The organism is Lentibacillus saliphilus (assembly GCF_019093865.1).
In the GTDB taxonomy this organism is placed as follows: Bacteria; Bacillota; Bacilli; order Bacillales; family Amphibacillaceae; genus Lentibacillus_B; species Lentibacillus_B saliphilus.
The window spans coordinates 1-57,671 of record NZ_JABJXD010000003.1 but is presented as its reverse complement, the minus strand read 5'-3'; the positions used below and the strand labels follow the sequence as shown (position 1 = coordinate 57,671).

61 protein-coding genes and 1 pseudogene (1 of these 62 running past the window's edge) are annotated in these 57,671 nt (G+C 40.3%); 55 read left to right on the top strand and 7 right to left on the bottom strand.

All coding sequences use genetic code 11. The features are described 5' to 3' along the window. From HPC67_RS06575 to HPC67_RS06565, 3 genes are all read left to right on the top strand, one after another. Window positions 1-889, top strand: the final stretch of a protein-coding gene (locus HPC67_RS06575) for a vitamin B12-dependent ribonucleotide reductase (RefSeq protein WP_217586687.1). Its footprint begins 1,667 nt before the window's first position; 889 of the gene's 2,556 nt are visible here — the last part of the coding sequence; its start codon lies beyond the left edge, outside the window; its stop codon occupies window positions 887-889. Window positions 890-1,096: 207 nt separating this feature from the next. Next, window positions 1,097-1,507, top strand: coding sequence for a transcriptional regulator MntR (mntR, locus tag HPC67_RS06570; protein ID WP_217586686.1), 411 nt, complete (start codon window positions 1,097-1,099; stop codon window positions 1,505-1,507). A gap of 98 nt (window positions 1,508-1,605) precedes the next feature. Next, complete coding sequence (locus HPC67_RS06565) at window positions 1,606-2,493, top strand: patatin-like phospholipase family protein (protein WP_217586685.1); 888 nt, start codon at window positions 1,606-1,608, stop codon at window positions 2,491-2,493. A 22-nt stretch (window positions 2,494-2,515) separates the two neighbouring features. Here the strand turns inward: HPC67_RS06565 and HPC67_RS06560 are convergent, their stop codons facing one another. After that, window positions 2,516-2,896, bottom strand: coding sequence for a DUF378 domain-containing protein (locus HPC67_RS06560; protein ID WP_217586684.1), 381 nt, complete (start codon window positions 2,894-2,896; stop codon window positions 2,516-2,518). Between the two features lie 368 nt (window positions 2,897-3,264). Between HPC67_RS06560 and HPC67_RS06555 the strand changes: the two genes are divergently transcribed. From HPC67_RS06555 to spo0A, 25 genes are all read left to right on the top strand, one after another. Next, window positions 3,265-3,792, top strand: a complete 528-nt coding sequence (locus HPC67_RS06555) for a YqhR family membrane protein (RefSeq protein ID WP_217586683.1) — start codon at window positions 3,265-3,267, stop codon at window positions 3,790-3,792. A 74-nt stretch (window positions 3,793-3,866) separates the two neighbouring features. Next, window positions 3,867-4,325 carry a type II 3-dehydroquinate dehydratase gene (aroQ, locus tag HPC67_RS06550; protein WP_217586682.1) on the top strand — a complete coding sequence of 153 codons (459 nt, stop codon included), beginning with the start codon at window positions 3,867-3,869 and terminating at the stop codon, window positions 4,323-4,325. Next, window positions 4,312-5,379 carry a M24 family metallopeptidase gene (locus HPC67_RS06545; protein ID WP_217586681.1) on the top strand — a complete coding sequence of 356 codons (1,068 nt, stop codon included), beginning with the start codon at window positions 4,312-4,314 and terminating at the stop codon, window positions 5,377-5,379. Before aroQ ends, HPC67_RS06545 begins: the two co-directional genes overlap by 14 nt. A gap of 26 nt (window positions 5,380-5,405) precedes the next feature. Next, entirely contained in the window at window positions 5,406-5,963 is a 558-nt protein-coding gene (gene efp, locus HPC67_RS06540; RefSeq protein WP_217586680.1) for an elongation factor P, read from the top strand. A 133-nt stretch (window positions 5,964-6,096) separates the two neighbouring features. Continuing rightward, window positions 6,097-7,095, top strand: a complete 999-nt coding sequence (gene spoIIIAA, locus HPC67_RS06535; RefSeq protein ID WP_217586679.1) for a stage III sporulation protein AA — start codon at window positions 6,097-6,099, stop codon at window positions 7,093-7,095. Continuing rightward, on the top strand, window positions 7,022-7,534 hold the full coding sequence (gene spoIIIAB, locus HPC67_RS06530; RefSeq protein WP_217586678.1) for a stage III sporulation protein SpoIIIAB: 513 nt from the start codon (window positions 7,022-7,024) through the stop codon (window positions 7,532-7,534). Before spoIIIAA ends, spoIIIAB begins: the two co-directional genes overlap by 74 nt. 17 nt (window positions 7,535-7,551) lie before the next feature. Continuing rightward, on the top strand, window positions 7,552-7,758 hold the full coding sequence (gene spoIIIAC, locus HPC67_RS06525) for a stage III sporulation protein AC (RefSeq protein WP_217586677.1): 207 nt from the start codon (window positions 7,552-7,554) through the stop codon (window positions 7,756-7,758). 6 nt (window positions 7,759-7,764) lie between these two features. Then, window positions 7,765-8,157 (top strand): stage III sporulation protein AD, encoded by a 393-nt coding sequence (gene spoIIIAD, locus HPC67_RS06520; RefSeq protein ID WP_217586676.1) that lies wholly within the window; start codon window positions 7,765-7,767, stop codon window positions 8,155-8,157. A 31-nt stretch (window positions 8,158-8,188) separates the two neighbouring features. Continuing rightward, entirely contained in the window at window positions 8,189-9,364 is a 1,176-nt protein-coding gene (gene spoIIIAE / locus HPC67_RS06515; RefSeq protein ID WP_343327820.1) for a stage III sporulation protein AE, read from the top strand. An 11-nt stretch (window positions 9,365-9,375) separates the two neighbouring features. Then, on the top strand, window positions 9,376-9,999 hold the full coding sequence (gene spoIIIAF / locus HPC67_RS06510; RefSeq protein WP_217586675.1) for a stage III sporulation protein AF: 624 nt from the start codon (window positions 9,376-9,378) through the stop codon (window positions 9,997-9,999). Continuing rightward, complete coding sequence (gene spoIIIAG, locus HPC67_RS06505; protein ID WP_246569801.1) at window positions 9,996-10,643, top strand: stage III sporulation protein AG; 648 nt, start codon at window positions 9,996-9,998, stop codon at window positions 10,641-10,643. The genes spoIIIAF and spoIIIAG overlap by 4 nt, the downstream gene beginning before the upstream one ends. Before the next feature lie 16 nt (window positions 10,644-10,659). Continuing rightward, a complete protein-coding gene (locus HPC67_RS06500) occupies window positions 10,660-11,241 on the top strand; it encodes a SpoIIIAH-like family protein (protein ID WP_217586673.1) in 582 nt (193 codons plus the stop codon). Window positions 11,242-11,506: 265 nt separating this feature from the next. After that, the gene (gene accB, locus HPC67_RS06495; RefSeq protein ID WP_217586672.1) at window positions 11,507-12,022 is read left to right on the top strand and encodes an acetyl-CoA carboxylase biotin carboxyl carrier protein; all 516 of its coding nucleotides are present in this window, start codon (window positions 11,507-11,509) and stop codon (window positions 12,020-12,022) included. Window positions 12,023-12,033: 11 nt separating this feature from the next. Continuing rightward, on the top strand, window positions 12,034-13,398 hold the full coding sequence (gene accC, locus HPC67_RS06490; protein WP_217586671.1) for an acetyl-CoA carboxylase biotin carboxylase subunit: 1,365 nt from the start codon (window positions 12,034-12,036) through the stop codon (window positions 13,396-13,398). A gap of 53 nt (window positions 13,399-13,451) precedes the next feature. Beyond that, window positions 13,452-13,853: an Asp23/Gls24 family envelope stress response protein gene (locus tag HPC67_RS06485; RefSeq protein WP_217586670.1), complete on the top strand. Its 402-nt coding sequence runs from the start codon at window positions 13,452-13,454 to the stop codon at window positions 13,851-13,853. Window positions 13,854-14,044: 191 nt separating this feature from the next. Further along, the gene (gene nusB, locus HPC67_RS06480; protein ID WP_217586669.1) at window positions 14,045-14,425 is read left to right on the top strand and encodes a transcription antitermination factor NusB; all 381 of its coding nucleotides are present in this window, start codon (window positions 14,045-14,047) and stop codon (window positions 14,423-14,425) included. A gap of 14 nt (window positions 14,426-14,439) precedes the next feature. Beyond that, window positions 14,440-15,297 carry a bifunctional methylenetetrahydrofolate dehydrogenase/methenyltetrahydrofolate cyclohydrolase FolD gene (gene folD / locus HPC67_RS06475; RefSeq protein WP_217587064.1) on the top strand — a complete coding sequence of 286 codons (858 nt, stop codon included), beginning with the start codon at window positions 14,440-14,442 and terminating at the stop codon, window positions 15,295-15,297. After that, complete coding sequence (gene xseA, locus HPC67_RS06470) at window positions 15,290-16,636, top strand: exodeoxyribonuclease VII large subunit (protein ID WP_217586668.1); 1,347 nt, start codon at window positions 15,290-15,292, stop codon at window positions 16,634-16,636. Before folD ends, xseA begins: the two co-directional genes overlap by 8 nt. Continuing rightward, window positions 16,633-16,872: an exodeoxyribonuclease VII small subunit gene (xseB, locus tag HPC67_RS06465; RefSeq protein WP_217586667.1), complete on the top strand. Its 240-nt coding sequence runs from the start codon at window positions 16,633-16,635 to the stop codon at window positions 16,870-16,872. The genes xseA and xseB overlap by 4 nt, the downstream gene beginning before the upstream one ends. 4 nt (window positions 16,873-16,876) lie before the next feature. Beyond that, the gene (locus HPC67_RS06460) at window positions 16,877-17,761 is read left to right on the top strand and encodes a polyprenyl synthetase family protein (RefSeq protein ID WP_217586666.1); all 885 of its coding nucleotides are present in this window, start codon (window positions 16,877-16,879) and stop codon (window positions 17,759-17,761) included. A 679-nt stretch (window positions 17,762-18,440) separates the two neighbouring features. After that, entirely contained in the window at window positions 18,441-19,010 is a 570-nt protein-coding gene (locus HPC67_RS06455; protein WP_217586665.1) for a hypothetical protein, read from the top strand. Between the two features lie 33 nt (window positions 19,011-19,043). Further along, window positions 19,044-19,865: a TlyA family RNA methyltransferase gene (locus tag HPC67_RS06450; RefSeq protein ID WP_217586664.1), complete on the top strand. Its 822-nt coding sequence runs from the start codon at window positions 19,044-19,046 to the stop codon at window positions 19,863-19,865. 2 nt (window positions 19,866-19,867) lie between these two features. After that, window positions 19,868-21,586 (top strand): DNA repair protein RecN, encoded by a 1,719-nt coding sequence (gene recN / locus HPC67_RS06445; protein WP_246569798.1) that lies wholly within the window; start codon window positions 19,868-19,870, stop codon window positions 21,584-21,586. 164 nt (window positions 21,587-21,750) lie between these two features. Further along, window positions 21,751-23,043 (top strand): SpoIVB peptidase, encoded by a 1,293-nt coding sequence (spoIVB, locus tag HPC67_RS06440; RefSeq protein WP_425514307.1) that lies wholly within the window; start codon window positions 21,751-21,753, stop codon window positions 23,041-23,043. Between the two features lie 222 nt (window positions 23,044-23,265). Further along, window positions 23,266-24,039, top strand: coding sequence for a sporulation transcription factor Spo0A (gene spo0A, locus HPC67_RS06435; protein ID WP_217586661.1), 774 nt, complete (start codon window positions 23,266-23,268; stop codon window positions 24,037-24,039). Between the two features lie 208 nt (window positions 24,040-24,247). On the opposite strand, the gene HPC67_RS06430 is transcribed toward spo0A, so the two are convergent. Continuing rightward, on the bottom strand, window positions 24,248-24,481 hold the full coding sequence (locus tag HPC67_RS06430) for a DUF2627 domain-containing protein (RefSeq protein WP_217586660.1): 234 nt from the start codon (window positions 24,479-24,481) through the stop codon (window positions 24,248-24,250). A gap of 442 nt (window positions 24,482-24,923) precedes the next feature. On the opposite strand from HPC67_RS06430, the gene HPC67_RS06425 reads away from it, so the two are divergent. From HPC67_RS06425 to HPC67_RS06395, 7 genes and pseudogenes are all read left to right on the top strand, one after another. After that, window positions 24,924-26,018, top strand: coding sequence for a Glu/Leu/Phe/Val dehydrogenase dimerization domain-containing protein (locus HPC67_RS06425; RefSeq protein WP_217586659.1), 1,095 nt, complete (start codon window positions 24,924-24,926; stop codon window positions 26,016-26,018). A gap of 164 nt (window positions 26,019-26,182) precedes the next feature. Continuing rightward, a complete protein-coding gene (lpdA, locus tag HPC67_RS06420) occupies window positions 26,183-27,604 on the top strand; it encodes a dihydrolipoyl dehydrogenase (protein WP_217586658.1) in 1,422 nt (473 codons plus the stop codon). A gap of 26 nt (window positions 27,605-27,630) precedes the next feature. Continuing rightward, window positions 27,631-28,625, top strand: a pseudogene (locus HPC67_RS06415) (thiamine pyrophosphate-dependent dehydrogenase E1 component subunit alpha). Between the two features lie 15 nt (window positions 28,626-28,640). Next, the gene (locus HPC67_RS06410) at window positions 28,641-29,624 is read left to right on the top strand and encodes an alpha-ketoacid dehydrogenase subunit beta (protein WP_217586657.1); all 984 of its coding nucleotides are present in this window, start codon (window positions 28,641-28,643) and stop codon (window positions 29,622-29,624) included. An 18-nt stretch (window positions 29,625-29,642) separates the two neighbouring features. Beyond that, window positions 29,643-30,914 carry a dihydrolipoamide acetyltransferase family protein gene (locus HPC67_RS06405; RefSeq protein WP_217586656.1) on the top strand — a complete coding sequence of 424 codons (1,272 nt, stop codon included), beginning with the start codon at window positions 29,643-29,645 and terminating at the stop codon, window positions 30,912-30,914. 156 nt (window positions 30,915-31,070) lie between these two features. Beyond that, entirely contained in the window at window positions 31,071-31,508 is a 438-nt protein-coding gene (locus tag HPC67_RS06400) for a BrxA/BrxB family bacilliredoxin (protein ID WP_217586655.1), read from the top strand. A 223-nt stretch (window positions 31,509-31,731) separates the two neighbouring features. Next, a complete protein-coding gene (locus tag HPC67_RS06395; protein ID WP_217586654.1) occupies window positions 31,732-32,697 on the top strand; it encodes an aromatic acid exporter family protein in 966 nt (321 codons plus the stop codon). A 167-nt stretch (window positions 32,698-32,864) separates the two neighbouring features. Here HPC67_RS06395 and prli42 read toward each other — a convergent pair whose 3' ends face one another. Continuing rightward, complete coding sequence (gene prli42, locus HPC67_RS06390; RefSeq protein ID WP_246569793.1) at window positions 32,865-32,984, bottom strand: stressosome-associated protein Prli42; 120 nt, start codon at window positions 32,982-32,984, stop codon at window positions 32,865-32,867. 106 nt (window positions 32,985-33,090) lie between these two features. Between prli42 and HPC67_RS06385 the strand changes: the two genes are divergently transcribed. Genes HPC67_RS06385 through HPC67_RS06365 form a run of 5 tightly spaced genes read left to right on the top strand, consistent with a single transcriptional unit; the run spans window position 33,091 to window position 39,589 of the window. After that, the gene (locus tag HPC67_RS06385) at window positions 33,091-34,746 is read left to right on the top strand and encodes an acyl-CoA mutase large subunit family protein (protein WP_217586652.1); all 1,656 of its coding nucleotides are present in this window, start codon (window positions 33,091-33,093) and stop codon (window positions 34,744-34,746) included. Between the two features lie 22 nt (window positions 34,747-34,768). Beyond that, window positions 34,769-35,590 carry a methylmalonyl-CoA epimerase gene (mce, locus tag HPC67_RS06380; RefSeq protein WP_217586651.1) on the top strand — a complete coding sequence of 274 codons (822 nt, stop codon included), beginning with the start codon at window positions 34,769-34,771 and terminating at the stop codon, window positions 35,588-35,590. Further along, window positions 35,590-37,137, top strand: a complete 1,548-nt coding sequence (locus tag HPC67_RS06375; RefSeq protein ID WP_217586650.1) for an acyl-CoA carboxylase subunit beta — start codon at window positions 35,590-35,592, stop codon at window positions 37,135-37,137. The genes mce and HPC67_RS06375 overlap by 1 nt, the downstream gene beginning before the upstream one ends. Window positions 37,138-37,162: 25 nt before the next feature. Further along, the gene (locus HPC67_RS06370) at window positions 37,163-38,290 is read left to right on the top strand and encodes a M20/M25/M40 family metallo-hydrolase (RefSeq protein WP_217586649.1); all 1,128 of its coding nucleotides are present in this window, start codon (window positions 37,163-37,165) and stop codon (window positions 38,288-38,290) included. A gap of 54 nt (window positions 38,291-38,344) precedes the next feature. Beyond that, window positions 38,345-39,589 (top strand): DNA polymerase IV, encoded by a 1,245-nt coding sequence (locus HPC67_RS06365; protein ID WP_217586648.1) that lies wholly within the window; start codon window positions 38,345-38,347, stop codon window positions 39,587-39,589. Between the two features lie 46 nt (window positions 39,590-39,635). Here HPC67_RS06365 and HPC67_RS06360 read toward each other — a convergent pair whose 3' ends face one another. From HPC67_RS06360 to HPC67_RS06350, 3 genes are read right to left on the bottom strand one after another with little or no spacing between them, the layout of a single operon-like run. After that, window positions 39,636-41,006, bottom strand: a complete 1,371-nt coding sequence (locus HPC67_RS06360) for an aldehyde dehydrogenase (RefSeq protein ID WP_217586647.1) — start codon at window positions 41,004-41,006, stop codon at window positions 39,636-39,638. Window positions 41,007-41,022: 16 nt separating this feature from the next. Continuing rightward, window positions 41,023-41,937: a ribonuclease Z gene (gene rnz / locus HPC67_RS06355; protein ID WP_217586646.1), complete on the bottom strand. Its 915-nt coding sequence runs from the start codon at window positions 41,935-41,937 to the stop codon at window positions 41,023-41,025. 51 nt (window positions 41,938-41,988) lie between these two features. Continuing rightward, window positions 41,989-42,732 (bottom strand): glycerophosphodiester phosphodiesterase, encoded by a 744-nt coding sequence (locus HPC67_RS06350; protein WP_217586645.1) that lies wholly within the window; start codon window positions 42,730-42,732, stop codon window positions 41,989-41,991. Between the two features lie 318 nt (window positions 42,733-43,050). Here HPC67_RS06350 and HPC67_RS06345 point away from each other — a divergent pair, with 318 nt between their 5' ends. Further along, window positions 43,051-44,016, top strand: coding sequence for an MBL fold metallo-hydrolase (locus HPC67_RS06345; RefSeq protein ID WP_217586644.1), 966 nt, complete (start codon window positions 43,051-43,053; stop codon window positions 44,014-44,016). A 141-nt stretch (window positions 44,017-44,157) separates the two neighbouring features. After that, complete coding sequence (locus HPC67_RS06340; RefSeq protein WP_217587063.1) at window positions 44,158-45,417, top strand: Y-family DNA polymerase; 1,260 nt, start codon at window positions 44,158-44,160, stop codon at window positions 45,415-45,417. Window positions 45,418-45,447: 30 nt separating this feature from the next. Here the strand turns inward: HPC67_RS06340 and HPC67_RS06335 are convergent, their stop codons facing one another. Next, entirely contained in the window at window positions 45,448-46,368 is a 921-nt protein-coding gene (locus HPC67_RS06335; protein WP_217586643.1) for an aldo/keto reductase, read from the bottom strand. Window positions 46,369-46,606: 238 nt separating this feature from the next. On the opposite strand from HPC67_RS06335, the gene HPC67_RS06330 reads away from it, so the two are divergent. The 13 genes from HPC67_RS06330 (at window position 46,607) to sigF (ending at window position 57,647) form a co-directional block, all read left to right on the top strand. Further along, window positions 46,607-47,149, top strand: a complete 543-nt coding sequence (locus HPC67_RS06330; protein ID WP_217586642.1) for an NUDIX hydrolase — start codon at window positions 46,607-46,609, stop codon at window positions 47,147-47,149. Window positions 47,150-47,188: 39 nt separating this feature from the next. After that, a complete protein-coding gene (locus HPC67_RS06325) occupies window positions 47,189-48,367 on the top strand; it encodes an endonuclease Q family protein (protein WP_217586641.1) in 1,179 nt (392 codons plus the stop codon). Between the two features lie 86 nt (window positions 48,368-48,453). After that, a complete protein-coding gene (gene spoIIM, locus HPC67_RS06320; RefSeq protein ID WP_217586640.1) occupies window positions 48,454-49,098 on the top strand; it encodes a stage II sporulation protein M in 645 nt (214 codons plus the stop codon). A gap of 101 nt (window positions 49,099-49,199) precedes the next feature. After that, window positions 49,200-49,655, top strand: coding sequence for a ferric iron uptake transcriptional regulator (gene fur, locus HPC67_RS06315; RefSeq protein ID WP_217586639.1), 456 nt, complete (start codon window positions 49,200-49,202; stop codon window positions 49,653-49,655). A gap of 177 nt (window positions 49,656-49,832) precedes the next feature. Next, window positions 49,833-50,039 carry a DUF4227 family protein gene (locus HPC67_RS06310; RefSeq protein WP_217586638.1) on the top strand — a complete coding sequence of 69 codons (207 nt, stop codon included), beginning with the start codon at window positions 49,833-49,835 and terminating at the stop codon, window positions 50,037-50,039. A gap of 6 nt (window positions 50,040-50,045) precedes the next feature. After that, the gene (xerD, locus tag HPC67_RS06305) at window positions 50,046-50,939 is read left to right on the top strand and encodes a site-specific tyrosine recombinase XerD (protein ID WP_217586637.1); all 894 of its coding nucleotides are present in this window, start codon (window positions 50,046-50,048) and stop codon (window positions 50,937-50,939) included. A gap of 64 nt (window positions 50,940-51,003) precedes the next feature. Beyond that, window positions 51,004-52,182: a phosphopentomutase gene (gene deoB, locus HPC67_RS06300; RefSeq protein WP_217586636.1), complete on the top strand. Its 1,179-nt coding sequence runs from the start codon at window positions 51,004-51,006 to the stop codon at window positions 52,180-52,182. Between the two features lie 12 nt (window positions 52,183-52,194). Next, window positions 52,195-53,013 (top strand): purine-nucleoside phosphorylase, encoded by an 819-nt coding sequence (locus HPC67_RS06295; RefSeq protein WP_217586635.1) that lies wholly within the window; start codon window positions 52,195-52,197, stop codon window positions 53,011-53,013. A 20-nt stretch (window positions 53,014-53,033) separates the two neighbouring features. Then, the gene (locus tag HPC67_RS06290) at window positions 53,034-54,338 is read left to right on the top strand and encodes a pyrimidine-nucleoside phosphorylase (protein ID WP_217586634.1); all 1,305 of its coding nucleotides are present in this window, start codon (window positions 53,034-53,036) and stop codon (window positions 54,336-54,338) included. 461 nt (window positions 54,339-54,799) lie between these two features. Next, entirely contained in the window at window positions 54,800-55,993 is a 1,194-nt protein-coding gene (locus HPC67_RS06285; protein ID WP_217586633.1) for a D-alanyl-D-alanine carboxypeptidase family protein, read from the top strand. Between the two features lie 96 nt (window positions 55,994-56,089). After that, entirely contained in the window at window positions 56,090-56,440 is a 351-nt protein-coding gene (gene spoIIAA / locus HPC67_RS06280; protein ID WP_217586632.1) for an anti-sigma F factor antagonist, read from the top strand. After that, window positions 56,440-56,880, top strand: a complete 441-nt coding sequence (gene spoIIAB, locus HPC67_RS06275) for an anti-sigma F factor (RefSeq protein ID WP_217586631.1) — start codon at window positions 56,440-56,442, stop codon at window positions 56,878-56,880. The genes spoIIAA and spoIIAB overlap by 1 nt, the downstream gene beginning before the upstream one ends. Before the next feature lie 11 nt (window positions 56,881-56,891). Further along, window positions 56,892-57,647: an RNA polymerase sporulation sigma factor SigF gene (sigF, locus tag HPC67_RS06270; protein WP_217586630.1), complete on the top strand. Its 756-nt coding sequence runs from the start codon at window positions 56,892-56,894 to the stop codon at window positions 57,645-57,647. Window positions 57,648-57,671: the final 24 nt, after the last annotated feature.

Here is a 57,671-nt window from a genome sequence, read left to right as displayed (position 1 = left end):
TTTGTTAATATATTGTGAAACAACTTACGGTTCAAAAGAAGGTCACGAATTAATCGATCGTATTTTTGAAACGATTGCTTTAACGGCATATCGGACGTCAATTGAATTGGCAAAAGAGAAAGGTAGTTTTCCTTTCCTTGTTGGTAAAACAAATGAACAAACAAAAGAATTGCGACAAAACTTTATAAATACGGGCTATATGAAGCAAATGCCTGAAGATATTAGGCAGGACATATTAACATATGGCATTCGTAATTCACATCTGCTAACAGTGGCACCAACAGGTAGTACGGGTACAATGGTCGGTGTTAGTACGGGTCTAGAACCGTATTTTTCGTTTTCATATTTTAGAAGTGGCCGCTTAGGCAAATTTATAGAAGTGAAAGCAGAAATTGTACAAGAGTATCTCAAAGCACATCCAGATGCTCAATCAGACCACTTGCCTGAGTGGTTCGTCTCAGCAATGGAATTATCGCCAGAAGCACACGCAGATACACAGTGCACCATTCAACGTTGGGTAGATAGTTCAATCTCAAAAACAGTTAACGCACCACGTGGTTACACAGTTAAACAGGTCGAAAAAGTGTATCAACGCTTGTATAATGGTGGCGCTAAGGGCGGAACTGTTTATGTAGACGGTAGCCGAGATTCACAAGTATTAACGCTTAAGGCAGAAGAAAACGAACAACTTGATATCATGGACGAGCTTTCTGAAAACAAGCCTCACGTCGTATTAATGGATACGATACAAGAACTTGAGCGGACGAATGTAACGATTGGTTCTGAGGTTGGTGACACGTGCCCAGTTTGTCGAGACGGGCAAATTGAAGATTTAGGTGGCTGTAATACATGCACTACATGTGGTGCTCAGCTTAAGTGCGGATTATAAAAAAACATTATGGGACCAGCATTCCATTAATGATATGCTTGTATTGGTTGAACTATTTAATTGACCAATCAGCTATGTCATCATGTACAATGCTGGTTCTTTGTTGTCTTTTGACGAATGACTTGTTTAATTAAATGGTCTACGGTATCATTAAAACTGAAACATTTTTGCGTAGACTAAAAATTACGTTGAAATGAGGGGGATATTTTGCCAACACCAAGTATGGAAGACTATATCGAAATTATATATAATTTAATTGACACGAAGGGGTATGCAAGGGTTTCAGATATTGCAGAATCACTCGATGTTCACCCATCGTCTGTAACAAAAATGGTTCAAAAGTTAGATAAGGATCACTATTTGGACTATGAAAAGTACAGAGGATTTGTCTTAACAGAAAAAGGCAATAAAATTGGCGAGAGGCTTGTATTTCGTCATGATTTACTAGAACAATTTCTTGAAATTATTGGCGTTAAAGATGAAAATATTTATAATGATGTTGAAGGTATTGAGCATCACTTAAGTTGGGATTCAATTGATCGTATTGGCGATCTTGTGCAATATTTTCAACAGGATCAATCACGGGTTCAAAAGCTTCGAGATCTTCATCAAGATTAAAGTCTATAGAGTATCACCAAGATGGGATCCTCTTTAGTGTTCTAACGACTAACCTCCTTGCTTATGCATATAGTATTAAAGGGTAGGAGGCATGCTGTGTGCGTATTGATGCGGTGTTTTCCGGTGGAGGCGTTAAAGCATATGCTTTTTTAGGTGCACTTGAACGGATGGAAGAACAAGATCTTCAAATTGTAAGAGCAGCTGGTACATCGGCAGGTGCTATCGTTGCAGGACTTATTGCAGCAAACTATGAGATAAGCGAAATTAAAGACATTGTCCTGAATTTAGACCTTAAACGTTTTCTCGATCCACCCCCATTAACGAAATTTATTCCGTTAAGTAAATGGGGGTTTCTTTATTGGAAAATGGGATTTTATCGAGGTGATGAGCTAGAACGATGGCTATACAACCGTTTAGCAGACAAACATATTTACACCTTTAAGGATATCCAACCAGAGCATTTAAAAATGGTTGTAAGTGATTTGTCATTAGGAAAATTAATTGTCATCCCTGATGATTTAGAATCTACTTATGGGATTCATCCCGATCAATTTTCTGTTGCGACAGGAATTCGTATGAGTGCAGGCTTCCCTTATTTTTTTATGCCAAAGCGACTAAAGGGAAAAAGCAATTGCGAGAGCATCATTGTAGATGGCGGATTGCTGAGTAATTTTCCTGTATGGATTTTCGGCAATGATCCATTAAGATTGAAACGACCTATTTTAGGCGTACAACTTGAAGAGGAAGATGACGTACATCATCGCCAGATTTCGAACGCATTAAGTATGTTACGTGCTTTTTTTAGTACGATGAAAGAAGCACATGATGCCCGGTATATTGATCAATCACAAATTAATAACATTATTACAATTCCTGTCGAACATATAGAAGCGACTGATTTAGCGATAGATGATCAAACAAAGCGGCGGTTAATTCAAGAAGGCTATGCCCGAACGGATCAATTTCTCGACTTTTGGCCGAGATAATGGTGAACAAAAAACGAGCTCATTAGTTTGAGACTCGTTTTTTTCGTTTTGATTTATTGCCATCAATTACTCTCAAATGACTGGCCCGTCTTTTTGTGGGCTTTTTTTGCTTTGCGCCTGAGGCGTTTCGACGCCCCGATGTGTCGTCAGTCATTTGTTGCCCTTGACGATATTTTATTTTAGATTGTTTTACAGCTTGTTTGTATTTTTTAGCCTCATCTGAAGGGGGACGTTTTCTCACGAATATAAAATAAAAGACAAGCAAAAACAGCGCGGCCATACCGACCATGAACACAATTTGAGAGAGAAAAGCAGCGGTATTACCAAATAGTTGTGATACTAATCCAATGGCTGCTAGGCCAATAATTCCATAGATCAAGATACTTATTCCTCGACGCTTCATTCTGCTACCCCTTTCCCGAAGTAATATCAATCATTTATCGAACCGCTAATACAATCTCTATATTCATATTGTCATAAAAACCCGGATAATATACACAGATCTTAATATATTTTAACATGAATTATAAGATTGGGCATGGGAATAGTTTGTTTTTCAACGTTACAGAGCATGATAATAGAATACCTTTTAGTGATCAAGGTGGAAATGCAAGATTTTATAATGAATGTATTGAGAAGATGATTGCATAATGTGAAGCCAAAATAAGAACACTATTTTATGATGTCATTTTTCTCTTCTGAGAAAGCCTCCACTATGGAAACGAAGCAGAGCGAAATACATAACGATAACCTAATATAGGAGTGTTTAACATGGCGATAACAAAAGCGAATAAATTAGAGCAGAATAAACATGAAGGGGCGATGTCACTTTTGTCTCGGTCACTTCTTACGGGTTTTATTGGCGGCATATTATGGAGTGCTTTTGGCGTTTTATTTTATTATTTCAATTTCACTGAAACGGCTCCACGTTCTTTTTTTCTTCGGTCGTGGTTAACGGACGAATGGACGAGTACATGGCTCGGGGATGTTGTATCCGTTCTTATGGCGGGTGTGACGTCTGTATTAGCCGCATTCATTTATTATAGTTTATTAAAAAAAATTAATGTCCTTTGGATCGGCGTTTTATATGGCGTCATTTTGTGGGGAATCGTATTCTATGTACTCAATCCAGTGTTTACAAACATTCCTCCGGTCACAGATATGGACAGACATTCAATTATTTCTACCATTTGTCTATATAGCTTATACGGTGCTTTTGTTGGGTATTCTATTTCGTATGATTATCATGATACCGTTTTAAAGCAAGTTCAAGAAAAGCAGCAATCCTCATCAAGGTGAACATTTTTTGTTATTCAAAACACAATATGTATGATAAACTAAAAAAAGCCATATTTGTTGGAGGACTGAGTATCTTGAACCGTTTGTTGTTGTTGAATGGACCTAATATGAACTTGCTTGGGACACGTGAAAAAGATATTTATGGTGCATATTCATTGGAAGACCTTGAAAACGAATTGCATCAATTCAGTGTTAAAAAAGGGTATACGATGGATTGCTTCCAATCTAATCATGAAGGGGAGCTGATCGATCAAATTCATGCTGCTTCAGGAAAATATGTTGGTATTGTCTTCAACCCTGCTGCTTATACCCATACGAGCATTGCAATTCGTGATGCGATTAAAGCCATACAGGTTCCTGTTATTGAAGTACATATGTCTAATGTTTATGCACGAGAGACGTTCCGGCACACGTCAATGATTGCCCCGGTTTGTGAAGGTCAAATTACTGGTCTTGGCATAACGGGTTATCGGTTAGCAGTCCTAGCGCTTATAGATTTGAATAGAAAGGGAGAGAATGATGTCAACACTTAAATTGGACAAACTGAGACAGCTCTTGAAAAAAGATCAATTAGATGCATTATTAATTACAAGTTCTGTAAACAGGCAATATATGACCGGGTTCACTGGTACTGCAGGTGCTGCAATCATTACCCATGATGCAGCATTGTTTTTGACAGATTTCAGGTATACGGAGCAAGCAACTGCTCAAGCAAAAGGTTATACCGTTATCGAACACAAACGTGCCATGGAAGAAGAGATTAATCAGCAGCTTGAAGCGTTGGGCATTAAGCAACTCGGTTTTGAAAAAGATCATGTAACATATGCGCAATATGAACGATATAACACGATGCTGTCTGCACAGCTAAAGCCAACAACAGGGTTGGTGGAACAGCTGCGTGTGATTAAGACAGATGAAGAGCTTGCGATCATGCAAGAAGCTGCAAACATTGCTGATGCAGCATTTGAACATATTAAAGGGTTCATAAAAGCTGGCGTCAAGGAAATTGATGTATCTAATGAGCTGGAGTTTTTCATGCGCAAACAAGGTGCAACGTCATCAAGTTTTGATATTATCGTTGCCTCAGGTGAACGTTCAGCCCTGCCTCATGGGGTTGCTTCTGAAAAAGTCATTCAATCTGGTGAGCTTGTAACGCTTGATTTTGGTGCATATTATAAAGGATACTGTTCTGATATTACAAGAACGGTAGCTGTTGGAGACGTTAGCGAACAATTACGTAACATCTATGATATCGTACTTGAAGCACAATTAAGAGGTGTCAATGGGCTTCAGCCTGGAATGACTGGGAAGGAAGCTGACGCGCTAACGAGGGACTATATCACTGAGCAAGGATATGGCGACTATTTTGGTCACTCTACAGGGCACGGTTTAGGTATGGAGGTTCATGAAGCCCCTGGTTTGTCCTTTAAAACCGAAAGAAAGCTTGAATCGGGAATGGTTGTGACAGTGGAACCAGGCATTTATGTACCTGGCGTAGGTGGCTGTCGCATAGAGGATGATGTTGTCATAACAGAAACCGGATGCGTCAAATTATCAACATCATCTAAAGCATTTACACAATTATAGACTTAAGAATTAAAGGAGAGAACAGCATGATTTCAGTAAATGATTTTAAAACGGGTTTAACGATTGAATATGATAATAGTATTTGGCAGGTAATAGAATTTCAACATGTCAAGCCTGGAAAGGGCGCTGCGTTCGTTCGATCGAAGCTACGTAATCTTCGGAACGGAAACATTCAAGAAAAAACCTTCCGGGCCGGCGAAAAAGTAAGCAAAGCTCATATTGACCATAGTAAAATGCAATATCTATATGCATCTGGTGATATGCATGCTTTCATGAATACATCAACCTTTGAACAAATCGAAATTCCAGCAGCACAGATTGAGCATCAATTGCATTTCGTTAAAGAAAACATGGAAGTATCTGTCATCACATATGAAGGTGAGATTCTCGGTGTTGATTTACCGAACAACGTTGAGCTTGAGGTTGTTGAAACAGATCCTGGTCTCAAAGGTGATACAGTTAGTGGTGGTTCTAAGCCAGCTACCCTCGAAACAGGTCATGTTGTCCAAGTTCCTTTATTCATTAATCCTGGCGATACAATCGTTGTTAATACGAGTGATGGAAAATATATGTCTAGATCATAATTCGCTCGAACTCGAAAAACAGTTCCTTGAAAAAGGGACTGTTTTTTTATTTTGGAAAAGCTGTTTCGGTCATATTTAACGTCCCATAGCATATATTTGTTTGTAAAGCGCCTGAAGTAAGGAGGGACATGCTGTGCAAGAAGTCATGCGATTATTGCCAAATTCAATAAGACAATCAGTCGATAAGCATATCGGTAATGAATGGTCGACGCTTCAGGAAATAAGAGTCAGAATCAACCAACGGATTGAATTGGTGTTTGATGCTCACATGCTCTGGATTGATCATCTCATACCGACCGCTCAAGATGGTATTCATATCTTAAATCAACTCAGTGAATTTTCCCTTTATCGTATGGAAGATGAACTTCGGCATGGCTATGTCACCATTGAAGGTGGACATAGAGTTGGTTTAGCAGGCAAAGTAAATACGGTAAATGGTTATGTGAAAGCCATCCAGCATATAACGTTTTTTAACATTAGAATTGCTAAAGAAAAAAAAGATTGCGCCCGACCGTTTATTCCTTATATCTATGAGAATAACAGTTATAAAAACACACTCATTGTGGGCGCCCCTCAAACAGGTAAGACAACGTTGCTTCGCGATTTGACTCGGCTCATTTCAACAGGTTGGCAAGATATTGAATCAAAAAAGGTCGCTGTCATTGATGAGCGATCAGAGCTAGGCGGCTCTCTTAAAGGTATCCCACAGCATGATATTGGTCCTAGAACAGATATTATGGATGCTTGTCCAAAAGCAGAAGGCATGATGATGATGATTCGATCAATGTCACCAGATGTCTTAATTGTTGATGAAATTGGAACAGACCAGGATGTTGATGCCTTAATGGAGGCACTACATGCGGGTGTGTCAGTCGTATGTACGATACATGGACATGCACTCAATGGCTTGAAGAAACGCCCATCCCTAAAACAGATGTTTAATGAACGTGTGTTTGAACGCTTTATTTTATTGGAAAAACAGAACCAACCCGGTGTTATTACATCGATCCTTAATCAACATGAAGAGCCTGTCACTCTTAAAAAGAGGTGGTTAGACAATGATATGGTTTGGCGCAATACTGCTCGTCGGTACAACGACTCTGGTCGGATTCGATATCAGCAATCGCCTTAATCAAAGACCAAAGCATATAAGGCAGCTTAAAAACGCTTTGCAAATTCTTGAGGCTGAAATTGTGTACAGTCAATTGCCCTTGAAAGAGGCATTTAAAATGATTGCAACACAGATCCCCAAACCAACGAAGACATTCTTTGCTGCTTTAAGTCAAGAATTGGATCGTCCAGCTGTTCATTTTCCCGCATTGTGGGATGAGGGTGTGAGGCAATTTCAAAATGAATCGTGTTTGAGCGAGAATGAACGTGAAATTTTATTACAATTCGGTCAAACTCTAGGACAGCATGATTTTGAACAACAGCAGAAGCATATACACCTTGCAATTACACATCTTGAAAGAGAGCTTGAAGAAGCACGTGATCATCAGTATAAATATGCTAAATTGGCTAAAAGCCTGGGGGTACTTTCCGGCTTGTTTATTGTATTGTTGCTCATTTAAGGGAAAGGAGCTCATCAATGCTACACGATGCATCTATCTTATTTCAAATAGCCGGTATCGGCATTATCGTTGCGCTCATTCATACGATCTTAAAGCAAATGGGGAAAGAAGAGATTGCCCAATTTGCAACTTTAGTTGGGTTTATTATTGTATTGCTCATTGTCGTGAACAGTCTATCGGATCTTTTTCAGCAAATAAAGTCAGTGTTTCTATTCCAAGGGTAATTCATTATGGATATATTACACATCGTTACATTAGGAATCGTTGCAAGTGTCCTATATTTAATTTTAAAAGATTTACATGGCTCGTTTGCTTTTTTCGTTGTTTTAATTACAAGTGTCATCATTTTGTTCTTCGTCATTCAACAGCTAGGGGCTATCATAAGTTTGCTTCAATCACTAGGAGAACGGGCAAACATTGACAATATGTATATCAGAACGATACTTAAAATAATTGGAATCGCCTATATCGCAGAACTCGGTGCAAATATTACCAAAGATGCGGGACTCGCCTCTGTTGCAGCTAAAATTGAATTAGCAGGGAAAGTGTTTATTTTATTGCTGGCTATCCCAATTATAACAGCTGTCATTGATGCGATTCTTGGTTTCTTGCCCGCTGTATAGGTCAGACGCTTTCAAGGGGGCATGCGCTCATATGGATTGGATGAAGCATTTAGTCGTAATCGTCATATTGTTGTGCACCCTATTTATGTTTCCAACTCTTACATTTGCAGAGACAACAATGGATGAGAAGAAAGATGATCTTGTAGATGAAGTATCACTTGATGGGATACAACGATATTGGCAAAAAGTGGTCCACGATTATGGGCCGTACATCGATGGGTTAAATAAAGGAAAAATCAGTGACATCATAAAAGGTGATACGTCTCTTTCAGTGAAGAACATTGTTTATGGTTTGCTAGACTATTTGTTTCATGAACTCATTCTCAATGGTAAGCTCATGGGAACGCTTTTAATGCTCACGATATTTTCTGCATTGCTGCAAACGATGCATAATGCATTTGAGGGGCGTGCAGTAAGTAAGATTGCTTATTTTGTTGTTTATCTCGTGCTGATTTACTTAGCGTTGAATAGCTTTTATCTCTCCGTTTCCTATGCAAAAGATGCCATTGATACGATGAGTGGCACGATGATCGCATTAATTCCTCTTATGCTCGGGTTGATGGCGACGTTTGGCCAAGTTGCGTCAGTTGCGTTTTTTAATCCGGTAATTATTTTTTTGATTCACCTGAGTGGCGTCCTCATCTCAAGGTTTATTTTACCGTTATTATTCCTATCTGCTTTATTGCATATTGTGAGCGGACTAAGTGAGACCTATAAAGTGACACATTTAGCCGATTTGTTTAAAAATGTGGCGCTTGGTGTTCTTGGTACGTTTATGACGATATTTATTAGTGTTATGTCCGTACAAGGAGCAGCGAGTGCGATTCAGGATGGCGTCGCAATGAAAACAGCAAAATTTGTAACAGGAAACTTCATTCCAGTTGTCGGACGAACGTTAACAGATGCTGCAGATACGATGCTCAGCGCATCACTATTGCTCAAAAATGCAATTGGTATTGTTGGTCTCATCTTAATCGTTACACTAGCGCTATTTCCAGCTGTGAAAATTTTTGCCATCGCTTTTGTTTATAAATTAACAGCTGCTTTGTTGCAGCCATTGGGAAATGGTCCAGTTATTACCGTCATGGACATTATCAGTAAGTATATTTTGTTTGTTTTGGCCTGCTTGTTAATTGTAACGTTTATGTTCTTTTTAGCAATTGTCATAATCGTCATATCTAGTAATATTACAATGCTCCTGAGATAGGAGGCTTTATGGTGGAGGCAATTATACAATGGGTAACGCAAATTATTATCTTCATTTTATTGGCGACGATCGTTGATTTAATCATTCCACAAACGGCATTAAAAAAATATATTAACCTTGTTGTCGGTTTGATTCTCATTTTAATTTTTTTGAAGCCGGTTTTTTATTTATTTAATGTTGATATTGAACGTGCTTTGAGCCAGTCTTATCGGGCGTTACAGGAGAATGAGCTGGAGCAGGCCGAAACAGAAAAATGGATTGAATTTCAAAAAATAGATATACAAGCCTCTCAAGATGCATATATTTTAGAACAAATGACAGCCAAATTAATAGAACTGGCTGATCCACCATTGTATCAACAATTGAATCTTGAAATTGTTGATATTGATTATGATTTTAAGAAGGGAGAGGACATGACGCTAGAAAATCTACAAATACTAACTGTTTATGTTCAGTCTTCAGATCGTCGAGAAGGTCGGGTTCAGCGGGTAGAAGAAGTTGTCATTGATACAGATGGTAAAAAAACTCATAAAGCTGAAGACATGCCGCGTGATGAAATAATAGATATCCTCAAGGAGACGTGGGAAGTTGAAGCTGACCGATTGGCGATCGAATGGGGAGGGGGGACACATTGAAGCAATTTTTCAAAAATATATTTCAATCTGACTCAGTCGAGCAAGGTAAAGCGCGTAAACCGTCCAAAAAAACCGGATATTTAATGATCATAGGCTTGGTAGGCTTACTTCTTCTCATAATGGGTAATGCATTTTCTGATCCACCAGATACTGATGATGATGTGCAATATCCTAAGCCAAGCACAGATTCACCTGATGCGCAATCTCAATCAAATTCTACAAATACCAATACGATGACATCAAACATTAGTGAGCTTGAAAAAAGTTATGAACACGATTTGAAAAATCTTCTAGAAGAAATAGACGGGGTGTCTAACGTAAAAGTAATGGTGAATCTTGATTCTACAGACATCAAGGTTTATGAACAAAACCTTGTAACTGGTCAACAAACAACTCAAGAAGAAGATACAAATGGTGGGACAAGGCTGGTTGAAGACCGTACGGAAGATACTCAGACCGTTCTCGTTCGAAAAGGTGATCAGGAGGTACCATTGTTAGTGCAGACAAAAAAGCCAGAAGTAAGGGGGGTCCTCGTAGTTGCGAATGGTGTTGACCATGCTTCAGTAAAGCAATGGGTCGTTCAATCTGTTTCAAGAGTGCTTGATGTACCGACACATCGCGTGTCCGTACTTCCTAAAAAATAAGGGGGATGAAACAAACATGTTAAAAAAACAAACCGTATGGCTATTAACAATGCTCAGTTTGATGATTGTGCTCAGTGTATACTATATAACGACAGATCCAGACGATTATGCTTTTGAACAATTCGGTGAGGATAATCCAGATTCAGAGACAGCCGCACCAGGATCAGATGTTAACAAGGAAGAAGCCGATGGTGCCGATGGTGCAGATGATGCTGACGTCGAAAATATATCACAAACGCATCAAGATGAATTGTTTACAATGCTTCGCATGAAAATTCAAGACGAGCGTAGCATGAAGAAAGATAGGCTTAAAGGTATTGTCACATCTGGCACAGCAACGGTTGATGAAAAAAATGAGGCGATGAACGCGATGGATGATATAGACGAAATGAGTACAAAAGAGTCCATTCTCGAGCAATCCATTATTGCCCAAGCTGATTATCAAGACGTGTTCGTTCGCTCTGAGGATAACAAAGTCCAAGTACATGTTTTATCACAAGATTTAACGCGTGAGGAAGTTGTTAATATTATGCAAATGGTTCGGGATGAATTCGGTGATATTACTGTTAAAGTGAATCATGAAACAACGGAAAGCTAATTTATAAAACTATGATGCCAAGACGTTCTTGGCATCTTTTTTATGGGTGCTTGACGTGTGAAGCGGCTGATTGAAATTTAATATATAAGGAAGCGATGTTCGCAATGGACGTATAAGATTGGTATAATGGCTTTAAGCAATAAGTATTAATGTCCTAAGAGAAATTGTTGACACCAAGGTTGAACTTTTGTTTAATTATATCGTAGAATGTCATTAGGAGTTCTTAATACCTGTTATTAATTTTGATTATGAAAGGATGCCAAACATGCTTAAAGTTCAGGAAATCCGTGAATTGATTAAATTAATCGATGAGTCATCCATTGATGAATTTACTTATGAAACAAATGGGACCACTGTGTCCATGAAAAAGTCAACCGGTCAACAAGTTGTGAATCAGGTTTCTAAAGTTGAGGAAAGAAGCCTTCCGGTTGCTGAAGCACAACCTCACGTACAAACGACAGAACCAGCTACAGTTGTATCACAATCAGATCAAGCTCAAGGAGATACGACAGCGCAAGCTCAGTCTTCCGCTACTGATTACGATTATGAAATTGTTTCACCAATGGTTGGAACATTTTATGAGGCAGCTTCACCTGAAAGTGATCCGTATGTTCAGGTAGGAAGCCGTGTTGAACAAAGTACCGTTGTATGTATTGTAGAAGCGATGAAGTTGTTTAACGAAATCGAGGCAGAAACGAATGGAGAAATTGTTGAAATACTCGTTAAGAATGGTGAATTGGTCGAATACGGACAACCACTATTCAGGGTTAAAACAAAGTAGGGGGATGTCTCGTGATAAAAAAAGTATTAATCGCTAACAGAGGGGAAATTGCAGTCCGAATTATCCGAGCCTGCAAGGAACTGGACATAGAAACGGTCGCCGTTTATTCTGAGGCCGATCAGGAATCACTTCATGTTCAGTTAGCAGATGAGGCATACTGCATCGGTCCTGCTCCAAGCAAAGACAGCTATCTTAATTTCACAAATATAATGAGTGTCGCAACATTAACAGATGTGGATGCCATTCATCCAGGGTATGGTTTCTTGGCTGAAAATGTTGATTTTGCTGAAATTTGCCGTGCTTGCAATGTTACATTTATCGGGCCATCACCTGAAGCGATTCAACAGATGGGGATAAAGGATGTTGCGCGTGATACGATGAAACACGCAGGAGTTCCAATTGTTCCAGGTTCAGACGGCATAATTGCCGACGAAGCCGAAGCGAAAAAAGTCGCAGCAGAGATTGGCTATCCTGTTATCATTAAAGCGACAGCTGGCGGTGGAGGTAAAGGTATTCGAATCGCCAGAAATGAAGCCGATCTCATCAATGGCATCCGGATGACCCAAAATGAAGCAGCAACAGCTTTTGGCAATCCTGGTGTATATCTTGAGAAATTCATTGAAGATTTTCGTCACGTAGAAATTCAAGTAATGGCTGACCAGCATGGTAATGTCGTTCACTTGGGTGAGCGGGATTGTACAATTCAGCGTCGATTGCAGAAGCTCATCGAAGAAACGCCCTCCCCTGCAATTACACCAGAAATTAGGGAGAAGATGGGTGAGGCAGCCGTCCAGGCAGCCAAGGCAGTCGATTATGTTGGGGCAGGTACGATCGAATTCATTTTTGAACGGCCAACACAATCATTTTATTTCATGGAAATGAACACCCGTATACAAGTTGAGCACCCAGTTACTGAAATGGTTACGGGTATTGATTTGATAAAAGAACAAATCAAAATTGCTAATAATGACAAGCTTTCATTCACGCAAGAAGACGTTGTGTTCCAAGGCGCAGCAATTGAATGTCGCATCAATGCGGAGAATCCATTCAAAAACTTTATGCCATCGGCTGGCAAAATCAATATGTATTTACCACCAGGAGGGCTTGGCGTCAGGATCGACTCAGCTGCTTACCCAGGTTATCAGATTCCGCCATATTATGATTCAATGGTAGCAAAGCTCATCACTTATGGTGATACACGAGAAGAAGCCGTAAACCGAATGAGACGTGCATTAGATGAGTTTGTTATTGAAGGGATACACACAACCATTCCTTTCCATAGGTTGATTATGGATCATGGTGTGTTTGCACATGGTGATTTTAATACAAATTTCCTAGAGGAATACCCAATTCAACAAGAACAAGATCAGGAATAATTGTGATTCTTTTTCCTGTTTCAGGTCGTATATTAAAAAGGAGCGTGTGAAAAATGAGTGATCAACCTCTTTTAAACGTGAGTGACAATACGGAATTAGGTAAAGTTGAAATTGCACCAGATGTCATTGAAATTATTGCTGGTATAGCTGCTTCTGAAATTGACGGTTTGTCTTCTATGCGGGGTAATTTTGCTACAGGTGTGGTTGAGCGGTTTGGAAAAAAATCGCATAGTAAAGGTGTTAAAGTTGAGCTCACTGAAGCGGGCATTGTGATTGATTTATACGTTGTCCTCAATTTCGGCGTATCAATTCCACAAGTGGCACAATCAATTCAGAACAACATTAGACAAACCCTTAAGAACATGACAGCATTAGAAATTGATGAAATCAACATACATGTTGTTGGTGTACAAATGGATCCACAAACTGATTCTGAGGAAGAAAACATCGAGTAACCATTCAAACTGGCCAGAGGGGATTTCCCTTTTGGCCATGTTTTATACATTCAACGTGTTTTTAAACCCAGGTATTTGAAGGCCGATATAATCATTATAAATAGAGATAGCGATTCGTTAATTTTGAATGTAGCAATACATAGTAGAACATGTTATGATTTGAAAAGACTATTTAAAGGAGCTAATCAGCAATGAATCGTCACACGGCAAGAGAAACCGCATTTCAAATCATTTTCCAAATAGATATGAATGATATTGAGCCCAATGAAGCTGTTGAACAATTTTTAGATACAGATGATGTGTATCCGTTTTTACAAACACTTGTTAATGGTGTGACCTCTAACAGGGAGGAGATCGATCAAACGATTTCTCGACATCTAGAGAAATGGACCATCGAACGTCTCGCCTTGGTTGAGAAAACGATATTACGTCTTGCTGTGTTTGAAATATTATTTTTAGATGACATTCCAGAACGCGTCTCTGTAAATGAAGCAGTCGAATTAGCAAAAACATTCGGAGACGATCAATCTGGAAAATTTGTCAATGGTGTTTTATCAAAAATAATCGCATAAAGGGGATGGGAGCACTGGTTGCACACGTTATTAGTGGGAAGGATATTGCACAGAAAATGAGAGAGGAAATGGCACAGGAAGTAGAACAATTAAAACAAAGACATATTGTTCCACATTTAACGGTTGTCATTTTGGGAGAAGATCCAGCGTCACACTCTTACGTTAAGGGAAAGAAAAAAGCATGCACGCAAACGGGGATTTCATCTGACGTTATTGAATTACCTGATACAACTTCGGAGCAGGCATTATTAGATATTATTGATCAATTAAATCATGATGATGCCGTTCACGGGATTCTTGTCCAATTGCCGCTCCCTAAGCATATTGATGAGCAGCATATTATTGAAGCCATTTCACCAGAGAAAGATGTAGATGGGTTTCACCCTGTTAGTGTGGGGCGTATGATTACGGGGCAGGATACGTTTTTACCATGTACACCACACGGAATCATTGAATTGATAAAATCGCAACAAATTGACATCAAGGGCAAGCATGCTGTCGTTATAGGAAGAAGTAATATTGTTGGAAAACCAGTTGGGCAGCTGTTACTCAATGAACATGCGACGGTTACTTATTGCCACTCTAAAACAGAAAATTTGCAACAATATACGTTGAAGGCTGATATTTTAATTGCCGCTGTCGGTAAGGCGAATGTCATAAAAGCTGAACATGTTAAACCAGGTGCTGTCGTTATTGATGTAGGTGTTAATCGATTAGACGATGGAACGTTAACAGGTGATGTTGATTTTGATGAAGTAAAGGAGATTGCCTCCTACATAACACCAGTTCCTAAGGGAGTTGGGCCGATGACAATTACAATGCTTCTAAAAAACACGATAAAAGCGGCAAAAGGATTGGGCAAAGGTGACTAACACATATTTAACCGTTACGGCTCTTACGCGGTACATAAAGCGGAAGATAGACACCGACAGACACCTTAGGGACGTATGGCTCAAAGGTGAAATATCTAATTTCAAGCATCATAGTCGGGGTCATATGTATTTTACAATTAAAGATGACACGACGAGAATAAATTGCGTAATGTTTGCTGGCCAAAATCAATCATTAACCTTTTTACCTGAAAATGGCTTAAACGTCCTGATTCGTGGTGAAGTTAGTGTGTTTGAGTCATATGGACAGTATCAATTGTATGTCAAGCATATGGTGCCAGACGGTCTTGGGGCTTTGCATCTTGCATTCGAGCAATTAAAAGAACGGTTAAATAAGCGCGGGTATTTTTCTGATGATCACAAACAACCGTTACCTCCGTATCCAAAACATATTGGTATCATTACATCTCCTACAGGGGCAGCGATCAGAGATATTTTAACGACATTGAAGCGACGGTATCCGATCGTATCCACTACTGTTTATCCGGTACTTGTACAAGGGAAAGCAGCCGCTGAATCTATTGCAGCGGCTCTTCGCCAAGCAAATGAACAAAATATATGTGACGTTCTGATCGTTGGAAGAGGTGGAGGCTCCATAGAGGAATTATGGAGTTTTAATGAGGCGAACGTAGCAGAAGCGATTTTTGAATCAAAAATTCCAGTTATTTCTGCTGTTGGACATGAAACGGATGTGACAATTAGTGATTTCGTTGCAGATGTCCGCGCGCCAACACCGACTGCCGCAGCTGAAATGGCTGTCCCATCGGGAAATGAATTGCATAGTAAATTAAATGCTTATCAACGGCAATTCACACAGTTCGTTCAGATGAGGCTGGCTGATGAAAGAGATCGTCTTAAGCGATATAAGCGGTCTTATGCACTTCGTTATCCGGAACAGTTAGCTATACAAAAGGAACAAGAGTTAGATAAAATGACGGAGCGACTTGATCGGTCAGTTTCTTTTTTATTCCAACACAAAAAAGAACGATTACACTATGCAAGTTCGAGATTACTCATGCAGCATCCTGATCGTTATATAAGGGCGTACAAAAAGGAATTGCAGCATATACAGAACCGCAATCAGACGGCTTTCACATACATTCTTTCTAAAAAAACGGTTGAATTAGATAGCATGCTTGAAAAATTGTTACTATTAAATCCGTTAGAAATTATGAAGCGCGGCTATGCCATTCCATATAATGAAACGGGAGCTATTATCCGAACAATTGATGGCATGCGAAAAGGAGCTTCGGTGTCCGTCCAATTATCAGATGGACGATTGAACTGCCGAGTTGAATCGGTCGAGGAGGAATCGCTATGAATAATGAGAATGAAAAAGAAATATCTTTTGAAGAAGCAATGCAAAAGCTCGAGGAGATTGTGGGAAAGCTTGAAGAAGGTGATGTTCCACTTGAAAAAGCGATTGCCTATTACCAGGAAGGTATGGCGTTATCCAAGAAGTGTAGTGATCAATTAACACAAGTAGAGGAAAAAGTCACACAAATTATGAATCAATACGGTGAATCAGAGCCGTTTGATTTGCAAGGGGAGGCATAAAGTGATGACTGGATCCCTTGACCAATTTTTCAAAACGTATAAAACAGAAGTAGAAAACCGTATGATACATTTTTTAGAAGACCTTAACAGTACGGCGCAACTAAAAGAGGCAATGCGTTATTCAGTAAACGCAGGTGGAAAACGTATTAGACCGCTTTTGCTAATGGCTAGTTATTTGGCATATGCTAAGGATGTGGAAAAGACATATTCTAGTGCTGCAGCGTTAGAATTTATTCATACGTACTCACTCATTCATGATGATTTACCTGCAATGGATGATGATGACATCCGACGAGGAAAGCCTACAAATCATAAAGCCTTCGATGAAGCAACAGCTATTCTGGCAGGGGATGCACTTCTTACGTATAGCTTTGAAATCGTTGCGCAAGATGACTTGCTCTCTGATCGTGAAAAAGTTTACCTCATTAAACTCTTATCTGAAACGAGTGGTCCTAATGGCATGGTGGCAGGACAAGTGCTTGATATGGCTGCAGAAAGTAAGTATGTCGATTTAGAAGCACTAGAAACGATCCACAAATTGAAAACAGGTGAGCTACTGAAATTCGCAGTAAGAGCAGGGGCGTATTTAGGTCAGGCAACCGATGAACAAATTTCTCACCTTGACCAGTATGCGCATTATATGGGTCTTATTTTTCAAGTGCAGGATGATATATTGGATGTTATAGGAGAAGAAAATAAAATTGGAAAGCCAGTTAAAAGTGATGAAGGTAACCTGAAAAGTACGTATCCTCAATTATTAGGGATCGATGGTGCGATTCAACAAAAAGAGCGCTATGCCGCTTTAGCGAAAGAGGCATTGCAAAATGCAAATGCTGATGAGTCATATCTTTTTCAGCTTATAGATTATTTTAGTAAAAGAGATCATTAATTGTATAGAAAGTTGATGGAAAAAATGTTATAATAAATCCATAAAGGAATGGTACAGTATTCTAGTCAGCCCTCCGCTCCTGAAGGCGGGCCTAAAAATCCGCCAAAGGGCACATCGATGAAGTTCCTTGTGTTGGCTTGAGGCGCCCAGCCTTGGGTCAGTGCTGGGAGTTAAGGTTTTCGGGCGATCCACAAAGGCATGTGGGCGTAGACCCGATTACCGCGGAGGCCCATCTCTGTCGTGTATGCTAAGCCTAGGATACATTATGGAATGGGGTATGAACCTGTAGAACAAGGTAAGGGAACCTTGTTTGCAGCGTAGCCTGCCTTGAGTGGTAACGAGGGGATTGGAGTTCACATGTTTAGTCCGATCGGCCGTCGGTCTAACCATCTTATTCTCCATGAAATCGTTACTGCAAAAGAGGCTAGGGAACGGCTAAAGGCTGTTGAGGAAATCTCCTAGACTGTTTTATTGAGACATTTAAGAGGGATTATAGTATGGACTAAGTGGTAATCCAGTCAAGCTTTCGGTGACGAGGCTTAGATGAGTTTAAAGGGGAACCGCCTGCATGGCAACATGGGGTATTCATCTGGGAAAACCTACTGGACCTAAGCCATAGTTTTAACCTTTTGAATGACCATTCCTTCACTATACATAACAAACATGATTGAGGTAAATAATGAAATCAGCGTTAAAAAAATCAATGAAGTTTAGTTTAACAATTGCCGTTATCACGTTTGTGCTAGCGGCTGTTTTTTCAGTTATTTCTTCGTCTATATTAAATGACGTTTTTTGGACGATCGGTCTTGTTATCGTGTTCGTCATTGTTTTTTTGGGTGTCGGGTTTGATATGCTCGGGATTGCTGCAACGGCAGCTTCTGAAGCACCTTTTCATGCGATGGCTGCTGAACGTGTAACAGGCGCTAGAGAATCTGTTATTATCGTTCGAAACGCAGATAAGTTTGCCAGCTTTTGTAACGATGTAATAGGTGATATTTCAGGTATTGTGAGTGGAACGGCATCGTCAATTGTCGTCCTGCAAATCGCGAATTTAATCAATTCTTCTCATGGATCAATTTATATTGTCCTGAATGTGCTGTTGACAAGTCTTGTTGCTGCTGTGACGGTAGGCGGGAAAGCGGTTGGTAAAACGCTAGCGATTCATTCTTCCACTGACATTATATTTTGGGCTGGTAAAACGATCGCATTTATTGAAAGACATACAAAAATACGCCTATTGCCTAAATAAATATAAGCAATAATTAATAAAGGAATCGATGTTATGGCAAAAATAAGACTAGATGTTTTAATGGTCCAAAGAGCACTTACTGAAACAAGAGAAAAGGCAAAGCGCTTAATTATGGCAGGTCTCGTTTTTTCAAATCATGAACGGATGGACAAGCCAGGTATAAAAGTATCTCCTGATATACCGCTTACTGTGAAAGGCAAAGACATTCCATATGTTGGCCGAGGCGGTTTAAAGCTTGAAACCGCCTTAGCGACATTTGATATTGATATTCGTCAAAAGGTGATGGTCGATGTTGGGTCTTCAACAGGCGGTTTTACAGATTGCGCACTACAAAACGGTGTAAAAATGAGCTATGCCATAGATGTTGGTTATAATCAGCTCGCTTGGTCCTTACGTCAAGATGATCGTGTCGTCGTGATGGAGCGAACGAATTTCAGACATGTTACACCGGAAATGTTCGGTGAATGTCGGCCTAATTTTGCCACAATTGATGTGTCCTTCATATCGCTACGGTTAATTTTACCAGTCCTTAAACAAATATTAGAATCTTCAAGTGATGTCGTAGCCCTCATTAAACCTCAATTTGAAGCCGGAAAAGATCAAGTAGGTAAAAAAGGTATCGTAAAAGATAAACATATTCATGTTGAGGTGCTTGAACGCATTATTCAATTTGCAATTCAAGAGGGATATCAATTCAATGATTTAACGTTTTCTCAGATCACTGGTGGATCAGGTAATATAGAGTTTTTGGCCCATTTTAGGTGGCAACAAAATACCGAAACAAAAGCAATTAATCAAGATCAAATTAAAGAAATCGTTGACCAGGCACATCGTTATTTTCATAAACAGGGGTGAGAATGGTGTTGACTGAATTATCAATCCGAAATTTTGCCATTATTGAACAACTGGCTATTTCGTTTGATGAAGGCTTGACTGTTCTAACCGGAGAAACCGGTGCCGGAAAGTCAATCATCATAGATGCAGTTCAATTACTTGCTGGATCGAGAGGATCTGTTGACTTTGTTAGACATGGTGCCAAAAAAGCGGAGTTAGAAGGCTTGTTCATCATTGACGAAAAGCATGCTGTTCATCAACTAGGGAAGGAATTTGGCATTGATACGACAGATGGGATGATTGTACTCAATAGAGACATTACCAATGCCGGTAAGAGCATATGTCGTATTAATGGCAAGCTGGTTACACTTGGTATCCTAAAGGAGTTTGGCCAGTTGCTGATCGATATTCATAGTCAGCATGAAACCCAAATGCTTTTGAATCAAGACCATCATTTACGCTTGCTTGATATGTACGACGATCAACACATCCACAAAGCAAAGCAAGCCTATACGACGATTTTCGATGAGCTTCAGCGATTAAAGCAGCAGTATAGACAGCTTAATCATAAAGAACAAGATCTCGAACAAAAGTTAGATTTACTTCAATTTCAATCGAGTGAAATTGCGAAAGCGGAATTGCAACCGAATGAGGATGAAGAACTACTTGAAGAGCGGAAGTATCTCGTTAATTATGAGAAAATATATCAGGCGTTTGAACAATCGTATAATGCTCTTTATGGGGAACAACGAGCGATAGAGTGGCTCGGACAAGCACAACAAGCACTTCAAGATCATAAAGAATTTGATGATTATTTGGCGCAAAAAGCGGATGAACTAACGAATTACTATTACTTAACCGAAGAACTGGCTTTTGAAATACGTAATCATCTTGATACACTTCAATATGATGCCTCACGTCTTAATGACATAGAAGCAAGGCTGGATGAAATCAGTCGTCTAAAACACAAGTATGGATCGAGCGTTAATGATATTTTAGCGTATGAAGCTAACATTCGAAAAGAAATAGAACACATACAAAATAAAGACTCTTTTAATGCGGAACTTGCCACACAAATTGAACAATTAACAGAGGACGCGTATGAAAAAGCTAAAGTTCTTCATGACATTAGAAAAAGAGCAGCTTCTGAACTAACGAAAGATATCAGAACAGAATTAAAGGGTCTATATATGGAGAAGTCTGTTTTTAAGGTAGACTTTGACACAACACCATCTGAAGATAAGCATTCTAAATATGTGAAGCTGCACCGGAATGGGTTTGATGATGTTCATTTTCGTATGTCGACCAATCCTGGAGAGCCTTTAAAACCGTTACATAAAATTGCTTCTGGTGGCGAAATGTCTCGCATTATGCTCGCATTAAAAACGATTTTTGCCAAGCATGAAGGTGTGACGAGCTTTATATTTGATGAAGTGGATACAGGTGTGAGCGGTCGTGTTGCTCAAGCAATGGCTGAGAAAATCCACTTTATTTCGCAAGGGTCTCAAGTGCTATGTATTACGCACCTACCACAAGTTGCTGCCATGGCCGATTATCATAAATACATCGGTAAAAAAGTCGTAAAAGACAGAACGACGACCTTTATTAAAGAGCTTTCGACTTCAGAAAAAATTGAAGAATTAGGTAGAATGATTACAGGCGCAGAAATGACAGACACGGCAAAAGAACACGCGAAGGAGTTGCTTGAACTCGCTATCGCTTACAAAGTAAAACAACATTAATTACAAATTTATCCACTCGTTCCTCGAAATAAATCATACTCATTTGTGAAAGGAAATGTTACACAGCTTTTCTTCTCACTAACCAGTTTAAAAAGCGGCAAGTTCGGTCAAATTAGAAGTACACCGCTAATATAATTGGTATGGGTTAGAATCGAGGAGAGTGGATTATTGTGCTTAAAAAAAGACGACTGCGTTTAACAATTGGTATTCTGCTCCTAATGGCTCTGTTTACGGCTCCCTTTCTAACACCATTTCAGAATTACCTTACCATCCCAAACGAGATCGTAACGTTTAACAATCAGTCACCCATAGAAGTGCCCAAAATAAAGGGAAATATTACAGTTGAAGCCACAAGTAGCGACATGATGACCCCTTCATCAATTGACACAGAGTTTTATGCTGAAAAACCTGGTAAAAGTCAGCTTGTGTATAAACTTGCTGGATTGCCAATAAAAAAAGTTAATGTCTCTATTCTTGATGATTTAAAAGTCGTACCAGGCGGACAATCCATTGGCGTTCGTTTGCAAACACTTGGTGTCCTCGTTGTTGGACATCATATTGTTAATGGAAATAATGGCGCCGCATCACCAGGCGAGGATGCCAATATTAAAGTTGGCGATATTATTTTAAAGATTAATGGGCAAGACATTCAGCAGGTGGAGGATGTTAAGCCACTCGTAACAAAAGCAGGTGAAAAGAAATCGTCATTGGAGTTGACTGTTAAAAGAGGTAAAGAGACGTTTGAAACGACATTAAAACCTATCCAAAGTAAACAGGATCAGGCATATCAAATTGGCTTATATATTAGAGACTCAGCAGCTGGTATCGGTACAATGACATTTTATGATCCAAGGTCAAAAAAGTATGGCGCACTTGGTCACGTCATTTCAGACATGGACACAAAAAAGCCAATTGAAATCCACAATGGATCAATTGTAAAGTCAACGATCACATCGATTGAGAAAGGTCAAAATGGATCGCCAGGGGAAAAACAGGCTTCATTCTCAATAAAAGATGATGCATTAGGAACAATTACAAAAAATAGCCCTTTTGGTGTCTTCGGTGTTTTGGATCAAGGTATTAAAAATGGAATAAAAGATAAGCCGTTGCCAATTGCATTGTCGCACGAAGTAAAGGAGGGTCCGGCGAAAATATTGACGGTCGTTGACGGTGAAGAAGTCGAGTCATTTGATGTAGAAGTCATCAATAGCGTCCCTCAAAAATATCCTGCGACTAAAGGCATGATTATTCAAGTAACTGACAAAAAACTACTTGATAAAACCGGTGGCATCGTTCAAGGAATGAGTGGAAGTCCAATCATTCAAGATGGTAAAGTTATTGGGGCTGTTACACACGTTTTCGTTAATGATAGTACGTCCGGTTATGGTGTTCATATTGAATGGATGATGCAGGAGGCTGGAATTAATATTTATAAAGAAGAAGAAAAGGCTGGTTAAATTCGCTTGCAGTGTTCAATCACTGCAAGTTTTTTTATGAACGGACAGTTTTTAAGTACCTTTTGTCGAATGTATGTACTAAGGTTAGAATTGCGTCGAAATGAAGAGAAATAAAAAGAAAAACAAAGTAATTGAAAGTTTTTTCCAAAATGAAAAGGAATTTTAGCGTCCATGTCGAATAGTATAAAGGGGGGAATACATATAAAAAGGGAGGAAAAGTCGGTGGAAAAAATTAAAGTGTGCTTAGTTGATGACAACCGAGAACTCATTCAAATGATGGAAGAATATTTTGCATCACAAGAAGACATTGAGATAGTAGCCGTTGCCTATAATGGGCGAGAATGTCTGGACATTATAAAAAAGGTTGAGCCAGACGTTCTCGTGCTTGATATCATTATGCCACATGTTGATGGATTAGCTGTTATGGATTCGTTAAGGGGAATGGACCTGAAGAAAAGTCCAAGCGTTATTATGCTGACGGCATTTGGTCAGGAAGAAGTCATGAAAAAAGCTGTTGATTTAGGAGCATCATATTTTATTTTGAAACCGTTTGATCTCGACCACTTAGGTGATCAAATACGTCAAGTGAGCGGATATAAAAGTCCGTTATCGAGTGGCAAATTACTAAAGAAAGATAAGAAATTGGATTTAGAATCCAGTATTACAGCTATCATTCATGAAATAGGTGTTCCTGCACATATTAAAGGATACATGTACTTAAGAGAAGCGATAACGATGGTATACAACGATATCGAGCTACTTGGTTCAATTACAAAGGTGTTATATCCAGATATTGCTAAAAAATACGATACAACTGCCTCGCGTGTGGAGCGTGCAATTCGTCATGCGATTGAAGTTGCCTGGAGTCGTGGTAATATCGACTCAATTTCTAAATTATTTGGGTATACTGTCTCAATTTCAAAGGCGAAGCCAACCAATTCGGAATTTATTGCAATGGTGGCTGATCGATTGAGATTGGAGCATCGGGCGAGTTAACGTAACGATTTAAAGGAAGAAAAATGAGACGAAAATTAAAATGTTTAACTAAAAACCGAACACATTTTACAATTTTAGCTTCGGAAATATGTTTAAATACCTCTTTAGACTGCAAACTCATATCGCAGTATGACTTATATTTCCGGAGCGATCTGTTTTGTTTGTTCGGGTTGTTCTTTAGTTAAGCTTTTTTGCGTGAACGGTAATTTTATACTCTTTTTTTCTCTTTAGCAAGCTGCCGTTTTCGATCACGATGAACGATAAATCCACCAATAAACCATATGCCCATAACAAATAGGAGCATTCCGATTATGAATTGGATGCCTGTATTTATGAGTATATGATTGACTTCGTTAAAGAGCGAATCCCTCATTAGTTTAATACCATAAGCAGCAAAGATGCCTGGTATGACGAGTAAAAGTGCTGCAATCATTCGTACCATGATTCAATCGATCCCCTTATTATGTATATAGATTTAGTATAATGATAAACATTGTGACAGACAAATAATATGAATTTGCCAAAAAAAGTAGAATGCCTTAAACTATACACAAGTAAAATGTGTTAGTAAGATCAGCTAGACGAATGTGTCGAAGGTTTAGTAGTACGTTGTTGGGTTGGAATATAGGGTTGATGAGCGCTTTCGATTGCAGTATATTATTCAAACTGGCATAATATTGATGCAAAAACTTATTTTTTTTGCATTAATATAAAGCGCTTACAAATTGTGGTTGTTGCGTTTTTGGGGTGAAAACAGGGTGGAGTTTGTATTAAATATATGATATATATCATATTTAAGGGGTGACATTTTATTGTTTTGCCTTTAAGCGAAATAAGTGTATATTAGTAAAACAGGAAATGAAAAAGCGAAGGAGGAATTAATTATGGAGATTTTCAAATACATGGAGAAATACGATTATGAACAGCTTGTATTATGTCATGACAAGCATTCTGGATTGAAAGCTGTCATTGCGATTCACGATACGACTTTAGGACCAGCCCTAGGTGGATGTAGGATATGGCCATACGATACAGAAGAAGAAGCGATTGAGGACGCTTTACGTTTAGCAAAAGGCATGACATATAAAAATGCAGCTGCAGGACTTGATCTTGGTGGTGGAAAGGCCGTCATTATTGCTGATCCCAAAAAAGATAAGAACCCAGAAATGTTCCGTGCTTTTGGCCGTTATGTTCAAAGCTTGAATGGGCGTTATATTACGGCTGAGGATGTTGGTGCGACTGAGCATGACATGGATATTATACATAAGGAGACGGATTATGTTACAGGTACATCTAGAGAAAGCGGATCTGGTGGAAATCCATCTCCTGTAACAGCATACGGGATTTATATTGGAATAAAAGCATCAGCGAAAGAAGCATTTGGTTCAGATGACCTAAAAGGTAAGAGAATTGCCGTTCAAGGTGTTGGTCATGTGGCATATGAATTATGCAAATTGCTTCACGAAGAAGGTGCTCATTTAATCGTAACGGATATTCATCAAGAAGCAATTGACCGTGCTGTTCATGATTTCGGGGCTGAAGCTGTGGAGCCTAATGCGATTTATGATGTTGATTGTGACATATTCGCACCATGTGCGCTAGGCGCTGTTATCAACGATGAGACAATCCCACGCTTCAAGGCTAAAGTCATTGCTGGTTCAGCGAATAACCAATTGAAATCTGAAAAACATGGCGCGCTTTTAGACGAAAAAGGCATATTGTATGCACCAGACTATGTTATTAATGCGGGTGGCGTCATAAATGTAGCTGACGAGCTCGTTGGATACAATGAAGCACGGGCGTTGCGCAAGGTTGCAACAATCTATGACAGTTTAATGGAGATATATGCGATTGCAAAACGAGACAAGATACCGACAGCTCAAGCTGCTGATCGCTTAGCTGAGGAGCGGATTCAGTCAGCACGTCAATCACGTTATCAATTTTTCCCTAAAGGCCACCACATTTTAAGTCGTCGCTGAATGAAAATGATTTAATTTATGATAATGGCGAAAGTGCGTTATATGTAATACGTGATTCAATTTTTAAAGCTAACAATGTCATGTATACTAGATGACTTTTGTGAGAGCTGAGATGAAAGTTGGCGAAACGAACCGTCAACTTGATAGGGGAAGGAGATATTTGTATGGCAAAGGATTATGATCTTGCTATTCTTGGGGGCGGAACTGGTGGTTATGTTGCTGCCATTCGAGCATCCCAGCTTGGACTTCAAGTGGCACTTGTTGAAAGAGGGGAAATAGGGGGAACGTGCTTGCATAAGGGGTGTATTCCTTCCAAAGCTTTATTGCGTAGTGCAGAAGTCTATCGACAAACACAGCAAGCGAGCGAATTTGGTGTCGACACGAATGATGTTTCCTTGAACTTTAAACAGGTCCAAGCGCGAAAAGCTTCGATTGTCAAAACGTTACATCAAGGTGTACAAGCGCTTATGAAAAAAGGGAAGATTGATGTATTTTCCGGGTATGGTCGCATGCTTGGTCCTAGTATATTTTCACCAATACCAGGTACCATATCCATCGAATATGACAATGGTGATGAGAATACAATGATCGTTCCAAAACATGTGCTCATAGCAACAGGATCGAAGCCGAAATCACTACCTGGCCTCGAAATTGATGGCACTTACGTCATGACTTCAGATGAGGCACTGGAGCTGGAGACTCTCCCACAATCGATTCTCATCGTTGGAGGAGGTGTCATCGGCATTGAATGGGCTTCAATGCTGACAGATTTCGGTGTTGATGTGACGGTTTTAGAATATGTTGATCGCATATTGCCAACTGAAGATAAAGACATATCAAACGAGGCCAAGAAACTTCTGAGCAAGAGAGGGGTTCGTTTTGTCACTTCTGCCAAAGTCATGCCTGAAACATTAACAAAGGAAAGTGGTGTGACGGTTGATGCTGAAGTGGATGGTGAAACGATCACATTCGCTGCTGAAAAGATGCTCGTTTCTGTTGGCCGTATGGCTAATGTAGATAATATAGGCATTGAAAATACGGATATTATTGTTGAAAATGGCTTTATTCAAACGAATGACATGTACCAAACGAAAGAGCCCCATATATATGCAGTTGGGGATGTAATTGGAGGTCTACAGCTCGCTCATATGGCGTCTCATGAAGGGATTGTCGCTGTTGAGCACATTGCCAATGTGGAACCATTCCCAATTAACGAGGCGCATGTACCGGTTTGTGTCTATTCGTCACCTGAAATTGCCAGAGTAGGTTTAACGGAAGAACAGGCAAAAGAAGAGGGACTAGACGTCAAAATTGGTAAATTCCCGTTTAAAGCCGTTGGAAAGTCACTCGTACATGGTGAGACGGATGGCTTCGTAAAAATAATCGCTAACAAAGACAACGACGATTTAATCGGCGTGCATATGATTGGACCACATGTAACAGACATGATCACCGAGGCTGGACTTGCACAAGTGCTTGATGCCACCGCTTGGGAAATCGGCGGTACCATTCATCCACATCCAAGCTTATCGGAAATTATGGGTGAGGCGGCTTTGGCTGTTGATGGGAAACAGATACATGGTTAAATCATCATTAAAAAGGAGGTCATTTCATGTCAAATATACGCCATAAAGAACTTGGTTTAACAGATGAGAACGTCTATGAAATGTTTAAAACGATGCTACTCGCTAGAAAACTTGATGAAAGAATGTGGCTTCTGAATCGTGCGGGAAAAATTCCGTTTGTCATATCCTGTCAAGGACAAGAGGCTGCTCAAGTGGGTGCGGCCTTCGCGCTAGACCGAGACAATGATTACACAGCACCTTATTATCGTGATCTAGGTGTCGTACTGGCTTTTGGAATGACAGCACGAGATCTCATGCTGTCGGCTTTTGCTAAGGCTGAAGATCCAAATTCTGGCGGTCGTCAAATGCCAAGTCACTTTGGACAGAAAAAAATCGGATTTTAACAGGTTCTTCACCTGTCACGACACAAGTGCCACATGCGGTAGGAGTGTCACTTGCTGCGAAAATGGATAAAAAAGATATCGTCTCTTTTGTGACGCTTGGCGAAGGGTCATCTAACCAAGGCGATTTTCATGAAGGGCTGAATTTTGCTGGTGTTCATAAGCTCCCAGTTATAACAATGGTTGAAAATAATAAATACGCTATCTCAGTTCCACTAAAGAAACAGCTTGCCTGTGAACAGGTATCTGATCGTGCAAAAGGATATGGCATGCCTGGTATTACGGTAGATGGTAACGACCCTCTCGCTGTGTATGACGTTGTAAAGCAAGCGAGAGAACGCGGCATTAGTGGAGAAGGTCCAACATTAATAGAAGCGATTACTGATCGATATACGGCACATTCAAGTGATGATGATGATCGCTTGTATCGTGAAAAAGGTGAAGTTGAAGCAGCGAAGAAAAAAGATGCACTTCAATCTTTTGCTGTATACTTGCGAGACACGGGTGTGTTAACGGACGAAAAGGAGGAAGCTTTGCATAAAGAGGTTGAACAAATCGTTAATGATGCAACTGATTATGCTGAGCAAGCCCCATATGCAGAACCGGAAGATGCATTAAAGTATGTTTACGAAGAAGTGTAGGGAGGGAGAACGATTATGCCAGTCATGTCATATATACAAGCTGTAACGACAGCTTTAAAAGAAGAAATGCAACGAGATGAAAATGTATTCATTCTTGGTGAAGATGTCGGTAAGAAAGGTGGCGTCTTCCGTGCTACAGATGGGTTGTATGATGAATTTGGGGACGCACGCGTTCTTGATACACCTCTTGCCGAATCAGCCATAGCAGGTGTTGGTATCGGTGCAGCTATGTACGGAAAGCGTCCAGTTGCTGAAATGCAATTTGCGGACTTTATTATGCCAGCAGTGAATCAAATTATTTCAGAGGCTGCGAGAATTCGTTATCGCTCGAACAATGATTGGACGTGCCCGATTACAATTCGCGCCCCTTATGGTGGTGGCGTTCATGGTGCATTGTATCATTCACAATCTGTTGAAGCTGTTTTTGCGAATCAGCCTGGCTTGAAAATTGTTATGCCTTCAACACCTTATGACGTTAAAGGGTTATTAAAAGCAGCCATTAGAGATAACGATCCCGTTTTATTCTTTGAGCATAAACGGGCATACCGGTTGTTAAAAGGTGATGTGCCTGAAGAAGATTATGTCTTGCCAATTGGAAAAGCAGATGTTAAGCGTGAAGGTACAGATATAACAGTTATTACGTATGGTCTTTGTGTCAATTTTGCCCTCCAGGCTGCTGAAAAGCTTGCCGAGGAAGGTATTGATGCACATATACTTGACTTAAGAACGATATATCCTCTTGATCAGGAAGCCATCATTGAAGCAGCCAAAAAAACTGGCAAAGTCCTTCTCGTTACAGAAGATAATAAGGAAGGAAGCATCATCGGCGAGGTTGCTGCGATTATTTCTGAGCATTGTTTGTTTGACTTGGATGCGCCAATCCAACGATTGGCTGGACCGGATATACCAGCTATGCCTTATGCCCCGACGATGGAAAAATTCTTTATGATCAATCCTGATAAAGTCGAAAAAGCAATGCGTGACTTGGCAGAATTTTAATAGGGAGGAGGATGTGTAATGGCCATGGAAAAGATTAATATGCCTCAATTAGGAGAAAGTGTAACAGAAGGCACAATTAGCACTTGGCTCGTTAAAGTTGGGGATCAAGTTAACAAATACGATCCGATTGCGGAAGTCATGACAGACAAAGTAAATGCAGAAGTTCCTTCATCTTATAGCGGTGTTATTCAAGAGATTGTCGCGCAAGAAGGCGACACGCTTGAAGTTGGTGCTTTGATGTGCTACGTAGAAGTAGCGGATAGTACGAATACACAAGATTCGAGTCATTCTAGCAGCGATAAAGTTAATGAAACGCACGAATCTGTTGACCCAGCTCAAGAGCAGTCTATGAAAAAACGCTATTCACCAGCAGTTCTTAGACTTTCACAGGAGCATGATATTAATTTGGAACATGTAGAAGGTTCAGGACGCGGTGGCCGGATCACGCGCAAGGATGTTGAAAAAGTGATTGCCGCAGGAGAACGCGGTCATAATGCATTTTCACAGTCTGAAAAAGCGCCGGAAACAAACAAAACCGCTGCGAAGCAAACTGCACCTCAACATGAACGGGTTCAACAAGAAGCACAAGCTGGCGATATTGAAATACCTGTTAAAGGTGTCCGCAAGATGATTGCTGATAATATGGTTCAATCAAAAACAGAAATACCACATGCATGGATGACTGTTGAAGTTGATGTAACTGATCTCGCTAAATTGCGCAACAAGGTGAAGGACGACTTTAAACAAAACGAAGGGTATTCTTTAACGTATTTTGCTTTCTTTGTGAAGGCTGTAGCCCAAGCATTAAAAGAATATCCGGCTTTAAATAGTACGTGGGCAGGAGATCGCATCATCCAGAAGAAGGATATTCATTTGTCTATTGCTGTAGCAAAGGATGATGAATTATTCGTTCCAGTCATTAAGCATGCTGATGAAAAGACAATTAAAGGGATTGCCAGAAGTATTCATGATCTCGCTTTAAAGGCACGTACTGGTAAACTGACTGCAGACGACATGCAAGGCGGGACATTTACAGTTAATAATACGGGGTCATTTGGATCAATTAGCTCTATGGGTGTCATTAATCATCCTCAGGCAGCGATTTTACAAGTTGAATCGATTGTAAAACGTCCTGTCATCATCAATGATATGTTTGCGGCACGCGATATGGTTAATTTGTCTTTATCACTTGATCATCGAATCTTGGATGGACTCGTATGTGGGCGTTTCTTAGCACGTGTAAAACAAATTTTAGAAGGTATGAACGACGAAACGACTTCAATTTACTAAATCTATTGCACATGTGTCATTTTATATCTTACGTGTTTCATTTGATTTATTGGTGACGGAGGAGTCGGCTCCGGGCAAAATGAATTGAAATCTACTTTTAGAATTGATAAGCTAGGAATGGGCTTTAGATATCCCCACCATTTATCAAGGAGTTGAATGAACATGGATTTTAATCTATTCATGAACGATGTTGTTGATGCGGCACGTAAAGATATACGAGAAGCAGGTTATGAAGAGCTGAAGACACCAGAAGAAGTCGATGCAGCGCTTCCCCGAAAAGGGACAACACTTGTTATGATTAACTCTGTATGCGGGTGTGCCGGTGGTGTTGCGCGTCCAGCAGCAGCTAACGCCATTCATTATGATAAGCGTCCAGATCATCTCGTCACTGTTTTTGCGGGGCAGGACCGTGAAGCAACAGAGCAAGCACGTACGTATTTTGAAGGGTATCCACCGTCCTCGCCATCGTTTGCATTTCTTAAAGATGGTAAAATCGTAACGATGCTGGAACGTCATGACATTGAAGGTTTTACAGCAATGGACGTTTTGACGAAGTTACAGCATATCTTCGATGAACACTGTGAAGAATTTTAGTGAACCTGGTTTTTGCATAATGCATAAACGATATCCTTAACGTATGATGAGAATGTGATCTTTCTGAGCAAATGAAGTCATTTTTGCGATATTGAATTGGAGAGAAGTGCTCGTTTATACGTAATAAAAAGCTGAATGATGAAGTGGGGCTGCCTCAATTAAGCGGGCCAGCCTCATTTTTAAATCATCGGATAAGAGCTGTTATAAGGGGAATGGACGTACCATGAGAATAGGCTACCGGACGATAAAAACAGCATTGGGAACGGCTATCGCAATTTCAATTGCCCAAGGACTTGATGTATCTAATTTTGTAACCGCAGGAATTTTAACGATATTGTGCATCCAACCTTCAAGAAAAAGATCTGTGACGAGTGCATGGGATCGTTTTTTGGCTTGTATTTTAATCGCTTTATTTTCAATGGTCTTTTTTGAAATACTTGGCTATACACCACTTGTTGTTGGCTTACTATTGACTGTTTTCATACCGATTACTGTTTGGTTAAAGATCACCCCTGGAATTGTGACGAGCTCAGTTATTATGCTTAATTTATACGCTTCAGGTGAGATTTCAATCGCTTTCTTATTGGATCAATTTATATTAATTTTAATCGGTATTGGTACAGCACTTTTGCTAAATTTGTATATGCCAAGTCTTGACCGTAAACTCGACAGGCAGCAGGAAAAGCTAGAGGCCCATTTTCAAATTATTTTAAAAGAAATTTCGTTATATATCAGAAACAACAATGAGGATTGGGATGGAAAAGAGTTGCAAGCATCAGATGAGATCTTGACGGAGGCCATGCGCCTTGTTGAAATCGATAAAGAAAATCACCTGTTGCGATCACACCATCCTTATTATGACTATTTTACAATGCGCAAACGACAGCTGCAAACGCTTCGTAACATGCTTCCGCTCGTTACGAAATTATCTGTTGAAGAGCCAATCTCTCTTGAAATTGCACAATTTTTTGAGAGACTATCTGAATCTGTTCATCCTGGGAATACCGCAATCGTTTTTCTTGATGAATTGTCTGCTATTAAACAATCCTTTAATGATGAGGCATTACCTGCTACACGAGAAGAATTTGAAACACGTGCAAACTTATATCGAATGTTGTATGAGATTGAACAGTATTTGACATATAAGCATCGGTATAAAAAGACGGATATCGAATCCGTTGAGGCATAACGTGCAGTAGAGAGGGGGATCCTTCCCCCTGCAAACTAGAGCCTGACGCAACCTTTGAATATTCTACATGACGCGTTACATTTACAAACCTAGAAGTTTTGGTCTTACTACTTGTATTTCCCCACAAAAAAGACTGGTTCTGCTCAATCAGCAACCAGTCACACATCTTAGATTAAAAAGGCCAGTCCAGAAATCATTGTCGATAAAACCATAGCAATAATCATAATATATATAACAATTTTCATTCGACGTTCTCGTTTTGACCTTTTACGTGGTGTGTCAACCATGGTCATACCCCCTTTAAACGGATAAGCTAAGTCTATTTTAACGTTAAACGTTCATGACGACAAGTAAAATCGTAGCCCACATAAAAATAGTATGGAGGTTCAATCAATGGAGGATAAGCACGCACAAAATAAATCGAGTGAAGCGAATTGGAAACAAGCGACAGAAAAGGCGCTCGAGCGTTTCCCGGAAAGGAAACCCTCTTTCAAGACATCATCCAATATAGATGTTGACCGGTTATATTATCCAGATCCTACTGAAAATTATAATCAAAAGCTTGGATTTCCCGGACAATACCCGTATACAAGAGGGATTCAACCAACGATGTATCGGAGTCGGTTTTGGACGATGCGGCAATATGCTGGATTTGGTTCAGCAGCAGAAACGAATAATCGGTTTCGCTATTTACTAGAGCAAGGCCAGACAGGTCTATCTGTTGCATTCGATTTACCTACACAAATTGGCTATGACTCTGATGATCCTATGGCTGAAGGAGAAGTTGGTAAGGTCGGTGTAGCGATTGATTCTTTAGCAGATATGGAAAAGCTACTGGACGGAATTCCGTTAGATCAAGTGAGTACTTCTATGACGATCAATGCACCTGCATCTGTGTTGTTGTGTATGTATATCGCTGTAGGAGAAAAACAAGGTGTACCGTTAGAGAAATTAACCGGAACGATTCAAAACGACATCTTAAAAGAATATATTGCACGAGGGACATACATATTTCCACCAAAGCCGTCAATGCGCTTAATTACAGACATTTTTGCCTTTTGTCAAACCCACATTCCTAAATTCAACACGATTAGTATTTCGGGTTATCACATTAGGGAGGCTGGCTCAACAGCTGTACAAGAAGCTGCTTTTACGATCGCAAATGGAATGGCCTATGTGGATCATGCCCTTGAGGCAGGGCTGGACATTGATTCTTTTGCACCACGTCTCGCTTTCTTTTTTAACGCGCATAATAACTTCTTTGAAGAAATTGCTAAGTTTCGAGCAGCTCGTCGTATTTGGGCACGTATTATGAAAGAACATTACGGTGCCAAAAATCCAAAAAGCTGGAAGATGCGTTTTCATACGCAAACAGGTGGCTCGACATTAACAGCGCAACAACCCGATAACAACATTGTTCGTGTTACCATTCAAGCCTTAGCAGCTGTTATGGGCGGAACGCAAAGCTTACACACAAATTCTCGAGATGAAGCATTGAGTTTACCGACAGAGGACTCTGCCCGAATTGCGCTAAGAACACAACAAATACTCGCCCATGAAAGCGGTGTCAGTGATACGGTTGATCCTTTAGGTGGCTCGTATTATGTTGAAGCATTAACCGATGACATTGAGCGAGACGTCAATCGCTATCTTGAGCAAATTGCTGATCTGGGAGGAGCTGTACAAGCGGTTGAAGCTGGCTTTATGCAGCGTGAAATACATCAGGCTGCCTATGATACGCAAAAAGATATTGAAAAAGCAGAAACAACCATCGTTGGTTTAAACGCTTATACAATTGATGAGGATGTCAATCCGGATTTAATGAAGGTCGATCCAGCTTTAGAGCAGGCACAAATTAACGCGATTCAGACGATCAGAAACGAAAGGGATCAAGCCGCGGTTGATGAGGCGTTAGCCAACTTAAAAGCCCAAGCTCATCTTGAGGATGGCCATTTAATGCCGTTTATTCTCAAAGCTGTAAAAGCCTATGCAACAGTAGGAGAAATTTGTAATGTACTTCGATCCGAATTTGGCGAATATATCGGCTAGAAAAATAGAGGGAGAGAAAATTATGGCAAAAATAAGGGTACTCATCGCTAAACCAGGCCTTGACGGACATGATCGAGGCGCACTCGTTATCTCACAAGCATTAAGAGATCGTGGGATGGAAGTGATTTATACAGGCTTGCGGCAATCACCCGTGCAAATTGCTCAAGCTGCGATACAAGAGGATGTAGATGTTGTCGGCGTGTCTTCATTATCTGGGGCACATAATACATTATTTCCTAAAATTATTGAAGAGCTCAAAAAGCGAGGAGCGGAAGACATCCCCGTTATTGGTGGCGGAGTGATTCCAGCAGAAGACATCCCCTTCTTGATCGATAGCGGTATTAAAAAAGTGTTCACAAGCGGCGCTTCAACCGATGCTCTTGCAAACTATATTGAACAGCTCATTGATTCCAATCAAACAAGCATCACACCAAAAAAAATTGCGCATATCGGCATTGCGGTTAAACAAATCGATTCAGTTCTTTCATTTTATACAGACAATCTCGGTCTTGAGCTGGAAGGGATTGAAGACATTCCAGATGAACACGTTAAAGCCGCATTTCTAAAAATCGGCGATTCTCGATTGGAGCTATTAGAGCCGCTTGATTCAGCATCACCAATTCAACAGTTTTTAGATAAAAAAGGTGAAGGTATACACCATATCGCTTTAGAAGTTGATGATATACATGGTCGCGTCGCACAGTTGAAGCAAGAAGGTGTACCATTAATAAATGATCAGCCAAAACAAGGCGCTCATAACAGTCAAATTGCCTTTATTCATCCCAAAGCAGCAGGGCGTGTATTATTTGAACTGTGTGAAAAAGATGAGGCAGGTGACGTCTAATGGATATGTACGATAAAATTAATGAGTTATATGACAAACGACGTCAAGTTGAACTGGGCGGAGGAGACACACGAATAGAGAAGCAACATGCGAAAGGAAAATGGACGGCCCGCGAGCGCATTGATTATTTGTTAGATGATCAGACCTTCGTTGAATTAAACCCATTCATGGAACATCGCGGCAGTGACTTTGGCATGGATACTAACGCAGCTAAAGGAGAAGGTGTTGTAACTGGATATGGAAAAATCTCCGGGCGTTCTGTTTATTTATTCGCACAGGATTTCACTGTTTATGGTGGTGCTCTAGGAGAAATGCATGGCAAAAAAATCGCCGCCGTGATGGACTTAGCAGCTAAAAACGGGGTACCATTTATCGGCTTAAATGACTCAGGTGGCGCTCGTATACAGGAAGGTGTTTCATCACTTGATGGTTATGGTCAAGTGTTTTATCGCAATTCCATTTACTCTGGTGTCATCCCGCAAATTTCAGTTATCATGGGCCCAAGCGCTGGTGGTGCAGTCTACTCGCCAGCCATCACCGATTTTGTTATTATGGTAGAGGAAACATCACAAATGTTCATCACAGGTCCCAAGGTTATCAAAACAGTGACTGGAGAGACCATCACCTCTGAGAATCTTGGCGGGGCACATATTCATAACACGAAAAGTGGCAATGCTCATTTTCAGGTAAAAAACGAAGCCGAAGCTCTTGATAAAGTCAAGCAATTATTGGCGTATTTGCCAGATAATCACAAACAGAAGCCGCAATCTGTGCAGACAGATGAGGATACGGATGATCGGCCAGACCTAATAGATATCGTCCCATTTGAGGCTACACGCCCATATGATGTGAAGCATGTCATTAATCAAGTCGTTGATCAGCATTCCTTTTTTGAGATTCACGAAGGGTTTGCCAAAAATATTGTCGTCGGTTTTGCGCGGATTAAAGGTAAATCCGTCGGTCTTGTATGCAATCAGCCAAAATATCTAGCAGGCGGATTAGATATTGATTCAAGTGATAAAGCGGCGAGGTTTATACGTTTTTGTGATTGCTTTAATATCCCAATCATTACGTTTGAAGATGTAACGGGTTTTTTCCCTGGCGTGAAGCAAGAGCATAATGGTATCATTCGCCATGGTGCGAAAATATTATATGCGTATTCTGAAGCAACCGTACCTAAGCTTACGATTATTACGAGAAAAGCTTATGGCGGGGCTTACGTCGCTCTGAACAGTAAGTCCATCGGCGCTGATATTGTTTATGCGTGGCCAAATGCCGAGATTGCAGTGATGGGACCGGAGGGGGCTGCAAATATCATTTTTGCCAAGGATATTGCTGAAAGTGATAACCCAGAAAAAGTACGACAACAAAAAATTGATGAATACCGTGAACGATTTGCCAATCCATACGTTGCTGCAGGCCTTGGAATGGTCGATGATGTGATTGATCCACGTGATACGCGTATTAAGTTGATTCAAGCCCTCAATATGCTTGAAATGAAAGAAGAGCAACGTCCACATAAAAAACACGGCAATATTCCATTATGATATTGACCGGAGGAGGTACCATTCAATGATACACATCAACGAAGACAGACTACTAAACACATTTTTTGAATTGGTCCAGATTGATTCAGAAACAGGCGATGAAGCTGCTATTGCTCAAGTTCTAAAACGCAAATTTCAAGATTTAGGCCTTGAGGTTATAGAAGATAACAGTCAAGATGTGACAGGGCACGGTGCAGGTAATTTGATTTGTAACCTAGCTGGTACACAAGCTGGTGTGGACACAATTTATTTCACATCTCATATGGATACAGTTGTTCCTGGGCAAGGTGTCAAACCGATTTTAAAAGATGGTATGATTACATCTGATGGAACGACAATTCTTGGAGCCGATGACAAAGCTGGATTAGCAGCTATCTTGGAAACAATTCAGACTTTGCAAGAAAACAATATATCCCATGGTGACATTCAGTTTGTTATAACAGTTGGAGAAGAATCAGGTCTTGTTGGTGCAAAGGCACTTGATTCATCATTATTAAAAGCCGCTTACGGGTATGCAATTGATAGTGATGGCGAGGTTGGTGACATTATTGTTGCTGCACCAACACAAGCCAAACTGTTTACGACGATAAAAGGTAAAACCGCCCATGCGGGTGTGGCGCCAGAAAAAGGCGTATCTGCGATTACAGTAGCAGCAAAAGCTGTTTCTAAGATGCCACTTGGTCGTATTGATGAGGAAACAACAGCTAATATTGGCTATTTCCGTGGTGGTAAACAGACAAATATCGTGTGTGACCACGTTGAAATACTTGCCGAAGCCCGCTCGCTCATACCGGAAAAAATGGAAGCTCAAGTTGCCAAAATGAAGGAAGCATTCGAAACGACTGCTGATGCATATGGTGCTGTAGCTGATGTAGATATTCAAGTAATGTATCCAGGCTTCAAGCAACAAAAAGGGGATCGAGTTGTGGAAGTTGCTCGACGTGCAGCACAAACACTTGGTCATGAGAGTAAGCTACTCCAAAGTGGTGGAGGAAGTGATGCCAACGTGATTGCAGGCTTTGGTATACCGACTGTTAATCTTGCCGTTGGATATGAGGATATTCATACGACAAATGAAAGAATTGCAGTTGATAATTTGAATAAGATTACTCGAATGATTACGGCAATTATTATTGAGGCTGCAAAACAATAAGTGTCACGTGTTTTGGTGTGTACTTACAAAAGCTGCCTTTAAGGATCGATGCTCATGACAAAACATACAACACATAAGGCCCGTGTTATTTTCCACATTGATATGAATTGTTTTTATGCGTCAGTAGAAGTGGCACATAATGAAGCGTTAAAGGGACGTGCTCTGGCAATTGCCGGAAATCCCGAAGAACGCAAAGGGATTATTGTAACGAGTAGTTACGAGGCCCGGGCAAAAGGGGTTAAAACGACAATGCCTTTGTGGGAGGCAAGAAAGTTGTGCCCTGAGCTGATCGTCCTACGTCCTAATTTTGATCGCTATCGTCAAGCATCAAAGCAGCTTTTTAAGTTACTCACTAATGTTACACCCCTTGTTGAACCAGTGTCTATTGATGAAGGATACCTTGATGTAACCGATGTAACTGCTGATCCTGTAGCACTCGCTGAGGCACTCCAAAAAAAGGTGCTTCATACACTTAATTTGCCGTGTAGTATTGGTATAGGTCCGAATAAATTTTTAGCTAAAATGGCATCTGATATGAAAAAGCCTCTCGGTATAACGATTCTTAGAAAGCGAGACTTACCTGTCACGCTCTGGCCCCAGCCTGTGAACATTATGTATGGGGTCGGTGATAAAACGGCTGAGAAGCTCCAAAGTATCGGAGTTACAACGATTGGAGAGCTTGCTAAGGCCGATGTGTATGCGTTAAAGCAAGTGCTCGGAATTAATGGAGAACGTCTCAAGAACAGAGCAAATGGCATTGATTCTCGCATGGTTGATCCAGATGCTGTTCATGATTTTAAAAGCATTGGCAGTTCACAAACATTATCACATGATACGACAGATGAAAAAGAAATTATCGCTTTAATGACGCAGTTGTCAGAAAATGTTTCTAGACGCTTAAAACGCAAGCAAGCAGCTGGTAGAACTGTTCAAGTCATGATTCGATATTCTGATCGGCAAACTGTAACAAGAAGTCGTAAGCTCCAAGCTTATATTGAAAGCCCAAATGATATTAAACATATTGCTTGTGATTTGTTTTTCCAGCATTGGAATTCTGAGCCTGTTCGTTTGATTGGTATTACGATGCAAGATGTGTCTGAAAAAACAGCCATTGCCTATCAGCTTGATTTGTTTACGTATAAAAAAGAGGAGCAAAAGGCAAAATTGCAATCAGTTGTGACGGATTTATCCAAAAAGTTCGGTCCCGATACCTTTAAACAGGTCAAAGAATCAAATCAGGATAATGATATACGTACGAGCTTTCAAAAAGATTTTTTAGATGATTTTAAGCATGAATAAAAAGGTGCAGTGGAATGTTTACAAACATTTCCTCTGCACCTTTTTATTACTTCATAAAGCGTTTGACAATTGAATGGGAGAGCTTACTTCCGGGATATCGAAATGGCAGATCAAAAGCTGTCGTTTGTTTCATAATGCTTTTGTCATGCGAAAATGTATCAAAGCTATGTTTTCCATGATATGCACCTATACCACTTGTTCCGATGCCACCAAATGGCAAATGTGGGTTGGCAAGATGATAAAGGGTGTCGTTGATCGACCCTCCCCCAAACTGTACGCGCGATACAACTTTGTTTTGCGCCGCTTCTTTTTCACCAAAGTAGTAAAGCGCGAGTGGATGATCATTGCGGGCGATTTGGTCGACAATAGTGTCGAGTTCAGTAAAGGTCATGATCGGTAATATCGGTCCGAATATTTCTTCTTGCATAATGGGATCATCCCAAGAAACATCCTTAATCACTGTCGGTTCAATTTGTTCTGTTCGTTCATCCAAGTGTCCGCCATGGACAATCGTTCCTTTATAAAGAAAGGCTTCAAGACGATGTAAATGCGTTTTATTGATGATTTTAACATAATCATCGTTTTCAAGTGGTTGCTTGCCATAAAGCGCGATAATTTGTTTTTTTAGTTTTTTAATAAACCGCTTTTCAATATCTGCATGTACATAGACATAGTCTGGTGCAACACATGTTTGACCTGCATTCGTGTATTTCCCCCAAGCGATTCGTTTAGCAGAGAGGGTTAAATTGGCGTCTTTATCGACAATCGCAGGACTTTTCCCGCCTAGTTCAAGTGTAACAGGGGTTAACTGTTCGCTCGCTTGTTGCATAATTTTTTTGCCGACCGCTGTACTCCCTGTGAAAAAAATATAGTCAAATGACTCCTTCATAAGCTCCTGGCTCACGTCTTTATCACCTTCAAAAACGGTTATATAAGCAGGATCAAATGTGCTGGTAATCATGTCATGAAGTAGTGTTGAAGTGGCTGTTGCATGTTCAGATGGCTTTAAGACAATACAATTCCCAGCTGCAATGGCGCCGATCATCGGTGCGATTGCAAGCTGAAGCGGGTAGTTCCATGGTGCAATAATGAGACAGACGCCATATGGATCTTTGTGAATCATACTTTCTGTTCCTTTATGTGTGATCGGCGCATCGACTTTAACAGGTTTCATCCAGCTTTTTAAGTGCTTAAGTGTAAAATCAATCTCAGCATAAAGAATGCCAAGCTCAGTTGTGAGTGTTTCATGGGCTGATTTGTTTAAGTCTTTCTTTAGTGCTTGATAGATGGATGGCTCATTCTTTTTTAGCATCTTTCGAAGCGCTTTTAATTGTGCCGCTCGATAAGCATAAGCACGGGTTTCACCGCTATGAAAATAATCGTGCTGTTGAATAACAATATTATGAATTGTCGTCATCATCTTCTCCCCCTTATTAAATGGTTATGTTAAAAAAGTCTTGTGCCAAATAGGTATCTTTAAAAATGTCTCGTGCTTCAGCAAGCAGTTCTGCCGTATCTGATGGTTGATATCGAGATGAAATGTGTGTTAACACGAGCCGTCCAACGTGTTGTTTTTTAGCAAGCGTCGCTGCTTGAGCGGTTGTTGAATGATAATAGTCATGGGCGAGGGTCGCTTTATCCTGACCAAATGTCGCTTCATGAACTAAAACATCAACATGTTTGACAAGATTTTGATACGCTTCTGAACAACGTGTGTCGCCGATAATAGCGATTGTACGGCCTTTTTTGGGTGGGCCAATATAATCACTTCGGTGAATGATGCGACCGTCCTCTGTCGTTACGACCTCATTGTCTTTAATCGCTTTGTAAATCGGACCAGGTGAAACACCAGCTTCTTTAAGACGGTCGACAAGGAGCTGGCCCGGTTTGTCTTTTTCAACAATTCGATAGCCATATGATGGTATGCCATGTTCCAGTTGTTGACAATAGACGCTAAATTGATCATCGTCAATTAGTTGTCCGTCGTGTACTTCAACGAATGCTAAAGGATAAGATAAATGTGTTTCTGACAGCTGTAATGCATGGTGGACGAAGTCTTCTATACCTTTAGGACCATATATCGTTAAACCGTCTCGTCCCCCTTGAAATGACCGACTGCTCAAGACACCAGGAAGTCCAAATATGTGATCGCCGTGCATATGTGTGATGAAAATTTTATTGATTTTGCTTGGTTTGATCGCCGTGTGTAGTATTTGGTGCTGGGTAGCTTCTCCACAATCAAATAGCCATATATGATTGGTTTCTTGATAAAGGGTAAGAGCAATACTTGAAACGTTCCGCTGCTTCGATGGCATACCCGCTCCTGTACCGAGAAAAATAAGTTCCATGTGCTTTCCTCCTAGGATATCAATACGACCGCCATACACGTATTGAGGATGTTAATGGTGATCTTCATAAAGCTTTCGAAAATGTAATGCTTTGTCAGGGATGTCTGTAAAAATAGCTGTACACCCTAATTGGAAGCAACGTAGCATGTGTTTAGAGCTGTTTACTGTGTAAACCCTCAGAGCCATGCTTTCACGCCGACACGCTTCAACGATTTCTGGTGTCAACATCCGATATTTAATGTGCAACGCATTGGCACCAAGCGCTTTAGCATGCTGCACAAGGTTACTTGATTTACGTTTTGATAGAAGAAGTGCCGAATCAATTGTCGGATTAAGCTTGTGCAGACGATTAACACTGTTCGGATTGAACGTCGACAAAGTCGTTCTATTGGCTACCTTATAGTGCGCGATAAGCTCAAGAACGGCTAATTCCAACCCTTTATAGTCTATTTTATTATTTTTAAGTTCAATGTTTAAATAAAGTGGCTTATCTTTAATCCAATTCAAAAATTGTTCTAAGGTTATGATTTTTGTACCTGAGAACGACGGATTAAACCATTGACCTGAATCGAGCTGAATAAGCTCATGGTATGTATAGTCTTTAACATATCCACGGCCATTCGTTGTACGGTTAATCCGCTCATCATGAATCAATATGGGTACATTGTCCTTTGTTAATTGCACATCTGTTTCAATACCCTCACTGCCCATTCTCCAGGCAAGATCAAAGGCGGGCATTGTATTTTCTGGCGCTTGCTCACTTGCGCCCCGATGGGCGATAATCATTGTCTGCATACTGTCACCTCACGTTTGATTGTGTTTTATTTCCGGTGAAAAGTCAATTCTATTGTCGCAATTTATGTGCTTGGACAATTAAAACTGTGCGGAATGCCTCATCTACTTATCCACGTGTATTGATGTCTTGTCTTAAATGTCTCTTACTTATTCAAGTCATCTTGGCAATTTAATAAAAACGCCACTGCATGGGATACTAAAATATATGTGTAGTGAATCATGTTTTGAAGTGATATAGGGGTGACTTTTGAAACGAATGGGGGTAAAATAAAGACAAACATAAACTGAATAACCATTCACTTTTTGGGGGATTTTTACATGATTAAAGATAAGGTCATTCATCAAATCACGTTACCAACACCTTTTGCTGTTGGAGATGTGCATGTATATATTTTGAAAGGCGAGGCACTCACATTAATAGATGCTGGTGTAAATACAGACGAGGCATGGAACGCCTTGAAAACAGGGCTACGTCAAATTGGTTATCACCCGCGTGACATTGAACAAATCATCTTAACCCACCACCATCCGGATCATACTGGATTGGTCGGAGCATGTTCACGTGTTCAGTCCATCGCAGCTCATGAAACGGTGAATCTATGGCTAACGCGAGACGAGGTGTTTTTCCGGCATTATGAACGATTTTTTTATGAATTGTTTGAGCAATGTGCCATTCCAGAGACATATCATCATGTGTTAAAAGCATTAAGAGCACCGCTTAAGTTCGCAGGAGAAGGTCAAGTAACGACTGTTTTGCAGGAAGGGGACGCCTTACCTGGGCATCCAGAATGGAACGTCATTGAAACGAAAGGGCATGCCCAAAGTCATTTATCTTTTTGGCGGGAATCTGATAAAACTTTGATTGGTGGTGATCACCTACTTTATCATATTTCTCCTAATCCGCTAATTGAACCCGGTCGTCATGAGGGAGATCGTCGTCCAAAACCGATGCTTCAATATCGGGAAAGCTTAAATAAATGCTTTCATTTGGGTATTGAAAAGGTACTTCCGGGACACGGGCCTTGTTTTTCGGATGTCAACAGCCTTATTCGTCAACGATTGAAAAAACAAGAGGAACGTGCGGACAAAGTTTGGCGTCTTTTACATGAACGGCCACAGAGCCCTTTTGATTTATGTCGTGCAATTTTTCCTCATCAATATGAAAACCAGCTGAACTTGACGATGTCCGAAACAATTGGACAGTTGGATTATCTGGAAGCTAAAGGTTTGGCCACCTCTTTTAAAGAAGATGATCGACTTGTTTACAAGCCTATTGTCAAGTGATGGTGATGTTTTTTCGCTGTAATACGGGGTGTCAACGTTGTCTTTTTTAAATATTAACGATTGCATATAGAAAACGAACATACATTCGCTTATAATAGATTTAAATAACTTTGACAGAAAGAAGAATGTATGATGCAAGATATGACTATGTATTCAGATTCTGAACGCCATGTGTTATGTGTTGATATGAAAAGCTTTTATGCAAGCTGTGCGGCGATGGCAAAGGGACTTGATCTGTTGACTACTTATTTAGCTGTCGTTGCTGATATCAACCGAAAAGGAAGTGTCGTACTTGCTGCATCTCCCGCTTTAAAGCGCGATTTTGGTATCCGTACGGGCAGTCGCCTGTTTGAGATCCCTGATCACGAAAAAATCGTCATTGTATCTGCGCAGATGAAATTGTATTTGCGTGTGTCAACTGAAATTACCCGTCTGTTTCATAAATATGTTCCGAAAGAAGCGATTCATACGTATAGTGTGGACGAAAGCTTTTTAGAATTGTCAGGAACGCATAAGCTATGGGGATCTGCTGAAGAAGTAGCTTCTCGTATTATTGAAGAGTTGAAGGATACATTTGGATTAACAGCCGCCATCGGAATTGGCCCGAATATGTTAATGGCTAAATTATGCCTCGATCTTGAGGCAAAGCAAACAGGTATTGCGCGTTGGACGTATGCAGATGTCCCTAAGAAATTATGGACGATTCGTCCGTTATCAAAGATGTGGGGAATTGGCCCTCAGCTTGAGCGTCGTCTGAATCGAATGGGCATTTCCACTGTTGGACAGTTAGCGAATTATTCACTTCCCCACCTGGAAAAAGCATTCGGTATTATGGGTAACCAGCTCTATCATCACGCAAATGGCATTGATTTATCGGAGCTCGGCGCTCCGATTATGCAAGGACAGAAGAGCTATGGCAAAAGTCAAATTCTCTTACGTGATTATCACCGTCCAACTGATGTAGCATACGTTATTTTAGAAATATGCGAGGAAGTGGGAAGACGGGCTCGGGCCAATCAACATGCTGGTCGAACGATTAGCCTCGGCATTGGGTATAGTAAAACAGAAGGAGGGGGCGGCTTCCACCGTTCTTTAACGATTGCGACACCAACGAATATCACGATGGACATATATCATACTGCAATGCATTTGTTTAAGACGTTTTATGCTGAAAAAACCGTTCGCCGTATTGCTGTAACGCTTGATAATATTTGTGAGGATGAGCATGTGCAGCTGGACTTATTTGCTAAAGACCGGACAAAAGCGCGCACCCTAGGCTATGTCGTTGATGAGATCCGCGACAAGTATGGCAGTGATGCGCTGCTTCGGGCCGTCTCTTTTACAGAAGCTGGAACAGCGTTGGAACGTTCGAAATTAGTAGGCGGGCACTATGCAGAATAATTGACCATCATAGCCGTGTTTCAATTTGTTTTAACGGTGATTTGTATATTGAATTGGCTTAGTAATTTGAGTGAGCTGCTCATAAAGATCATGACTGAGTGGCTTGTCATCATACCAATTTGTATTGGTATCGATTTGTGCCTGTGAGCTCGCACCGAAGACAGCACTTGCGACAGCTGGATGGTGTAATATATATTTGAATGCCAATGCGTTTAATGCAACTTCATGATGATTCAGGCTGCTTAGTTGCCGATAAATGGCTTGTAATTCAGTGCGTGAATAGTTAAGGAAGCCGTCCTGTGCTTTTGCTTCAATTTGATTCATACCATGCTCGGTTAGCATCCCTTTTGCGAGTGGTCCACGTGCAAGAACACTAATTTGCTGATCATGTAAAAGATGGAGCATTGCTTCTTCTGGGCGGCGATCAAGGAGGTTGTATTGCATCATAACGACATCGATGTTCGCACGCTTTACATATTCACGAATGACATTTGGACGAATGGATGAAATGCCATATGCGAGAATGAGACCATCACGCTTCAATTCTTCAAATGCAGCGATTGATTCATCAATTGGATCATGAATTGTTCCGCCGTGCAGCATATAAATATCGAGATAATCTGTTCCGAGTCGACGCAGGCTTTCCTTGAGGCCGTTTTTAATATGCGCTTTGGATGGGTCCCAAAACCAATCTTTCGTCTCAGCGTTGAAGTGATTACCGACTTTTGACGTAAGAACGATATCGTGTCGCTTAGGCTTGATCGCTTGGCCAATTAGCCTTTCATTCATTCCGAAATCATATAAATCCGCCGTATCTAAGTGGTTGATGCCTTTGTCCAGGGCGGCATCGATCATCATTTGAACATGTGCAGGATCTGTTCCAAGTGACATACAGCCAAGGGTTAATTCAGATACGTAGACTGGCGATGTACCTATTTTATTTTTTTGCATCATAAACCTCCATTTCATTTTTTACCGTGTATCCACATTGTAAGAATGACAGAAAGGAAATACAACTGTTTCATTTCATATCATGTTGATTAGGGTCATTATGATAAAATAGGCTTATAAGCAAGAAGAACCTCCAGTGAAAGGTAACGGTGTTATAACCCTTTGCATGCTTAAAAAGAGTTCAGAATAAATAAGCTTAAAATCAATGGCGAAATATATGATACGGAGAGGTGTCCATATGAAGAAATTTGAAGAAAAAACACTCCACTCTCAATCGATTTATGACGGGAAAATAATTACATTACACGTAGATGACGTTCTTCTACCGAATGGTAAAACAGCACAACGGGAGTGTGTCATGCATTCAGGCGCTGTGGCTGTCATTCCTGTTCTAAATGATGGGAAAGTGCTTCTTGTTGAGCAGTATCGCAAGCCATTAGAAACATCTCTTATTGAAATTCCGGCGGGAAAACTTGAACAAGGCGAAGCACCAGAAGAGACCGCATTAAGAGAGCTTGAGGAAGAAACAGGCTATACAGCGGGCCAACTCGAATTCGTCACATCATTTTATACATCTCCTGGCTTCGCTAACGAGCTGATGTACATATATCTCGCTAAAGACCTTGTGAAGATAGAAGATGCAGCTGAGGGAGACGAAGACGAATTTATTGAGATTAAAACAATGACCCTCGATGAAGCGCAAGAATGTATTGAGAAGCAGCTCATTCATGACGCCAAGACAAATTATGCGATCCTATACTTGCAGTCGCTTGGGATTTGATGAATAGGCACCTATAAGAAATTGGAGTTGTTTAAAGCCATGTTGAACACATTTTTCGCTGATATGCACATTCATATTGGCCGCGATATTGATTATAATCCAGTTAAAATCACCGCTTCAAAGCGTCTTACTTTAACCAATATATTAAAAGAAGCAAGTCGGCATAAAGGCATCCAGCTCATAGGTGTTATTGACTGTCATGCACCAGCTGTTCAAAAAGAAATAATGATGCTGCTAGATACTGGTCAAGCAGAGGAACTGTCTGATGGGGGCATCCAATTCGAGAATGTAACACTGTTATTGGGGGCAGAAATAGAAGTATATGATGACGCATGCCAGGGCCCAATACATGTTCTCTGTTTTCTGCCCACATTGGAGAAGATGGCCTGTTTTTCAACGTGGCTTGCGAAGAGAATGACGAATATAACATTGAGTTCACAGCGGTATTATGGGACAGCTAAAGAGTTGCAGTACAAGGTGAAGGAACTAGCTGGTCTATTGATCCCAGCCCATATATTTACCCCATTTAAAAGCCTATATGGAAAAGGCGTCAAGCAATCACTCGCGGAAGTATTTGATCCAGATTTGATTGACGCTGTAGAGCTCGGTTTAAGCTCTGATACGGAAATGGCTGATCGGATTAAAGAGTTGCACAGTTATACGTTTGTAACGAATTCAGATGCCCATTCATTGCCAAAAATAGGTCGTGAATATCAGCAAATTCAAATGAATCATCCGTCATTTAAGGAGTTTGAATGGGCGCTGCATAACGTGAGGGGCCGTCAAATTGTAAAAAATTATGGTATGGATCCTCGATTAGGTAAATATTATACAACCGTGTGTCACGATTGCCATACCGCTCTTACATTGCGTCATAAAAGGTGTTTATCGTGTGAGTCAACTCATATCATTAAAGGTGTATCAGATCGCATCGAAGAATTGGCTTCGTCAGAAGAATCAACATCCTCTAATTTAAAGAGACCAGCTTATTTATATCAAGTACCATTAGAATATTTGCCGTCACTTGGTCCTAAAACGTATGAAACATTACTCTACCATTTCCAAACAGAAATGAATGTGATTCATACCGTCCCAATAGACGATTTAAAAAAAGTGATATCTGAAAAACTTGCGCAATTCATTATTCAAATGCGACAGGGAAAGCTTCACATAAAGGCTGGTGGAGGCGGAAGGTATGGATCAGTGTCATCTTCATAAAAACATGTCCACATAAAGTGTTCTTTTTATTCGGCGTTCTTCATAGATTCTAATGATAGACTGATTCTATTGAATGGAGGATTCCGATGTTGACAAAGAGACAATTGATGCTTGATCACGTGAAGGAACATGCGACGGTTTACATTTTTATGATTATATTATTTTTAACAGGGATTGTATTTGGGGCAGTTATTGTCAATAGCATGGGGTTTACTCAAAAACACGATTTATATTTTTATTTAGAGCGCTTTTTTGAACAGCTTTCGCAAGACCAACATGTCGAAACGAGTAGTATTTTAATGGATAGTTATTTATATCACATTAAGTATATTTTGTTATTATTTATATTAGGATTGTCTGTAATCGGGTTACCTTTTGTATGGGTCTTATTGTTTTCGAAAGGGCTTGTTGTCGGATTCACAGTTGGCTTCATTGTAAATCAGCTGGAGTGGCAGGGGCTTTTTCTATCTGCCTTATCAATTGCACCCCAGAACTTAGTCATTATTCCGGTATATATTGTGGCGGGCAGCTTATCAATGATTTTTTCCCTCACACTGTTAAACCGGTTATTTACTAGAAATGTTCAACACTCTATCATTCAGCCGTTAGGGAAATATGCCGTGTCATTTGCGGTATTACTCGCGATTTCGTTTCTAGCCTCTGTGCTTGAAACATATGTTGCGAATTATGGGATGAAGCTCGTCGTTAAGTCGCTCTATACGATGTTATGATTTAATAATAACTATAAAAAGCATATTATTATCGTTTGTATTTTTGACAGTTGCTTCTTTATAGGCATATAATAAGGTTGGTAACAAGGAGGGAATTTGCCATGGAACACCGGATTGAGAGTATAAAAAAACAACTCCATGCACAGAGCTACAAATTAACTCCACAGCGGGAAGCAACGGTACGTGTACTAATCGAACGAGAACAAGACCACTTAAGTGCAGAAGATATATATTTACTTGTAAAAGAAAAAGCACCTGAAATCGGTCTTGCCACGGTTTATCGGACATTGGAACTTTTATCTGAGCTCAAAATCGTTGATAAGATTAATTTTGGAGACGGCGTATCGCGTTACGACTTACGTAAAGAAGGTGCGGAGCATTTCCATCATCATTTGATTTGTATTGAATGTGGATCTGTCGAAGAAATTATGGAGGATTTGCTTGAAGATGTTGAAAAGGTTATAGAGAAGGATTGGGGTTTCCAAGTAAAAGATCACCGACTAACATTCCATGGTGTTTGTAGACAATGTCAAAAAGCAATCGTAAAGTCTACATGACCCCCACCTTGCCTTTTTTCGCTATATAGAAGAAAGGCTTTTATTTTTGGCCTTTACATATGACTTGATTTATCATTAAGTATAATGGCTAGTTTACAATGTGCATGTATATTATAATTAAAATATGGCATATCTTTTAGTGAAAGATTCTTTTACAAAAAAAGGGAGATATGCCTTATGAAGCAGATGGTGTGGGACACATTAAAGGTATTTATAATTTTTTTGGCTTGTACAATATTATTTTATGCAGGGCTGAAGATTATGCATGCTGAATATGAACAATATCATCGATATGATCAACCAGAAGGACACTCAGTTAAAGTGTTCAGTGATGAACAACGGTTAATTGATCGGTTAAATTTATTTTTTCGGTTGGGAGAGTAGCATGACATGCTAGAGTCGGAGTATGAGGATTTTTTTCATTATGTTAGAGTGGAGAGAGGCTTGGCAGATAATACGATAAAATCTTATAGACGCGATCTTGACCAATATAAAACGTATATAAAGACTGAGTTGAAAAAAATAGAATGGGAATCCGTGACACGCCAGGATATTGTTCACTTCCTTCATAAAATGAACATTAATGGAAAATCACCGTCAACGATTGCGCGTATGATCTCTTCTATTCGGTCCTTTCACCAATTTTTGTTAAGAGAGGACAGCGTAACACATGATGCGACTCTACATATTGAAACCCCGAGAAAAGAGCGAAAGCTGCCAGCAATTTTGTCAGCAGAAGAAGTGAATGTCCTGTTGGATATCCATGACCATACACCACTAGGCATTCGAAATAAAGCGATGCTAGAAATACTTTACGCAACAGGGCTTCGAGTAACAGAATTAATTACTTTAAAAGTGAGTGATTTACATCTCACAATGGGCTTTGTACGTTGTTTAGGGAAGGGGAACAAAGAACGAATTGTCCCATTAGGTGATGTCGCAGCAAAAGCTGTTACTCATTATTTACAACATGCCCGCAGTACGTTGGCCAAACGGAATGAAGATAACAATTTCTTATTTGTAAATCAGCATGGTCGTCCTTTATCAAGACAAGGATTTTGGAAAGTTCTTAAAGCGATTTCAAAAGAAGCAGGTATTAAGAAAAAGATTACCCCCCACACATTAAGACATTCTTTTGCGACACATCTGCTGGAAAATGGTGCGGATTTGCGAGCTGTGCAAGAAATGCTTGGACATGCTGATATATCAACAACGCAAATTTACACCCATGTAACGAAAAGTAGGCTAAAGGACATGTATCAAGCCTATCATCCTAGAGCGTAACGACATTTGCGCCTCTAGTAAAGCGAACGAACAACAGGTTAGTGAAACATAGGAGGTATGAATGATGCAGCAGTTTAAACGTATATTTCTAGTTGTGATGGATTCCGTCGGTATAGGTGAAGCGCCTGATGCAGAGAAATTTAACGATGTCGGTGCTCATACGCTCGGTCATATTGCAGATCATATGAATGGGTTAAATATGCCGAACATGGAAAAGTTAGGACTTGGTAATATTGAGGCAGTTAAAGGGGTTCGTGCCCAGGCTGTTCCAAAAGCGTATTTTACAAAAATGGAAGAAGCGTCAAATGGTAAAGATACGATGACAGGGCATTGGGAACTTATGGGTTTAAATATACAGCAGCCCTTTCAAACGTTCCCTGACGGATTCCCTCAAGAATTATTAGATGATTTGGAAGCGCGTACTGGACGCAAATCTATTGGTAATAAGCCTGCTTCAGGTACGGAGATTATAAAGAAATTAGGTAGAGAACACATCGAAACAGGCGCTCTCATCGTCTATACGTCGGCAGACTCCGTTTTACAAATTGCTGCTCATGAAGATGTGGTCCCAATAGACGAATTATATAAGATTTGTGAAATCGCGAGAGAATTAACATTGGATGAAAAATATATGGTGGGGCGTGTCATTGCGCGTCCGTTTGTTGGGGAACCTGGCGCATTTGAGCGAACGTCAAATCGACACGATTATGCACTTAAACCTTTCGGCCGTACAGTTATGAATGACCTTGAGGATGCAGGATATGATGTTTTGGCTATTGGAAAAATATCTGATATTTATGATGGGGAAGGTGTAACAGAGGCCATTCGTACGATCGATAATGATGACGGTATGACAAAAATTGTTCAAACGATGAACAAGGACTTTACAGGACTAAGTTTCTTAAATCTTGTTGATTTTGATGCTAAATATGGTCATCGCAGAGATCCGAAAGGGTATGGACAAGCGCTTGAAGCGTATGATCAAAGGCTACCAGAGCTACTCAATCGCTTGAATGATGACGATTTGCTTATTATTACAGCAGATCACGGTAACGATCCTGTCCATCATGGTACGGATCATACGCGAGAGTACGTTCCATTGCTTGTCTATCATACAAATATTGACAAAGGTCAAAAACTGCCAATAAGAAAGACGTTTGCGGATGTTGGTGCAACAGTTGCAGATAACTTTAACATAACACTGCCTGAAAATGGACAAAGTTTTTTAAACGAAATAAAGTGAGGCGAAACATTGATGAACAATCATTTGAACGAAGCGACAACTTATATTCAATCTAAGCTTTCAATGACACCTGAAATCGGGTTAATTCTCGGATCTGGTCTCGGTGTACTAGGAGATGCAATTGAATCTCCTACTTTTATTGATTACAAAGATATCCCACATTTTCCTGAATCAACAGTTGAAGGTCATAAAGGCCGTTTAGTCATTGGTCATTTGGAAGGCAAACCCGTTATCGCGATGCAGGGGCGATTTCACTATTATGAAGGATATTCCATGCAGGATGTAACCTTCCCTGTCCATGTGATGAAGCAATTAGGTGTTGCATCTCTTATCGTTACAAACGCAGCTGGGGGCGTGAACACGGCCTTTAAACCAGGAGATTTGATGATCATTACAGATCATATAAACAATATGGGAGATAATCCATTGATAGGTCCGAATGATGACCAGCTCGGTGTGCGTTTTCCTGACATGTCACAGGTGTATGATCGGACTTATATTGACCATGCGACGACGTGTGCTAATGAATTAAATATACCGATACAAAAAGGTGTATACGTTGGAAATACAGGGCCTGTTTATGAAACGCCAGCTGAAATTAAAATGTTACGACTCTTAGGTGGCGATGCTGTAGGTATGTCTACCGTACCTGAGGTTATAACAGCGGGGCATGCAGGTATGCGTGTGCTCGGCATTTCTTGTATATCCAATATGGCTGCTGGCATACTTGATCAGCCGCTCACACATGATGAAGTGATTGAAACGACTGAATACGTGAAAGACCATTTCATAAAACTCGTCAAACAGATTATTCATACGTTACCACAATAAAAATGTGCAGGTGATAAATAATGAGAATGTACGATATCATCACCAAAAAAAGAGATGGTGAAGTATTATCAGAGGCTGAAATCCGTTATTTTGTTACAGAATATACAAAGGGCACTATTCCGGATTATCAAGCAAGTGCATTATTAATGGCGATTTATTTTAACGATATGACAGAAAAAGAGCGCGCCACTTTAACAATGGCGATGACAGAATCTGGAGATATGATTGATTTGTCAGCCATAGATGGTATAAAGGTAGACAAGCACTCCACAGGTGGTGTGGGGGATACGACGACTTTAATTCTTGCGCCACTCGTAGCGTCATTAGGTATTCCAGTTGCAAAGATGAGTGGTCGCGGTCTCGGTCATACCGGTGGAACTATTGATAAGCTAGAAGCTATTCCTGGCTTTCACGTTGAAATTACGACAGATGAATTTATTGATTTGGTAAATAAAAACAAAGTAGCGGTCGTTGGACAGACTGGTAATTTAACACCGGCAGATAAAAAGTTATATAGCTTACGTGATGTGACAGCAACAGTTAATTCGATTCCACTAATTGCAAGCTCCATTATGAGTAAGAAAATTGCTTCAGGTGCCGATGCGATTGTCCTCGATGTCAAGGTTGGCTCAGGGGCATTTATGGATCATTTAAATGACGCTAAAGACCTTGCGCATGCAATGGTTGCGATTGGTAAACATGTCGGTAGGCAGACGATGGCGGTTATATCGGATATGAATCAACCGCTTGGTAAAGCGATCGGAAATGCGCTAGAAGTGAAGGAAGCGATTGATACTTTGCAGGGACGCGGACCTAAAGATTTAACTGAGCTGTGCCTAGCATTAGGGAGTCAAATGGTAGTGCTTGGTGGTGGAGCCGATACTATAACTGAGGCGAGAGCGCTGCTTGAGGCACAATTATACAATGGAAAGGCACTTGAGCACTTTAAGTCATTTGTGGCAGCGCAAGGCGGAGATCCAAAGGTTGTAGATCAGCCAGATGCCTTACCTACTGCTCAATATCAAGTTGAACTCCCTGCTCAATCTGATGGTGTTATTTCGGCGTTTTCTTGTAATGATGTCGGGGCTGCTGCAGCGATGCTTGGTGCAGGACGAACGACGAAGGAATCTAGCATAGATTTGTCTGTTGGACTCGTGCTTCATAAGAAAATTGGCGACCACGTTCAAAAAGGTGAGTCTTTAGCAACGATTCATACGAATCATCAAGACATTGAAGCAGTTAAAGAACAACTATATAAAAGCATTGAATTAACACAAGAGGCTGTTGAATTACCACCACTTGTGTATGATACGATTACATCTTAATTAATTATTGTAAAAAAGACTGGGATATAACTAAAATTTAACGGAAAAGACGAACATACTCAACATTAGCTCCGGAAATATACGAAGACTCCTGCGGGATGAAGGCATAGGTTAGACTCCACAGTGCGTTAGGGGGAAGGAAGGTTAAAACCGCGACGACAATCGCCACGCCTTCATGACCAACATCCTGTTGCCCTGAGGCTCACCAGACGCCCGTGACCAACGCCGCCACTAAAACATCGTGTTTGTCGGTCGCGAAGTATATTTCCGGAGCGGTTGTATTGTTCGTTTTTTCAATTGATTTTGTCCCAGTTTCTTTTTAGTCTACATAAAACGCAAACGAGTTGGAAGTTATTTATGACAATATCCTATTTATATCAAAAGTGGAATATATCGGTATAAAATTGACACTCTTTGGCAATTATAATTATATGTATATATTGATTGCTGGAGGTCAAACAATGAAAAAACATCTATTATTGATCAGTATGATGATTGTGATCATGTGTGTGACGCTCGTCGTACCTATTAACAGTGAAGAGAATGAAAATAAACAGGAAGATACGCCACAAGAAGTAAATCTTGCACCTAATGCTAAGTCAGCCATCTTAATAGAGCGAGACACTGGGCATGTGATTTATGAAAAAAATGCCAACGAAGTCCTTCCACCTGCCAGTATGACAAAGGTTATGACCTTATTATTAATTATGGAAGCACTGGATAACGGTGAGCTTAAATTAGATGAGATGGTTCGAGTGAGTGAACGGGCAGCATCTATGGGAGGAACGCAAATATTTCTTGAAGCTGGCGAAGAAATGTCTGTAAAAGATATGTTAAAAGGCATAGCAATTGGCTCTGCGAATGACGCGAGTGTTGCGTTAGCGGAAAGAATTGCTGGAAGTGAGGCTGCGTTTGTTGAACGAATGAATGCTAAAGCTCGTAAGTTAGGTTTAGAGCACACACAATTTAAGAATCCATCTGGTTTACCTGCTAGTGATCATCATACCACTGCACACGATTTGGCAATCATGGCAAAAGAATTACTAAAATACGAAACTATAACAGAATATACGTCCATTTATGAAGATTATTTAAGGAAAGGGCAAGATAACGAGTTTTGGCTTGTAAATACAAATAAGCTCGTTAAATTTTATCCGGGTGTAGATGGTCTTAAAACAGGATACACAAATGAGGCCAAATATGGACTAACAGCTACTGCTGAGCAAGATGGTATGCGACTCATTGCAGTCGTGATGGGGGCGGAAACGTCAAAAGAGCGCAATAAGATGGTATCAAGTATGCTTGATTATGCATTTAATCAATATGATACGACACAGCTTTTTGCCCAAGGTGACGTCATCACACATTTAACTAAGCTTAAAGCCCATGAGGAGAAAACGCCAATTGTGACGTCAGAATCAGTTAGCACGATTCACAAAAAAGGTAGTCCATCTGAACAAATTGAAACAACTGTCAAATTGCATGATACGATTAAGCTTCCCTTGCATAAAGGAGATCAAGTTGGTGTGCTTCTTGTAAAGGATGGAGATGATGTTCTGTCCAAGACACCATTAATTGTAAACCAAGACGTGACAGAAGCTTCAATCTATACCTTATTCAAACGATCCATACGGGAATTGGCAAAGAACCGCTAGTTATGGCGAAATACTTCTTCTTTTGTCGGCATGCAGGAATTTGCTTATAGGACAAAGAAGTTGTATATGTATACCACTTAACGAGGAGGAAGGCATATGGGGTTGAACGCGGCGTTTGAAGTGCGTGATGATGTATTGATTGTAAGGTTATCAGGTGAACTTGATCATCATGAAGCAGAACAACTGCGTAGTAATTGGAAGGATATGATTTATCAACATGCCATAAAGCATATCATCTTAAACTTAGAAGCTGTTTCTTTTATGGACAGTTCAGGATTAGGTGTCGTTCTTGGTAGATATAAAGAAGTGACACAACTCGGTGGAGAGATGGTGATTTGTTCAATTTCATCATCCGTTAAGCGTTTATTTGAAATGTCGGGATTATTTAAGATTGTTCGTTTGGAAGACGATGAAAACCATGCCCTTGCGACGTTGGGGGTGGCTTGATGAAGAATGAAATGTCTATTCAATTTTCAAGTCTAAGTGAGAACGAATCATTTGCAAGAGTTACAGTCGCTGCTTTTGTCTCTCAATTGGATCCAACGATGGATGAATTAACAGAGATTAAAACGGTTGTTTCTGAGGCTGTAACAAATGCGATTATTCATGGTTATCATAACCAACCTGCTGGCGTGATTACGATAACATGTGTACTTCACGATGATGAAGTTGAAATTACGGTTAAAGATAATGGTTGTGGGATTAATAATCTTGAAGAAGCGAGACAACCATTATACACATCAAAGCCCGAGCTCGAACGATCGGGAATGGGCTTTACCATCATTGAGAATTTCATGGATGCCGTCGACGTTATCTCTTCTAATAATGAAGGTACAATCATCCATATGAAAAAGCAACTTACTAAAACGAAAACGGTTTGTAAGTAGAGGTATTTGTTATGGATGTAAATGTGACCGGTGAACAGCGACAACTGTCAGATGAACAGGTGAAAGCATATATTTTGCAGAGCCAGCAAGGTGATCAAAATGCAAGAGATATACTCGTTGAACGCAACACTCGGCTCGTTTGGTCAGTCGTACAACGCTTCTTGAATCGAGGCTATGACCCTGATGATCTGTTTCAAATCGGAAGCATAGGTTTGATCAAGTCCATTGATAAATTTGATTTGTCTTATGATGTGCGTTTCTCAACATATGCAGTACCGATGATTATAGGGGAAATTCAACGGTTCATTCGGGATGACGGCACTTTAAAAGTCAGCCGTTCGCTCAAAGAAACAGGTAACAAAGTCCGTCGAGAAAAAGAGCGTCTCACGAAAGAATTAGGCCGTTCTCCAACAATCCATGAACTATCTGTGTCTCTCGATTTGCCAGTAGAGGATATTGTCTTAGCGGAAGATGCGTCTCGATCACCCCATTCGATTCACGAAACTGTATTCGAGAATGACGGTGATCCAATTACATTACTCGATCAAATTGCTGATCAAGATACGAATTGGTTTGACAAGCTTTCACTAGAAGAGACGATTAGAAGTTTGCAGGAACGGGAGAGATTGATTGTTTATCTTCGGTACTATAAAGACCAAACACAATCCGAAGTCGCGGATCGTCTAGGTATATCTCAAGTTCAAGTTTCAAGGCTAGAAAAGAAGATTTTGCAGGATTTAAAAACAAGAATGAATATATGGTTCTAAGTCAAATGACGTTGGTATTGAATT

Coding starts and splice junctions, on each gene's coding strand:
- HPC67_RS06460 (WP_217586666.1), top strand. CDS start 16,877: ATGACTGGATCCCTTGACCAATTTTTCAAAACGTATAAAACAGAAGTA.
- spoIIM (WP_217586640.1), top strand. CDS start 48,454: ATGTTGACAAAGAGACAATTGATGCTTGATCACGTGAAGGAACATGCG.
- recN (WP_246569798.1), top strand. CDS start 19,868: ATGGTGTTGACTGAATTATCAATCCGAAATTTTGCCATTATTGAACAA.
- HPC67_RS06365 (WP_217586648.1), top strand. CDS start 38,345: ATGACAAAACATACAACACATAAGGCCCGTGTTATTTTCCACATTGAT.
- HPC67_RS06350 (WP_217586645.1), bottom strand. CDS start 42,732: ATGCAGACAATGATTATCGCCCATCGGGGCGCAAGTGAGCAAGCGCCA.
- fur (WP_217586639.1), top strand. CDS start 49,200: ATGGAACACCGGATTGAGAGTATAAAAAAACAACTCCATGCACAGAGC.
- HPC67_RS06545 (WP_217586681.1), top strand. CDS start 4,312: ATGTCAACACTTAAATTGGACAAACTGAGACAGCTCTTGAAAAAAGAT.
- spoIIIAB (WP_217586678.1), top strand. CDS start 7,022: ATGATATGGTTTGGCGCAATACTGCTCGTCGGTACAACGACTCTGGTC.
- HPC67_RS06455 (WP_217586665.1), top strand. CDS start 18,441: ATGAAATCAGCGTTAAAAAAATCAATGAAGTTTAGTTTAACAATTGCC.
- rnz (WP_217586646.1), bottom strand. CDS start 41,937: ATGGAACTTATTTTTCTCGGTACAGGAGCGGGTATGCCATCGAAGCAG.
- HPC67_RS06330 (WP_217586642.1), top strand. CDS start 46,607: ATGAAGAAATTTGAAGAAAAAACACTCCACTCTCAATCGATTTATGAC.
- HPC67_RS06290 (WP_217586634.1), top strand. CDS start 53,034: ATGAGAATGTACGATATCATCACCAAAAAAAGAGATGGTGAAGTATTA.
- HPC67_RS06485 (WP_217586670.1), top strand. CDS start 13,452: ATGAGTGATCAACCTCTTTTAAACGTGAGTGACAATACGGAATTAGGT.
- HPC67_RS06335 (WP_217586643.1), bottom strand. CDS start 46,368: ATGCAAAAAAATAAAATAGGTACATCGCCAGTCTACGTATCTGAATTA.
- sigF (WP_217586630.1), top strand. CDS start 56,892: ATGGATGTAAATGTGACCGGTGAACAGCGACAACTGTCAGATGAACAG.
- HPC67_RS06560 (WP_217586684.1), bottom strand. CDS start 2,896: ATGAAGCGTCGAGGAATAAGTATCTTGATCTATGGAATTATTGGCCTA.
- efp (WP_217586680.1), top strand. CDS start 5,406: ATGATTTCAGTAAATGATTTTAAAACGGGTTTAACGATTGAATATGAT.
- HPC67_RS06340 (WP_217587063.1), top strand. CDS start 44,158: ATGACTATGTATTCAGATTCTGAACGCCATGTGTTATGTGTTGATATG.
- nusB (WP_217586669.1), top strand. CDS start 14,045: ATGAATCGTCACACGGCAAGAGAAACCGCATTTCAAATCATTTTCCAA.
- HPC67_RS06285 (WP_217586633.1), top strand. CDS start 54,800: ATGAAAAAACATCTATTATTGATCAGTATGATGATTGTGATCATGTGT.
- HPC67_RS06295 (WP_217586635.1), top strand. CDS start 52,195: ATGAACAATCATTTGAACGAAGCGACAACTTATATTCAATCTAAGCTT.
- HPC67_RS06555 (WP_217586683.1), top strand. CDS start 3,265: ATGGCGATAACAAAAGCGAATAAATTAGAGCAGAATAAACATGAAGGG.
- spoIIIAE (WP_343327820.1), top strand. CDS start 8,189: ATGGATTGGATGAAGCATTTAGTCGTAATCGTCATATTGTTGTGCACC.
- HPC67_RS06310 (WP_217586638.1), top strand. CDS start 49,833: ATGAAGCAGATGGTGTGGGACACATTAAAGGTATTTATAATTTTTTTG.
- HPC67_RS06450 (WP_217586664.1), top strand. CDS start 19,044: ATGGCAAAAATAAGACTAGATGTTTTAATGGTCCAAAGAGCACTTACT.
- HPC67_RS06370 (WP_217586649.1), top strand. CDS start 37,163: ATGATACACATCAACGAAGACAGACTACTAAACACATTTTTTGAATTG.
- lpdA (WP_217586658.1), top strand. CDS start 26,183: ATGGCAAAGGATTATGATCTTGCTATTCTTGGGGGCGGAACTGGTGGT.
- spoIIAB (WP_217586631.1), top strand. CDS start 56,440: ATGAAGAATGAAATGTCTATTCAATTTTCAAGTCTAAGTGAGAACGAA.
- HPC67_RS06385 (WP_217586652.1), top strand. CDS start 33,091: ATGGAGGATAAGCACGCACAAAATAAATCGAGTGAAGCGAATTGGAAA.
- prli42 (WP_246569793.1), bottom strand. CDS start 32,984: ATGGTTGACACACCACGTAAAAGGTCAAAACGAGAACGTCGAATGAAA.
- HPC67_RS06345 (WP_217586644.1), top strand. CDS start 43,051: ATGATTAAAGATAAGGTCATTCATCAAATCACGTTACCAACACCTTTT.
- xerD (WP_217586637.1), top strand. CDS start 50,046: ATGCTAGAGTCGGAGTATGAGGATTTTTTTCATTATGTTAGAGTGGAG.
- spoIIIAD (WP_217586676.1), top strand. CDS start 7,765: ATGGATATATTACACATCGTTACATTAGGAATCGTTGCAAGTGTCCTA.
- HPC67_RS06410 (WP_217586657.1), top strand. CDS start 28,641: ATGCCAGTCATGTCATATATACAAGCTGTAACGACAGCTTTAAAAGAA.
- xseB (WP_217586667.1), top strand. CDS start 16,633: ATGAATAATGAGAATGAAAAAGAAATATCTTTTGAAGAAGCAATGCAA.
- HPC67_RS06500 (WP_217586673.1), top strand. CDS start 10,660: ATGTTAAAAAAACAAACCGTATGGCTATTAACAATGCTCAGTTTGATG.
- HPC67_RS06405 (WP_217586656.1), top strand. CDS start 29,643: ATGGCCATGGAAAAGATTAATATGCCTCAATTAGGAGAAAGTGTAACA.
- HPC67_RS06430 (WP_217586660.1), bottom strand. CDS start 24,481: ATGGTACGAATGATTGCAGCACTTTTACTCGTCATACCAGGCATCTTT.
- spoIIAA (WP_217586632.1), top strand. CDS start 56,090: ATGGGGTTGAACGCGGCGTTTGAAGTGCGTGATGATGTATTGATTGTA.
- HPC67_RS06400 (WP_217586655.1), top strand. CDS start 31,071: ATGAACATGGATTTTAATCTATTCATGAACGATGTTGTTGATGCGGCA.
- deoB (WP_217586636.1), top strand. CDS start 51,004: ATGCAGCAGTTTAAACGTATATTTCTAGTTGTGATGGATTCCGTCGGT.
- spoIIIAC (WP_217586677.1), top strand. CDS start 7,552: ATGCTACACGATGCATCTATCTTATTTCAAATAGCCGGTATCGGCATT.
- HPC67_RS06395 (WP_217586654.1), top strand. CDS start 31,732: ATGAGAATAGGCTACCGGACGATAAAAACAGCATTGGGAACGGCTATC.
- HPC67_RS06325 (WP_217586641.1), top strand. CDS start 47,189: ATGTTGAACACATTTTTCGCTGATATGCACATTCATATTGGCCGCGAT.
- HPC67_RS06425 (WP_217586659.1), top strand. CDS start 24,924: ATGGAGATTTTCAAATACATGGAGAAATACGATTATGAACAGCTTGTA.
- HPC67_RS06375 (WP_217586650.1), top strand. CDS start 35,590: ATGGATATGTACGATAAAATTAATGAGTTATATGACAAACGACGTCAA.
- accB (WP_217586672.1), top strand. CDS start 11,507: ATGCTTAAAGTTCAGGAAATCCGTGAATTGATTAAATTAATCGATGAG.
- HPC67_RS06360 (WP_217586647.1), bottom strand. CDS start 41,006: ATGACGACAATTCATAATATTGTTATTCAACAGCACGATTATTTTCAT.
- mce (WP_217586651.1), top strand. CDS start 34,769: ATGGCAAAAATAAGGGTACTCATCGCTAAACCAGGCCTTGACGGACAT.